This is a genomic window from Streptomyces sp. NPDC048277 (assembly GCF_040652235.1).
Taxonomy (GTDB): Bacteria; Actinomycetota; Actinomycetes; order Streptomycetales; family Streptomycetaceae; genus Streptomyces.
Map to the genome: position 1 here is coordinate 55,386 of NZ_JBEZLQ010000002.1, position 57,671 is coordinate 113,056.

The 57,671-nt window shown below is 68.8% G+C and carries 40 protein-coding genes (2 of these 40 cut by a window edge); 20 read left to right on the top strand and 20 right to left on the bottom strand.

The features are described 5' to 3' along the window. The 3 genes from glnA to AB0D85_RS04980 all read left to right on the top strand — a co-directional run. Nucleotides 1–305, top strand: the 3' portion of a protein-coding gene (gene glnA, locus AB0D85_RS04970; protein ID WP_362313697.1) for a type I glutamate--ammonia ligase. Its footprint begins 1,057 nt before the window's first position; only the last 305 of its 1,362 coding nucleotides appear in the window; the start codon falls outside the window, past its left edge; it ends in the stop codon at nucleotides 303–305. A 275-nt stretch (nucleotides 306–580) separates the two neighbouring features. Next, nucleotides 581–3,868 (top strand): DISARM system SNF2-like helicase DrmD, encoded by a 3,288-nt coding sequence (drmD, locus tag AB0D85_RS04975; RefSeq protein ID WP_362315159.1) that lies wholly within the window; start codon nucleotides 581–583, stop codon nucleotides 3,866–3,868. Next, a complete protein-coding gene (locus AB0D85_RS04980; protein ID WP_362313700.1) occupies nucleotides 3,868–7,992 on the top strand; it encodes a DNA methyltransferase in 4,125 nt (1,374 codons plus the stop codon). Before drmD ends, AB0D85_RS04980 begins: the two co-directional genes overlap by 1 nt. 66 nt (nucleotides 7,993–8,058) lie before the next feature. Here the strand turns inward: AB0D85_RS04980 and AB0D85_RS04985 are convergent, their stop codons facing one another. After that, nucleotides 8,059–8,265: a DUF397 domain-containing protein gene (locus AB0D85_RS04985; protein WP_362313703.1), complete on the bottom strand. Its 207-nt coding sequence runs from the start codon at nucleotides 8,263–8,265 to the stop codon at nucleotides 8,059–8,061. After that, complete coding sequence (locus AB0D85_RS04990; RefSeq protein ID WP_362313706.1) at nucleotides 8,262–9,107, bottom strand: helix-turn-helix transcriptional regulator; 846 nt, start codon at nucleotides 9,105–9,107, stop codon at nucleotides 8,262–8,264. Before AB0D85_RS04990 ends, AB0D85_RS04985 begins: the two co-directional genes overlap by 4 nt. Before the next feature lie 125 nt (nucleotides 9,108–9,232). On the opposite strand from AB0D85_RS04990, the gene AB0D85_RS04995 reads away from it, so the two are divergent. From AB0D85_RS04995 to AB0D85_RS05005, 3 genes are all read left to right on the top strand, one after another. Continuing rightward, nucleotides 9,233–9,670, top strand: coding sequence for an ATP-binding protein (locus AB0D85_RS04995; protein WP_362313709.1), 438 nt, complete (start codon nucleotides 9,233–9,235; stop codon nucleotides 9,668–9,670). A gap of 398 nt (nucleotides 9,671–10,068) precedes the next feature. After that, complete coding sequence (locus AB0D85_RS05000; RefSeq protein WP_362313712.1) at nucleotides 10,069–10,959, top strand: helix-turn-helix domain-containing protein; 891 nt, start codon at nucleotides 10,069–10,071, stop codon at nucleotides 10,957–10,959. 122 nt (nucleotides 10,960–11,081) lie between these two features. Continuing rightward, the gene (locus AB0D85_RS05005) at nucleotides 11,082–13,199 is read left to right on the top strand and encodes a DUF262 domain-containing protein (RefSeq protein ID WP_362313715.1); all 2,118 of its coding nucleotides are present in this window, start codon (nucleotides 11,082–11,084) and stop codon (nucleotides 13,197–13,199) included. A 10-nt stretch (nucleotides 13,200–13,209) separates the two neighbouring features. Here the strand turns inward: AB0D85_RS05005 and AB0D85_RS05010 are convergent, their stop codons facing one another. The 5 genes from AB0D85_RS05010 to AB0D85_RS05030 form a co-directional block, all read right to left on the bottom strand. Then, nucleotides 13,210–14,367 carry a reverse transcriptase family protein gene (locus AB0D85_RS05010; RefSeq protein ID WP_362313718.1) on the bottom strand — a complete coding sequence of 386 codons (1,158 nt, stop codon included), beginning with the start codon at nucleotides 14,365–14,367 and terminating at the stop codon, nucleotides 13,210–13,212. A gap of 529 nt (nucleotides 14,368–14,896) precedes the next feature. Next, nucleotides 14,897–15,373, bottom strand: coding sequence for a hypothetical protein (locus tag AB0D85_RS05015; RefSeq protein ID WP_362313721.1), 477 nt, complete (start codon nucleotides 15,371–15,373; stop codon nucleotides 14,897–14,899). Further along, a complete protein-coding gene (locus tag AB0D85_RS05020; RefSeq protein ID WP_362313724.1) occupies nucleotides 15,373–15,825 on the bottom strand; it encodes a type II toxin-antitoxin system antitoxin SocA domain-containing protein in 453 nt (150 codons plus the stop codon). The genes AB0D85_RS05015 and AB0D85_RS05020 overlap by 1 nt, the downstream gene beginning before the upstream one ends. A gap of 105 nt (nucleotides 15,826–15,930) precedes the next feature. After that, nucleotides 15,931–17,094: a hypothetical protein gene (locus tag AB0D85_RS05025; RefSeq protein WP_362313727.1), complete on the bottom strand. Its 1,164-nt coding sequence runs from the start codon at nucleotides 17,092–17,094 to the stop codon at nucleotides 15,931–15,933. After that, complete coding sequence (locus AB0D85_RS05030; RefSeq protein WP_362313729.1) at nucleotides 17,091–17,687, bottom strand: DUF4365 domain-containing protein; 597 nt, start codon at nucleotides 17,685–17,687, stop codon at nucleotides 17,091–17,093. Before AB0D85_RS05030 ends, AB0D85_RS05025 begins: the two co-directional genes overlap by 4 nt. 132 nt (nucleotides 17,688–17,819) lie before the next feature. Here AB0D85_RS05030 and drmA point away from each other — a divergent pair, with 132 nt between their 5' ends. From drmA to drmC, 3 genes are read left to right on the top strand one after another with little or no spacing between them, the layout of a single operon-like run. Next, a complete protein-coding gene (gene drmA, locus AB0D85_RS05035; RefSeq protein ID WP_362313732.1) occupies nucleotides 17,820–21,368 on the top strand; it encodes a DISARM system helicase DrmA in 3,549 nt (1,182 codons plus the stop codon). After that, entirely contained in the window at nucleotides 21,365–23,236 is a 1,872-nt protein-coding gene (locus AB0D85_RS05040; protein ID WP_362313735.1) for a DUF1998 domain-containing protein, read from the top strand. Before drmA ends, AB0D85_RS05040 begins: the two co-directional genes overlap by 4 nt. Next, entirely contained in the window at nucleotides 23,233–23,982 is a 750-nt protein-coding gene (gene drmC, locus AB0D85_RS05045) for a DISARM system phospholipase D-like protein DrmC (protein WP_362313738.1), read from the top strand. Before AB0D85_RS05040 ends, drmC begins: the two co-directional genes overlap by 4 nt. A 47-nt stretch (nucleotides 23,983–24,029) precedes the next feature. On the opposite strand, the gene AB0D85_RS05050 is transcribed toward drmC, so the two are convergent. The 4 genes from AB0D85_RS05050 to AB0D85_RS05065 all read right to left on the bottom strand — a co-directional run bounded on the left by AB0D85_RS05050 (nucleotide 24,030) and on the right by AB0D85_RS05065 (nucleotide 27,891). After that, nucleotides 24,030–25,049 carry a TolB-like translocation protein gene (locus AB0D85_RS05050; protein ID WP_362313741.1) on the bottom strand — a complete coding sequence of 340 codons (1,020 nt, stop codon included), beginning with the start codon at nucleotides 25,047–25,049 and terminating at the stop codon, nucleotides 24,030–24,032. Then, on the bottom strand, nucleotides 25,046–26,308 hold the full coding sequence (locus tag AB0D85_RS05055; protein ID WP_362313744.1) for an MFS transporter: 1,263 nt from the start codon (nucleotides 26,306–26,308) through the stop codon (nucleotides 25,046–25,048). Before AB0D85_RS05055 ends, AB0D85_RS05050 begins: the two co-directional genes overlap by 4 nt. A 43-nt stretch (nucleotides 26,309–26,351) precedes the next feature. After that, nucleotides 26,352–27,224, bottom strand: coding sequence for an alkaline phosphatase family protein (locus tag AB0D85_RS05060; protein WP_362315162.1), 873 nt, complete (start codon nucleotides 27,222–27,224; stop codon nucleotides 26,352–26,354). A gap of 166 nt (nucleotides 27,225–27,390) precedes the next feature. Next, nucleotides 27,391–27,891, bottom strand: coding sequence for a pyridoxamine 5'-phosphate oxidase family protein (locus AB0D85_RS05065; RefSeq protein WP_362315164.1), 501 nt, complete (start codon nucleotides 27,889–27,891; stop codon nucleotides 27,391–27,393). 144 nt (nucleotides 27,892–28,035) lie between these two features. On the opposite strand from AB0D85_RS05065, the gene AB0D85_RS05070 reads away from it, so the two are divergent. Continuing rightward, entirely contained in the window at nucleotides 28,036–31,071 is a 3,036-nt protein-coding gene (locus tag AB0D85_RS05070; protein WP_362313747.1) for a bifunctional [glutamine synthetase] adenylyltransferase/[glutamine synthetase]-adenylyl-L-tyrosine phosphorylase, read from the top strand. Nucleotides 31,072–31,147: 76 nt separating this feature from the next. On the opposite strand, the gene AB0D85_RS05075 is transcribed toward AB0D85_RS05070, so the two are convergent. Next, nucleotides 31,148–31,759, bottom strand: coding sequence for a TetR/AcrR family transcriptional regulator C-terminal domain-containing protein (locus tag AB0D85_RS05075; protein WP_362313750.1), 612 nt, complete (start codon nucleotides 31,757–31,759; stop codon nucleotides 31,148–31,150). A gap of 178 nt (nucleotides 31,760–31,937) precedes the next feature. Here AB0D85_RS05075 and AB0D85_RS05080 point away from each other — a divergent pair, with 178 nt between their 5' ends. Then, nucleotides 31,938–33,389 carry an APC family permease gene (locus AB0D85_RS05080; protein WP_362313753.1) on the top strand — a complete coding sequence of 484 codons (1,452 nt, stop codon included), beginning with the start codon at nucleotides 31,938–31,940 and terminating at the stop codon, nucleotides 33,387–33,389. 30 nt (nucleotides 33,390–33,419) lie between these two features. After that, nucleotides 33,420–34,991 carry an amidohydrolase gene (locus AB0D85_RS05085; RefSeq protein ID WP_362313756.1) on the top strand — a complete coding sequence of 524 codons (1,572 nt, stop codon included), beginning with the start codon at nucleotides 33,420–33,422 and terminating at the stop codon, nucleotides 34,989–34,991. Between the two features lie 32 nt (nucleotides 34,992–35,023). On the opposite strand, the gene AB0D85_RS05090 is transcribed toward AB0D85_RS05085, so the two are convergent. Together AB0D85_RS05090 and AB0D85_RS05095 are read right to left on the bottom strand one after the other, a co-directional pair. After that, the gene (locus tag AB0D85_RS05090; RefSeq protein WP_362313759.1) at nucleotides 35,024–35,896 is read right to left on the bottom strand and encodes a phosphatase PAP2 family protein; all 873 of its coding nucleotides are present in this window, start codon (nucleotides 35,894–35,896) and stop codon (nucleotides 35,024–35,026) included. Between the two features lie 82 nt (nucleotides 35,897–35,978). Next, nucleotides 35,979–37,028 (bottom strand): LacI family DNA-binding transcriptional regulator, encoded by a 1,050-nt coding sequence (locus AB0D85_RS05095; protein ID WP_362313762.1) that lies wholly within the window; start codon nucleotides 37,026–37,028, stop codon nucleotides 35,979–35,981. 332 nt (nucleotides 37,029–37,360) lie between these two features. Here AB0D85_RS05095 and AB0D85_RS05100 point away from each other — a divergent pair, with 332 nt between their 5' ends. The 5 genes from AB0D85_RS05100 to AB0D85_RS05120 all read left to right on the top strand — a co-directional run bounded on the left by AB0D85_RS05100 (nucleotide 37,361) and on the right by AB0D85_RS05120 (nucleotide 44,065). Then, nucleotides 37,361–38,632 (top strand): extracellular solute-binding protein, encoded by a 1,272-nt coding sequence (locus AB0D85_RS05100; RefSeq protein WP_362313765.1) that lies wholly within the window; start codon nucleotides 37,361–37,363, stop codon nucleotides 38,630–38,632. A 133-nt stretch (nucleotides 38,633–38,765) separates the two neighbouring features. After that, nucleotides 38,766–39,773, top strand: coding sequence for a sugar ABC transporter permease (locus AB0D85_RS05105; protein WP_362313768.1), 1,008 nt, complete (start codon nucleotides 38,766–38,768; stop codon nucleotides 39,771–39,773). Nucleotides 39,774–39,786: 13 nt separating this feature from the next. Then, nucleotides 39,787–40,695, top strand: coding sequence for an ABC transporter permease subunit (locus AB0D85_RS05110; RefSeq protein ID WP_362313771.1), 909 nt, complete (start codon nucleotides 39,787–39,789; stop codon nucleotides 40,693–40,695). Between the two features lie 211 nt (nucleotides 40,696–40,906). Then, entirely contained in the window at nucleotides 40,907–42,568 is a 1,662-nt protein-coding gene (locus AB0D85_RS05115; protein ID WP_362313774.1) for a glycoside hydrolase family 13 protein, read from the top strand. Nucleotides 42,569–42,691: 123 nt separating this feature from the next. Continuing rightward, a complete protein-coding gene (locus tag AB0D85_RS05120; protein WP_362313777.1) occupies nucleotides 42,692–44,065 on the top strand; it encodes an alpha-amylase family protein in 1,374 nt (457 codons plus the stop codon). Here AB0D85_RS05120 and AB0D85_RS05125 read toward each other — a convergent pair. Further along, the gene (locus AB0D85_RS05125) at nucleotides 44,041–44,907 is read right to left on the bottom strand and encodes a helix-turn-helix transcriptional regulator (protein ID WP_362313780.1); all 867 of its coding nucleotides are present in this window, start codon (nucleotides 44,905–44,907) and stop codon (nucleotides 44,041–44,043) included. The genes AB0D85_RS05120 and AB0D85_RS05125 overlap by 25 nt on opposite strands. Before the next feature lie 86 nt (nucleotides 44,908–44,993). On the opposite strand from AB0D85_RS05125, the gene AB0D85_RS05130 reads away from it, so the two are divergent. After that, on the top strand, nucleotides 44,994–45,794 hold the full coding sequence (locus AB0D85_RS05130; protein WP_362313783.1) for a glucose 1-dehydrogenase: 801 nt from the start codon (nucleotides 44,994–44,996) through the stop codon (nucleotides 45,792–45,794). 28 nt (nucleotides 45,795–45,822) lie between these two features. On the opposite strand, the gene AB0D85_RS05135 is transcribed toward AB0D85_RS05130, so the two are convergent. The 3 genes from AB0D85_RS05135 to AB0D85_RS05145 form a co-directional block, all read right to left on the bottom strand. After that, complete coding sequence (locus tag AB0D85_RS05135; RefSeq protein WP_362313786.1) at nucleotides 45,823–46,380, bottom strand: DUF4232 domain-containing protein; 558 nt, start codon at nucleotides 46,378–46,380, stop codon at nucleotides 45,823–45,825. Nucleotides 46,381–46,551: 171 nt separating this feature from the next. Further along, entirely contained in the window at nucleotides 46,552–47,859 is a 1,308-nt protein-coding gene (locus AB0D85_RS05140; protein ID WP_362313789.1) for a transposase, read from the bottom strand. Between the two features lie 117 nt (nucleotides 47,860–47,976). Then, nucleotides 47,977–50,055, bottom strand: a complete 2,079-nt coding sequence (locus tag AB0D85_RS05145) for a carbohydrate-binding module family 20 domain-containing protein (RefSeq protein ID WP_362313792.1) — start codon at nucleotides 50,053–50,055, stop codon at nucleotides 47,977–47,979. A 189-nt stretch (nucleotides 50,056–50,244) separates the two neighbouring features. Here AB0D85_RS05145 and pulA point away from each other — a divergent pair, with 189 nt between their 5' ends. Together pulA and AB0D85_RS05155 are read left to right on the top strand one after the other, a co-directional pair. Further along, nucleotides 50,245–55,617 carry a pullulanase-type alpha-1,6-glucosidase gene (pulA, locus tag AB0D85_RS05150; RefSeq protein ID WP_362313795.1) on the top strand — a complete coding sequence of 1,791 codons (5,373 nt, stop codon included), beginning with the start codon at nucleotides 50,245–50,247 and terminating at the stop codon, nucleotides 55,615–55,617. Nucleotides 55,618–55,667: 50 nt separating this feature from the next. Next, on the top strand, nucleotides 55,668–56,027 hold the full coding sequence (locus AB0D85_RS05155) for an isomerase (RefSeq protein WP_362313798.1): 360 nt from the start codon (nucleotides 55,668–55,670) through the stop codon (nucleotides 56,025–56,027). 27 nt (nucleotides 56,028–56,054) lie between these two features. Here AB0D85_RS05155 and AB0D85_RS05160 read toward each other — a convergent pair whose 3' ends face one another. Then, nucleotides 56,055–56,744: a TetR/AcrR family transcriptional regulator gene (locus tag AB0D85_RS05160; RefSeq protein WP_362313801.1), complete on the bottom strand. Its 690-nt coding sequence runs from the start codon at nucleotides 56,742–56,744 to the stop codon at nucleotides 56,055–56,057. Nucleotides 56,745–56,800: 56 nt separating this feature from the next. Then, on the bottom strand, nucleotides 56,801–57,671 hold the 3' portion of the coding sequence (locus AB0D85_RS05165; protein ID WP_362313804.1) for a PDR/VanB family oxidoreductase. 158 nt of this gene lie beyond the right edge of the window; the window shows 871 of its 1,029 coding nt (coding positions 159–1,029); its start codon lies off the right edge, out of view; the stop codon is at nucleotides 56,801–56,803.

Consider the following 57,671-nt stretch of genomic DNA (forward strand, 5'->3'; position numbering starts at 1 on the left):
ACCTGGCCTACGCCCTCCTCCTCGCCTCCGGCCTCAAGGGCATCGAAGAGGGCTACGAACTCCCCCCGGGCGCCGAGGACGACGTCTGGGCCCTCTCCGACGCGGAACGCCGCGCGATGGGCATCGAACCCCTCCCGCAGAACCTCGGCGAGGCCCTGACGCTGATGCAGCGCAGCGACCTGGTCGCCGAGACCCTGGGCGAGCACGTCTTCGACTTCTTCCTGCGCAACAAGAAGCAGGAGTGGGAGGAGTACCGCTCCGAGGTCACCGCGTTCGAGCTGCGCAAGAACCTGCCGGTGCTGTAGGCGCTTGGTCGGCGTCAGTCCTGCTCCGCTGTGATTGGGGTCCGTGGTCGTCGGCCGCGGGCCCCAATCACAGCTGGGTGATGTGCCGATCGTGCCCCACGCAACGATCGATCTCCTGTAGTCCGTGCGGTGGGCACAGAAGCTGTTTCCTACGCGGACCCGGGGTGGTTCTCCGGTCGTAAACTTGCCCCAGTTGTGCTGGGACGCGGGGCATTGTGTGCGCCGCGCGGTGAGACCGGGGTGTATTGGTGTCGGACGTGAGTGCGGGCACAGCAGTGGCGATCACATCCGGAGGCGGGGGCGATTCGCGGACCGGCTCTCCCGTCCCTGGTCATGGACAGCTCGTGACCGTGCGCAACCGCCGCTGGGTCGTCTCCGACGTGACCCGTTCCTCTGTGACCAGCGAGGACCCTGCCCGTTCCACCGGCGCTTCGGCCTCCCACCTCGTACGGCTGGTCTCCATTGAGGACGACGCCCGCGACGAGGAACTGCGCGTCATCTGGGAGCTGGAGCAGCAGGCGGTCGTCTACGACCAGCATGCGCTGCCGTCCCCGGTCGCCGGATACGACGAACCGACGCGCCTCGACGCCTTCCTCGACGCCGTCCGCTGGGGTGCGATCGCCTCGGCCGACCGCACCGCCCTCCAAGCCCCGTTCCGCTCCGGCATCGAGATCCAGGACTACCAGCTCGATCCTGTTGTACGCGCCCTGTCGATGCCGCGTACAAATCTCCTCATCGCCGACGACGTCGGTCTCGGCAAGACCATCGAGGCTGGTCTGGTCATGCAGGAGCTGATGCTCCGGCACCGGGCCCGCACCATGCTGATCGTCTGTCCCGCCGGTCTGACGCTCCAGTGGCGCGACGAGATGCGTGACAAGTTCGGCCTCGATTTCCGCATCGTAGACACCCGGATGCTCCGAGAGCTGCGCCGGGCCCGGGGCCTCTACACCAATCCGTGGACGCACTACCCGCGACTGATCGTTTCCGTCGACTGGCTCAAGCGTGAGCGCCCCATGCGGATGCTGCGCGAGATCCTGCCTCCGATCCCCGAGTATCCGCGCGCCTTCGACCTGCTGGTCGTCGACGAGGTCCACACCTGTGCCCCCTCAGGCACCGGCAAGTACGCGGTGGACTCACGACGCACCACAGCGATCCGCGCTCTTGCCCCGCACTGCGAACACCGTCTCTTCCTCTCCGCGACCCCGCACAACGGCTACCTGGAGTCGTTCACGGCGCTCCTCGAACTCCTCGACGACCACCGCTTCGCCCGCGGAGTACGCCCCTCCCAGGAGCAGCTCAAGCGGGTCATGGTGCGTCGGCTGAAATCCGAGCTGCCGCCGGGCTGGGACGGCAAGCCCCGTTTCCCGCGCCGCGTGCCACACGCCCTTGAGGTGTCGTACGGGAGGGAGACGCGCGATGCGTACGCGAAGCTCGCCGCCTACGCCCGCTCCCGCCGAGAGGGCGGGGACGGCGCCGCCGACCGCACAGCCGCGGACTTCGTCACGACGCTGTTGAAGAAGCGATTCCTGTCCTCGCCGAAAGCGTTCGCCGAGACCATCGCCGTCCACCTGGAGACGATGCGCAAGGGACCGGCGAGGCAGGGGCCGGAGCGTGGCATGGACGCGGCCGTGCGCAAGGCGGGCGAGAAGGTTCTGAAACCCCTGATCGCGCGCGTGGACGAGACCGCCGAGAGCGACGAGGAGCACGCCGAGGCGGCGACCGAGGCGCTGACCGCCGTCCGCGACATCACCCGATCGCTCACCACCGAGGAGGAGTCCCTTCTCGGCGAGCTCAAGACGTGGTCGCAGCTGGCGAAGGACCGTCCGGACGCCAAGTTCGAGGCCTTCCGTGCCTGGCTCGACCCCGTCGTCTGCCCCGGCCCCGAAGGGCCGAAGGGTGAGTGGGGGCGGGAGCGCGTCATCGTTTTCACCGAGTACCGCGACACCCAGCGCTGGCTCTTCGACCGTCTCGTCCGGGCCGGCTACCCCGCCGACCGTATCGCCCAGCTCTACGGCGGCCAGGACGAGAAGGAGCGCGAGCACATCAAGACGGTCTTCCAGGAGGACCCGGCGCTCGCCCCTGTCCGCATTCTGCTGGCCACCGACGCGGCCAGCGAGGGCATCAACCTCCAAGCGCACTGCCACCGCCTGCTCCACTGGGAGATCCCGTGGAACCCCAACCGCCTGGAACAGCGCAACGGCCGCGTCGACCGGCACGGCCAGAAAGCCGACCAAGTCGACGTCTTCCACTTCGTCCCCGAAGGCTGGCGCGAGGCCCCCGCAGGCCGCGACCCCGAGTCCGCCCACGCCGACGGCACCCTTGAGGACGAGCTCCACTTCCTCGCCGTCGCCGCACGCAAGACAGAGAACATCCGCGAGGACCTCGGCAGCGCGGGCGAGGTGATCGCCGCGCAGGTCGAGCAGAAGATGCTGGGCCGCCGCTCCGACTGGACCACCGCCGACGCGGAGATCCGCAAGCGGGCAGGCAAGGCCGTCCTCAAGGTCGAGCGCGACCTCGCCCGCGACCTTGAGAAACTCGTGGCCGAGCTGTCCGGCAGCCGCGAGGCCCTCGGCCTCGGCCCGGACACGCTCGAACGCGTCGTCCGTACGGGACTCCAGCTCGCCCACCGCAAGGATCTGACGGAGGTCCCCGACCCGGACCCGCAGCGCACCGAGGGCCGCCGCGCCCGCTGCTTCCGCCTGCCGGAGCTCCCCGGTGCCTGGGCCCACGCCCGCAACGAGGGCCTGCGGCACCCGTTGACGCGCGCTGAGCGCCCGGTCGTCTTCGACCCCGACGAGGCCGCGGGTCGCACCGACGTCGTCCTGCTCCACCTCGGTCATCGCCTCGTCCAGATGTGCCTGCGCCTGCTGCGCGCCGAACTCTGGTCCGGCGGCACGGGGGCCGAGCCCGACCGTACGGCCGCCAAGCTGACCCGCGTCACTGCGAAGACCGTCCCCGGCGATCTGCTGCGCACACCCGCCGTGGTCGCACACGGCCGGGTCGTCATCTCCGGCAGCGGTGGCGCCCGCCTCCACGAGGAGATCATCATCGCCGGCGGCCTCATCACCGAGGGCCGCCTGGAGACCGCCCGCCAGGACGAACTCGAAACCTGGCTGGCCGCCGCCCACGACGACCTCCCGGCCCCCGCGCTCCTCGACCGTCTCACCCAACTGTGGCCGGACCTCGACGAGCGCCTCGCCCGCGCCCTGCGGGCCCGCGCGAACACCCGTTTCCGCAGCTTGGAGACGCTGCTCGCCAAGCGCTGCGAGGAAGAGGTCGACGGCATCACCAAGGTCCTCGCCGAACTGGAACGGTCCATCCGGGAACGCCTCGGCGACGCCGCGCACTGGCAGCAGGGCAACCTCTTCGAGATCGACGACGAGCGGCAGCAACTGCGCGCCGACCACGAGGCCCTCCAGGAGCGCCTGGCCGACATCCCCGACCTCGTCGCGTCCGAGACCGCCGCCCTGCGGGCCCGCTGGTCCGACCCCACCCCCCGCTGGTTCCCCGTGTCGGTCACCTTCCTCGTCCCGTCCGCCCTCGCTCGTGGAGACCACCGCTGATGCCGCCCGCCGCCCGCAAGTTCCCGCCGAAGGCCGCACAGCAGACGCCTGCCCAGCAGCACGAGGAGTGGCTCCAACTCCTGCGCCCCGACGGCCCGTTCATCGCCCTGCCGGTCCTCACCGAGGTACTGCCCCAGGGACTGGACACCGTCGAGACCGAGCAGCGTGCCCGTATCCGCCAGGCCTGGGCGGAGGTCCAGGAGGACCCCGCCCTCCTCGGCCCCGCCTGGCAGCAACTGATCACCGGCGAACTCCTCGGCTGGACGCCCGGCCTGCGTGAGGGCGCCGCGATCCCGGAGGCGCTCCGGGCTGGCGAGAACACCCCTGACGCGGTGCTTCTCGGCCCTGGAGGTCCCGACGGCCCACAGCCACGCGTCCTTCTTTATCGCGCCGACTGGGGCGAGCCGATCACCCGGGCCCGCAAGAACAGCCCCGCGCTCACCGCCCGCGCGGCCGACCTGTGCCGCTGGCGCGGGGTACCGCTCGCCCTGGTCACCAACGGCCGTGAGTGGGCGCTGGTCCACGCGCGCCCCAAGGAGGCCGAGACCGTCGCCGTCTTCGACGCCGACCTGTGGCTCGAAGAACCCCTCCTCCTAAGGTCGTTCGCGACCCTCCTGCACGCCCGCCGGGCCGCGCTCCCGCCCCTCGACAAGGAGGGCAAGGACACCACCAGCCTCGCCGCGCTCTTCGCCCGCACGGCGAACCGGCAGTCCGAGGTCACCGACACCCTCGGCCGTCAGGTCCGCGACGCCGTCGCCCTGCTCGTAGCCGAGGTGTCCCGCCTCGACCGCGAGTCGGGCGGCGAACTCCTGGGCGCCGTACCGGAGAAGAGCGTGTACGAGGCCGCGCTGACGGTGATGATGCGCCTGGTCTTCCTCCTCTACGCCGAGGAACAGCGGCTGTTGCCCGCCGAGGACTCCCTCTACTCGGACTCGTACGCCGTCTCCCCCATGCACGATCTGCTGCAGACCGACCAGTCCCTGCACGGCGGCGAGATCGGTGACCGCCGCAAGGCCGCGTGGCCGCGCCTGCTCGCGGTCTTCGCCGCGCTGCACGCCGGCTCCACCCATCCCGACCTGTGGATCCCGGCGTACGGCGGCTCCCTGTTCGACCCGGCCCGCTTCCCGTGGCTCGCCGACGCGAAGGTCACCGACCGGGTGGTGTACGAGATCCTCGACGCGCTCCTCACCCTGCGCCGCCCCGGGAAGGGGCGCGAGGCACTGTCGTACAAGGGCCTCGACGTCGAGCAGATCGGCCACGTCTACGAAGGTCTGCTGGAGTACGGATGCGTACGCGCCGACCGGCCGTACGTAGGCCTCACTGGCAAATACGAGGCCGTCTTGCCGCTGCCGAGCCTGGAGGCGTGGCGGGAGGAGGGCGCCGGGGTCCTGGAGCGGGAGCTGAAGGAAGCGAGCGGCGCGACTCCGAAGCAGATCCAGAAGGCGCTGGCCACTGAGCCCGACCTCGCCGCGATGGCGGACCTGGACGCGGCCTGCGACAACGACGAGGCGCTGGCGCAGCGGGTCGCGCCGTTCTTCGGTCTCGTACGGTCGGATCTGCGCGGGCAGCCGATGGTGTTCCCCGCCGGTTCGGTCGTCATGGTCCGCTCCGGTGACCGTCGCAACACCGGCACGCACTACACGCCGAAGAACCTGGCGGAGGAGGTCGTCGAGCACACGCTTGCGCCGCTGTGCTACTCGCCGGGGCCTGCGGAGGGTGTGCCGGCGGACGGGGTGTGGCGTGCCAAGTCGGCTGACGAGCTGCTGAAGTTGAAGGTACTCGACCCCGCGATGGGGTCGGGGGCGTTCCTGGTTTCCGCGTGCCGTTATCTCGCGGACCGGGTGGTCGAAGCGTGGGAGCGGGACGGGCTTCCGGATGACGTGCGGAAGTATGTCGCCGACGACGACCATGACGAACTGCTCCGTGTGGCGCGGCGGTTGGTGGCCGACCGGTGTCTGTACGGCGTCGACCGGGATGCCATGGCCGTCGAACTGGCGAAGCTCTCTCTGTGGCTCGTGACGCTGGCGAAGGGGCGGCCCTTCTCGTTCCTCGACCATGCGCTGCGGTGCGGGGACTCGCTGGTAGGGACCATCGACATCGAGCAGATCAAGGCGTTCAGCCTTGATTCCGAGGCGCGGCAGATCTCGGACGAGGTGGGGCGGGCGCTCGACGTGACGGAGACGCTGCTGTCGCGCGCCGCCGAACTGCGGCGCGAGATCGAGGCGATGCCGGTGCTCGACATTCGCGACGCGCGGGCCAAGGCGGACAAGCTGAAGGAGGCCGAGTCGTTGGCCGAGCGTCTTCGGCTGGCTGCTGACGCGGTGGTGGGGGCGGCGCTTGCGGCCGAGGGTATCGATGACGCCGAGGCCGAAGATCTGAGCGGCGAGCGGAATGTCGGGGGCAACCGGGCTTCCTTCCGGGCGGGGAAGGAGGACGCGAAGGCCACGGCTTACGAGAATCGGCTGGCGGGGGTTGCGGGGCTGGTGGCGCGGGCCCTGGAGGAGGACGGCGATGTGGTCGGCTCTTCGACGGCCGGGGTCGAGGCTCGGGCGATTGTCGATGGGTGGCTGAAGGGGGAGCGGGCTGCTGCGGTGCGGCCGTTGCATTGGCCGTTGGAGTTTCCGGAGATTATGGGGGTGGGGGGAGCGGTTGGGTTTGATGTTGTGGTGGGGAATCCGCCGTTCAGTGGGGGCAAGAAGCTGACGACCTACCTTGGCAACGACTATCGAGAGTATCTAGTCAATCGGATCGGTAGCGGAGTGCGAGGTAACGCTGACCTCTGTTCGTACTTCCTGCTCAGAAATCTGAGTCTTGCCCCCGGGAAACGCACGGGCATCATCGCTACGAATTCGATTGCCCAGAATCAGACTCGGGAGGTAGGGCTTGATCAAGCGACGGATGCTGGCTGGACTGTTTATCGTGCCATCAAATCTCAACCTTGGCCGGGCACGGCAGCGCTTGAGGTTTCACTGCTGTGGTTGGGGCGTACGGATGGGCGTGAAATCCTAACTTTGGATGGACGTGATGTTCATGGCATCACGTCAGCGCTGGACCCTGTGTCCAGGGTAAGTGGCAGGCCGCACACGCTGGCTGCAAATATCGCACAATCATTCCAAGGGGTAATTGTGCTCGGAAAGGGGTTCGTTCTCGGGTCGGAGGAGGCTGAAGCGCTGATCGAGAGGGACCCGAGAAATGCAGATGCATTGTTCCCTTATCTCAATGGTGAGGATCTGAATTCGCGACATGATTTCTCTGCAGGTCGCTGGGTAATTGATTTCCATGACTGGTCTGAGGGGCGTGCGCGTGAATACCCGGATCTGTTTGCGATCGTAGAGCGAGAGGTGAAGCCAGCCCGCGAAAAGGCTGCGAATGGAAAGGAAAAGAGCCTTAGGTGGTGGCAGCATTGGAGGCGTCGTCCCGAGATGCTTGAGGCGATCAAGGGGTTGGAGCGTGTGGTTGCGATTGCCCGGGTTAGCAGCACCGTTGCACCCGCTTTGGTGTCTGCCAAGCAGGTTTTGAACGAGAAGTTGGTCGTGTTCGCCTCCGACAGGCCGGCGAAATTGGCTCTTCTGAGTTCGACTATTCATGTCCTGTGGGCTTGGAAGTACTCATCGACGCTGAAGGCTGACTTGCAGTACACGCCGTCTGGTTGCTTCGAGACGTTTCCGCAACCAGAACTCAATGATGCCTTGGAAGAAGTCGGAGTCCGTCTGGAGCGCGTGCGCCGTGATGCGATGACCGCACGAGAAGTCGGTCTCACCAAGCTCTACAGCGAGGTGCACGATCCAAGTAAGCAGGTAGCCGATATTGCCCGCATCCGCGCGACCATCGCCGAAGTCGATCAAGCGGTCGCCGAAGCGTACGGCTGGACAGACCTCGACCTCGGCCACGGCTTCCACGAGACCCGGCAAGGCACTCGTTACACCATCCTGCCCGCCGTTCAGACTGAAATCCTGGACCGGCTGCTGGAGTTGAACAACGCCCGCTATGCCGAGGAAGTCAAGGCTGGGCTGCACACCCCCAAGGCCAAGAAGGCGGCGTCCCCGGCGGGCAAGAAGCGGCAGGCCGAAGCCGAAGACACCTTCCAGGACGGGCTGTTCGCGCAACCCGATGCCTTGTTCTGACCGGCTTGTGGCTCGCGACCAGCACTTGGGATCAACCGATGGCGGCACGCGGGATGTTGAAGCGGATCAGCGCTTGGTCGCGTACGCCAGGAAGTCGGTCCACGGACCGGGCATGAACGCGAGCTGCGCCGCCTCACCGTCCTTCGAATCCCGGACATGGACGGTGCTGGGGGTAGCCGCGACCTCGACGCACTCGGGCCCTTCATTGCTGCTGTAGCTGCTCTTAGTCCAGGTCAGCGCGGTGTCGTTCCCGGCAGAGGGCTTGATAGTCATGTCTCTCCCAGCAGTTTTTCGATGAAGGCCAACGACTCACGAGGGGTGAGGGCCTGCGCGCGGATGATCCCATACTGGATCTCCAGGACCTGTACCTCGGGTGGTGCTGAGATCAGTCGATTGAAGCGCTGTACCTCTACATGCCCCACCGTGGTGCCCGACTTGAGCTTCAACAGCTGAAGCTGGCCCCCCATGCCCGCGTGATCATCCCGGTCTGTCGGCATTACCTGAAACTCTACGTTCCGCAACTGTCCTAGCTCCAGCAGCTGTTCAAGCTGTCGTCGCTGGACCATTGTGCCTCCGAGTGGGCGGCGCAGCGTCACCTCTTCCTGCACGAAACTGAAGATTGGCGCAGGCTGCTTCCCGAAGATCTCCTGGCGGGACATGCGCGCTGCCACCTGGCGCTCGATCGACTCCTCCGACAGTAGGGGACGCCTCATCCGGTACAGCGCCCGCGTGTACTCCTCTGTCTGCAGCAACCCATGCACGTTGTGGTTGCTGTAAGCCCCCAGCTCAACAGCCTCCCCCTCCAGCTTCGCCAGATCCCGAACCTTCTTCGGATACCGCGCCTCCTCCACGTCCCGCTTCATCGCGGAGATGATCCCGCCCGCCCCCAGAACCTCGTCCGCCTTGTCCAGGAACTCAGGGCTCGGCACCCGCCGCCCCCGCTCCACGGACGACACCTGCTCCTCGCTGTACCCGATCGCCGCGCCCAACTCGCCCTGCTTCAGACCGGCCCGCTCCCGCCACGCCTTGATCTGCCGACCGACCGTCTTCAGTACGGCCCCGGAGTCGCCGTCCCAACCGGCGCCATCCGTGCTCTCCCCCACCCTCTGGTCCATGCAGCCCGCCTCCGCAACAGACACGGGGTACGGGCCGTACAAGCACCGACCGGCACCCGGACAGTAACGCCGAGTCCCGGCGTCGTCACTGTTCAGCGTACGCACGGATGACCACGCTGAGTGACGTGAACCAGCAAATCACCCAAACCACCACCCCCATCCCCACCCATCAGTTCACGGTGCTGCTCTCGTCCACCCGCAGAGGTGCCCGACTCGCGCGGCTGCTCACCGTGCAGCAACTCGCCGACTGGGGGCGACCGTCCGATGCCGCAGCGCAGATCGTCGCGGAGCTCGCGGCGAATGCCGTCCTTCACGGCCACGTCACCGGACGTGACTTCCGTCTGACGCTCGCGCTTTCCGTCACCGGCACCCTCCGGATCGCCGTGACCGACACCCGGGGCGAACGCATCCCGCACGTCATCCGACGCGACAGCCCCGACGCCGAAACAGGCCGCGGACTCCTCCTCGTGGAGGCGTATTCCGACCGCTGGGGCACCGACGACGGACCCGCCCCCTGCAAGACGGTCTGGGCCGAACTCGACGACCTGGAACGCCCCCTCTGAGACCGCGTCCCACCGGGTCGTGCCCCTCGACGGTCCGGCGGCCCCCGCCGCCAAAAGAAGAAAGAACCAGGGAAAGAACCAACCAAACCCGCCCCCGACCCCCGCCGCTCACCCGTACGAGTGATCAACGCCAACTCGGCTGGCGATCATGGAATTTGGTGAGGCAGGGTCGGCCGAGACACACCACGTGCAGTCGCACTGTCACACAGTCGCGCGACCGTACGACAACACCCACACATGCGACGGCCCCCGCCGGGACGGCAATCCCAGAGCGAGGGCCTGACCACCGAGGAAGTAGGAGCTTCCCGATGGCTGAGCAGCACTTTAGCGCGCCCACACGCGCAAAGTTCGCCCGTTCCCGCCGTTCACCCCACCGCTCCCGGAACGGAGTTGGTCACGTGGCCGCACGCCACCCCGAGCAGTTCACCGTGGTCGGAAACCACCTCGCCCAGCACCCTGAAATGTCCCTGACCGCGATCGGCCTCGCCACCCACATCCAGTCGCTGCCCGAAGGCACCCCGGTCGGCATCAAGGCCCTCGCCGCGAAGTTCCCCGAGGGCGAGACGCGTATCGCCGCCGCCCTGCGCGAACTGGAAGTGCACGGCTATCTGGCCCGAATCAAGGAACGTACGCCGTCCGGTCACATCGTGACCCGCACCATCTCCTACAACAATCCCCGCCTCAACCCCGCCGTCTCGGGGCAGTCCGCCTCGCCGCCAGGCCCCCGCCGCGAACCGGCGCCCGAGCCCGAGGAGCCCGAACCAGCCGCGCCCGCAGCCGAGACGCACGCCGTAACCGCGCCGCAGCCACTCGCCGCCGAGCGCATCAGCTCGGCCGAAGTACAGCATCCGAGCCCCACGGCCCGCTCGGAGCCCCATCACGCCCCGCTCCCGACACCCCGAATCCCCGTCCACGCCTCGCCGTACGAGCACGCAGCCACCGCCCTGCTGGCCGCCCTCCGCGCCGACGACCCCCGCCTCCTCCTTTCGGCCCGCGACATCCACCGCCTCACACCCGCCCTCTGCGCCTGGCTGGAACGCGCCGTCGACCCCGCAGCCGTACGACGCGCCTTGACCGCATCTCTGCCGCAGAACCTGGGCAACCCGGCCGGGCTTCTGGCCCACCGCCTGACCGAACTGCTCCCGCCACCGCTGCCTGCGGCGACCGTCGGACTCACGCCACCGCCGCGCCCGGCCCCGTTCCAGACCTGCGACGGCTGCGAGCGAGCCTTCCGCGCCACCGAGCCGGGCCTCTGCCGCGACTGCACCCCACTCCTCACCGCCGCGTAGCGCAGGCACGCCCACTTCCGGATCCTTCCCGACGACCTTTGACTCCCAGTGTCAGTGCGGCGCCTTAGGCTGACTGCGGTCGGTGACGGAGGGGGAACGGGGAGCATGGAGGGGGAGCGGGGATGAAGGCGTCGGAGACCATCCTGGCGGATTTGATGCAGGGGAGGGCCCAGCAGTTCCAGATTCCGCTGTACCAGCGCACCTACACCTGGGTGGGAAAGGAAAAGGGCAGCGGGCGGGACAAGGCGGGCGAGCGCCGGCACCTGGTTCAGCTCTGGGACGACATCCTGGAGCAGGCCCGGATGCTCCAGGAAGGGAGGCCGGGGACAACGCACTTTCTGGGCTCGATCGTGCTCGCGCCCTCGCCGGACACGGAAGCCGCCTTCCCCAGGCACATCGTCGTGGACGGACAGCAGCGCCTGACGACGTTGACGCTCGCCCTGGCCGCGATACGTGACCACCTGGAGGAGCGTGACCCCGAGGCCGCCGAGCGCATCAACGAGGACTACCTGATCAACAAGCGGCGCAAGGGCGACGAGTACTTTCGGCTGCTGCCCACCCAGGCCGACCGCCCGGCCTACGGCGAGTGCGTCCGCTCCTCGCACGCCGGCGGCGACGACCTGGTCAGCCGCGCGTACCGGTTCTTCCGCGGCAGACTCGAAGCGGCCGAGGACCCTGCCGATCCGTACGACATCGGATGCATCGAGCAGGCCATCACCACCCGGCTCACCCTGGTGTCCGTCAGCGTGGACAAGGAGGACAACGTCCACCGGATCTTCGAGTCGCTCAACAACACGGGGGAGAAGCTCAGCCAGGCCGACCTGCTGCGCAACAACCTCTTCATGCGCCTGCCCAAGCGTGCCGAGGAGGTCTACGAGGCGTACTGGCTGCCCATGCAGGAGATTCTCCGCAAGAAGACGGACGATCTTGAACACCTGATGTGGCTCCAGCTCGTTCTGGGCGGTGATGATCGAGTCCGGCGCCAGGATCTGTACGCGGCCCAGCTCGCCCGGTTCGACTTCGACGGCAGCCAGGAGCCCGAGATCGAGACGTACATCAAGGAGTTGTACCGGCGCGCCCACCACCTCAGGACCGTCCTCGAACCGGACCGGGAGCAGGATCCCGAGGTGCGGGCATGCCTGGAGCGCCTCGTGGAGTGGGAGGCGCGGCCCGCCCACCCGGTGGTGATGCTGATGCTCGACCTTCGCGAGAAGCGATCCATGGACAGTGCCGACGTCGTCCGCGCGCTGACCTATCTGGAGAGCTTTCTGGTACGCCGGATGATCTGCGGCGTACACACGAACAGCCTCGTGCGCATTTTCCAGGCGGTCCCGGCACAGATGCCGGTCGGTGTCGCGCCGGCCGACGGGCTACGGCAGGTGCTCTCGGCGGACCAGCGTTTCTGGGCCGACGACGAGGAACTGCGCGACCACATTCGGCGCACCCCGTTCTACCGGCCGAGCAGCCATCGTCAGTTCGTCCTGCGACGGCTGGAAGAGGCGCACGGCCATCCGGAGCCGGTGGACTTCGCCAAGGCGAATCTGACCATCGAGCACGTGATGCCACAGACTGTGGGGGAGGAATGGCTGGAAGTCCTCGCCGAGGAATGCGATCAGGACGAGACACCGGCCGAACTGCACGCCCGACTGCTGCACACCCTCGGCAACCTCACCCTCACCGCGGTGAACTCGTCCCTGTCCAACCGCCCCTTCGAGCGCAAGCAGGAAATCCTGCGGGTCAGCGGCCTGGAGATGAACCGGCGGATAGCCGCGACCGAGCGCTGGGGTGCAGCCGAGATCCATGCCCGAGCCGATGAACTCGCGGACCTCGCGATCCAGTTGTGGCCCGGACCCCTGGCCGGCGTGCGCAGGGTGGAGCGCGGTCGGGACTGGGGTCAGCTGCACCAGGTCCTGGCCATGATGAAGGACGGCACCTGGACCACATACGGAGCCCTCGCCGCACTCATCGGCTCCAGCGCGCAAGCGGTCGGCACCCATCTGCTCAACACGTCTGGTGTGCCCAACCCACACCGTGTGCTGAACGTGGAAGGCCGCATCGCGGAGGGCTTCCGCTGGGCGGACGGCAGGGACGCGGACGACGCCCGCGAGCTGCTGCGCTCCGAGGGCGTCAGGTTCATGCCGTCCGGTGCGGCCGACCCTGCGCAGCGGCTGCTGGCGGACGACCTTGTTCTGCTCCTGGACGGTGAGGAACCGTCCGGATCAGCGGCGCACGAAGGGTGAACCCACGCTGTCAACCGGCTTCGGCGACCGGCTCCGATGTCGGCGGCAGCAGCCGTCCCTGCGCGGCGAGAACCTCGCGCCAGCGGTCGTTGACTGGCCGAGCCCAGTCAGGGTCCGTGCCGAGTGCGTACGCGAGCAGACCGTCGACGTGATTCACGAGTCCGTCCATCGAGGCGAAGCCACGATGCTCCTGATGGGCCCGAAGTCCGAACCTCTCGATCCCCCGCAGGTGGGTGAGCACTCGTGATCTGAACTCCGAGCTCATACGGAGGGCGTCACCATCGACGAGTAGACCGAGGACCGCCTTGCGGGCCCCAGGCGGGACGATCCGTGTCTTGCGGCTGTTGATCCTGAAGCCGTAGGCCGTCACAACGTGACTGAACTCCCTCAACCTGGCGACAGCGTCAGGACGGGAGAACTCGTCGCCCGACGAGAACACCATGTCGTCGGAGTAGCGGGTGTAGACCATGCCGTATCCGGACGCGATACGCGACAGGCGCTCGTCCAACGGGCGGACCATCAGATTGGCGAGCGCACCGCTCGTAGGAGCACCCTGCGGTAGATAGCCGCCCGTGCCGCACTGGTAGGCCGTGATCTTGGGATAGCGGTCCTGGCGCATGGGCTCCAGCTCGTGCCGCCGGTCGTCCCAGGTGCAGAGCCGAGCCAACTCGAACGCGGCCAGCGGCTGGTACCCGGCGCGTTTGAACACGCCGTGCACGTCACGCTCGCCGATCGAGCCGAAGAAGTCCTTGAGGTCGAGCTTGATCAGCCATCGGGCGCCCAGATGGCGTCCGGCGCAACCGGCGACGGATCGCCCGCGAACGTAGGCGAAGGCATTGCCGTGAACCGGTAGCCGGTCCAGGACGCTGTGCAGGATCCACTTCTGGGCCGCCATGAGGTCAGGATCCGGAGCAAGGAGCTTCCGCGGTTCACCGCTCTCCCCACGCGGTTTCTGCAGCGCTGTGTAACTAGTGCGCCGACGTGTGACCGTGTTTCGCAACGGCCAGTACGGAACACCGGTCAGGTGTGCGAGGTGCCCAAGGGAGAGGATCGGTGGCAGACCGTGTTGCCGTATCGCCTCGGCCTGGCTCAGGGCCCGCTCGGCGGCAAGGCGCGGACGGGGCGCGGGGACATCACGCAGATAGAGATGTGGGGAGGCGTTGACCATCTACCTTTGTTCCCCCGACGTACCACCCAAGCCTGGGCGCGGAGGATGAATCCTGGGCGGTGCCCACGGCACCGCCCGAGCATCCAGGCGACCAGCAGGTCGCCCGGCCGGGCCGACCCCGACGGGACCGGCAGTACTAGATGTCAACGCCCCTCCCTGAGGGAGAGAGGGTAGTAGGGCTGATCACTGCCGAGCAACCCGCGGGCGAGGCACGATCCGCACGAACACGGCTGTGGGCGGCGGGAGTTGGCCGAATTTCGGCGCGCTTTCCAGTGGGCCGGTCCGCCGAGCTGCACGCGTCCGGCGTCCGTCAGATGGTGCCGTGACGTGAGCAGTCCGAGAACCTGAGCCTGCGCCAGAGCGTCCGAGAGGCGGTTCGGGCTCAGTCCTGTGGCAGCGGCCAGTCGTTGATTGTCACGTATTCCCTGAGCGACGGCACGAAGCACCGTGCACAATTCCGCAGGAGTGACTGCCTCCTGGGCGTCCGGCTCTGACACGGGTTGGCTCTCCTTGCCGAGGCGCGTGCCGGTCAGGTGTGCTTCAGGCTCGACGGATACACCTCGTGCTTCGGGTCCCACCACAGGACATGGAACACATTGCCCTCTAAGAACCCGTACAAGCGCTGGGTACCGGTGAACCGAAAGCGTTGGATCCTGGTCATACCGTCGTGCCCGAGATCGGACAACCGAGCCAGTGCTTCCTTGCAGAGGCCGCTCGGCAGCTCGTACTCCGTGAAGCGGCCGGGCTGGGTGCGTAGATCGTTCAGTGTCATGGTCTCGAAGTCGGCGAGCTTGCGCAGGACGTCGCCGAGTGTCGCGGTGTCCATGCGGTCGAAACTCCACCGACCCTCGTGGTCGACGTGCGTGAACCGCCAGCAGACCCGCTCGTTGGAGCCGCTCGAACCGGGCAGGAGCGAGGCCGGATCACCGGTCCGCTTGCTGTCCCTGGAGACGCCGGCCTGCGGAACCGCCACCTTCTTCTTGGCTTTTCCTCCCCCCTTTGCCATCAGCCCTCGCGATCGATCAGCGCGTTGAAGAAGTCCGAGATCTCCAGATCGAGGAGTTCCTCGTTGCTCCGCTCCAGATGCTGGGCCCCCGCGCGCTCACGGGCATGAACCCATGGGCCCTCCCGATGGGTCATTGACGACAGCTCATGGGCGGAGAAGACGCCCATGCTCTCCAGCACGATGTCCACGGACTCTCGTTCGTCGTCGTCCAGGGCCGTGGCGTCACCCTCGACATCGCCCCTCTTGAGCTGGAAGCGACCGCGGTGCTTCGCATGGAGGGCAGGAGCCACCGGACCGTTCGCCCAGGCCTCGAACCGCTCCGGGAACAGCTGCCGCTCCTCCCACGCCAGGTGGTAGCCGTAGGCGAAGTAGCAGAGCTTCTGCAGCTTCATGGCGGTCATCGGTCCGGCTTTCGCCAGGATGTAGGCGGCTACGTCCTGAACAGTCGCCATGGTCACTCCCCTCTGATTCCCCGTGCGGGAGGAATCCCCCCAGTGGCTTTCACAATAACGAATCGGTATGACAGTCGGGCACGCTGAGTAATCGCGGGCTCTTGCTCACTCCGGCGAATGGATCACGGTGAATGTGCTGACCGGTTCGAGCCGCGCTGCGTTGCCACGCATCACCAGATCACCCTTGACTCCCACTTCGAATCCCTGGTCATGGGCGAAGGCAGCTCGCGAGTAGGCCTCCTGGTCCAGGACCATGCGCAGGCGACGAGGGCGCCGCTCGTCCTCGACGTAGCCGGAGACGGTGACCTCACCAGGACCCTCGGGCAGCTCGCGATGGAGGCGGACGACCGTCCCGCGCACATATACGTTGCGCTGGCCCAGCCGGGCCCTCAGATCCTTCGCGCCCTCGGCCAGCACCGGCAACAGCCTCGTGGGCAGTTCGATCGGCGGGGTGCTCCCCTCCAGGGGCAGATCGGGTGACCAGTCGAACTTGAACGAGTAGCCGCGCCCCTCCTCGCCGCCGATCCTGACCAGGGCCTCGCACAGATTGGCCGAGAGGCCGTGCAGGGTGAACAGGTCGAAGTCCGAGAGCGAGTCGTCACGTACGGCGGTCAGCGCGGCCCGCTGGGCGAGTTTCACTCCTGCGTACAGGCGCCGGGACACCAGGCGCTCGAACGGCTCGGGGCCGGAGGGCGGACCGTCGAGCGACAGCTGGGTGATCGGTGGCGCGGAGAGCGGTGTGTGCGCGGCGATGACGTAGCTGCCGACCCGTGTCTGGTCCAACCGTACCGAGCTGATGTAGTCCTTCACCCGCTGCGGCTTCTGAGCCGGTTGTACGGGCTGTGGCTCGGGAGCCGCAGCGGTCGCAGCGGCTGAGACCAGCAGGTCACGTAGGCCGGCGAGGGCCGGTACCAGATCCACGAGCGGGGCGGTGCCGGACGGCCCCGGGGGAGTCAGCCGCAGGTACTGCCAGTCGGCGGACGGCAGTGTCATCTCCCGCAGCACGTCGCCGGGGCGCCGGGCCTCGACTGCGGAGAGAGTTTCCAGCACGTCGGCGACGCGGGCGGGATAGTCGCGCAGCTGGCGCGCCAGCGGCACCGTCACCTCGTACGGCGGTTCCGGGTCGTCGTCGGGGACGGGCAGTACCCAAAGCTGCCCGCGCCCGAAATTCTCGGCCGCGACCCACCCTCGGCCGCGAAGGTAACGCAGCACGTCACTGGGATCCAGGGCCGCAGCCCGGTCGAACTCCGCGTCCGTGATGGCGCTCATGACTCCACCAGCATGTCCCGGAACCTCCGGTCGAAGAGGTTGTGCAGGGCGGGCACCGTCAGCAGGTTCTGCTTGGGGACGGGCACAGTGTAAGTACCGTCCAGGCGCCGGTCAGGGCCCAGTGGCGCGAGGTCGTGAAAACACGTCCAGTAGACGGCATGCCGCATCAGCAGATGGTCGGGGGTGACCTCGACCCACTGGTGGACGTCCTTGGGGACGACGACGAGGAAGAGGAAGCGCGGTTCGAACCAGTCCTGGCCCGCCAGATTGTTGAAGTTGTGCACCCGGAGCGGATAGCGCCACTCGTTCTCGTTGCCGGCGGGCGTCGACCAGCTCTTGACCTGGGCGACGATCTTCGGATGGCGTCTGGTGCCGGCCCGGCCGGGATACGTGAACTCCCAGTCGATGCCCAGTCGGTCGCGCGAGGGCTTCGTCGAGACGTCCAGATTGGCGGCGATGGCGAGCGACTGGACCAACTGCTCGCCGAAGTCGCCTTGGTGGCCACGGTCTCCCATGGGCAGCTGCCCCAGGTAGGGACCAGCCGGGGGCGCGCCGTGCTGCTGCGGGATACTGCCGGCTAATCCCTCAGTCATGTGCTCCCCGCATCTCCCCGTACCCGACTGATGGCACAGGGTAGCGAGTGGTGATCGCTGCGGGAAGTGGGGGGTCACGTTCAGTACCAAGAGCCGTGCCCACTGTCAGTGCCCGCGGTTAGGGTGACGATCGTGAGCGAGCAGAGCAACTCCACGAACCCGCCGGGCGCCGGTGACCAGCCGGTCCTCGTCGTTCCCGAGCCCCAGGACATCCGGGCGGAACTGGAGCGCCTCGTCGTCACCGACCTGCTCGGGCCGATCGGCGGGGAGGACGAGGAGCTGTCGGGCAGCCCCACCGACCACTACATCATTGGGCGTCTCGCTCCTGGCGGAGCCCAGATCGAGCCGGAGGAGTTCGACGAGGGGCACCTGGCCGAGGTCCCCGACGGCGAGGAAGGCGATCGGGAGCCCGACGCGCCCAGTGTCTCCAGTCTCCAACCGTCCGCGACCGGCTTTACGGCGCGGGTCGACGGAACTCTGGAGGAACTGCGCGTGCGCTGCTCCTGGGCCCGGTACAAGGCGGGTGCCTCGTCCGACCCGGCGCGGACCAGGACAGTGTGGCGGCGTTCTGCCTTTTCCGGGCAGGTGACAGTCAAACTGCTGGAAGGAACTCTCGAAGCGCAGTCCGTGCTGGACGATTTTCCGGGCATCGTGGTCCGGGGCCGGGTACGGCGCTTCGACGGTGACTGGCTCGTCTCATTGTTCCTCGTCAACGGGCAGGAGGACACGCCCGGTTCGGCGAACTGGCTGTTCCAGACGGAGATGACGGTTCACGGGGCCCCGGGTACCGCGCCGTTCAGACCGCGTCGCGAAACCGCCGTACGCGGCGGTGACTCTGCTGATCGTGGCGAGCAGAGCGCGCTCGCGATGACGTACCGCTTCCACCCGGAGTTCGCCGTGGGCCACGGCACAGGTGTACACGCCGTGGCCGATCCGGCTGATCCGCTGCGTGCTGTTGAGATTTCCACCGCCGCCGCACCTTCGTACGAGGTGCCGTTCACCGACGTACCGCACCCCGACACCGAGGGGGATGAGGATCTCGCCGAACTGCGCGACCTGGTGGTCGACATGAAGGAACTCGCCGCGTTCGAGCCTGGTCGGCTCCAGGCCGCGCTGCGACCTCTGGTCGACGGCTACCGAGCTTGGATCGCCCGGACGAAGCAGCAGATCGGATCTCCTGAGGCCCGATTGGAAGCGTACGAAGAGGAAGCCCGCACCAACCTGCGACGAGCGGGCGAAGCGGCGGACCGGATCGAGGCGGGCATCAACCTGCTCGTCCCGGGCCCGGCGCTGGACGCCTTCCGCTTCGCCAACCGCGCCATGCACCTCCAGCGCATCCACACGATCGCCGCGGCGCGCCGCCGCCGCGAACCGGACCTCGGACTGGATGCCGCGGTTCAGGACGCCGACCAGCCGGCGAACCGCAGTTGGCGCCCCTTTCAGCTGGCGTTCCTCCTGCTCAACCTCCCGTCCCTCGCCGACCCGGACCATGACGAACGGGCGGACGACAACCGGGCGTTGGCCGACCTGCTGTGGTTCCCCACCGGTGGCGGCAAGACGGAGGCGTACCTCGGCCTCACCGCTTTCACGCTCGCGATACGGCGCCGGATGCCGGACCTTGGTGGCCTTGACGCAGTGAACGGCGTCGCGGTCCTGATGCGCTACACCCTGCGCCTGTTGACCATCCAGCAGTTTCAGCGAGCCGCAGCCCTCATCTGCGCCTGCGAGACGATCCGCAGAGAGGATCCGGGCACGTGGGGCCTGGTGCCATTCCGGATCGGACTGTGGGTCGGTGGCGGAGTCACCCCCAACCGCACCGACCAGTCGGACGAATGGCTCAAGAACCGACGCAGTTCGAAGGGGCGCGCTCCCCGGGGAGCCAAGGGCTCCCCGCACCAGCTCACCAGCTGCCCTTGGTGCGGGACCCAACTCGACCCGGGCCGCGATATCACCGTCGACACGACTCTGCGCCGCACACGCATCACGTGCCCGGATCCCTTCGAATGTCCCTTCGGCGGCTTCGCCCTCGACACCGACGATCCGGGGCTGCCCGTGCTCGTCGTGGACGAGGAGATCTACCGGCTGCTTCCGGCGTTGGTCATCGCCACCGTCGACAAGTTCGCCCAACTTCCCTGGAAGGGCGAGACCCAAGCTCTCTTCGGTCAAGTGGCCCGTCGTTGCACGCGCCACGGCTATGTCACGGCAGACGCGGTGGACAGCGAATGGGAGCGCCCCAGCCACCCGCCGCACGGGAACCATCCCGCGGCCCGCACGGAGGACGCTCCACGTGTCAGGCCGCCGGATTTGATCGTGCAGGACGAGCTCCACCTGATCTCCGGTCCGCTCGGTTCGCTCGTCGGTCTCTATGAGGCGGCCGTGGACCGGCTCGCCACCTGGGACATCGCTCCCGGGCGGGCAGTGCGACCCAAGGTGATCGCCTCCACCGCGACCGTCCGCCGGGCCGACCGCCAGATCCATGACCTGTTCAACCGCCGCACCGCGGTGTTCCCGCCGCCCGGCCTGGAGGCACGCGACAACTTCTTCGCACGTCAACGGCCCACGACCAGGCGCCCTGGGCGTCGCTACGTCGGTATCTGCGCCCAGGGCGTACGCACCAAGTCGGTTTTCATCAGGGTCTATGTTGCGCAGCTCGCCGCGGCGCAACTGCTCCACGACAAGTACGGACAGAACGAGATCACCGACCCCTACATGACTCTCGTCGGCTACTTCAACAGCCTGCGAGATCTCGGCGGAATGCGCCGCCTGGTTGAAGACGATGTCTCGACCCGTCTCACCCGTGTCGAACAGCGCGGTCTTGCAGTGCGGTTCCTGGGCGAGCCTGCGGAGCTCACCTCGCGCATGTCGTCGGGGGCGATCCCGGGCATCCTGGAGAAGCTGGAACTGCCCTTCGGTAAGCGGAAGAAGGGGGCGCCACGCCCCATCGACGTTCTGCTCGCCACCAACATGATCGCCGTTGGTGTGGACGTGTCGCGGCTCGGCGTGATGGTCGTCGCCAACCAGCCCAAGTCGACCGCCGAATACATCCAGGCGACCAGTCGTGTCGGGCGCCGCAGTCCCGGCCTCGTGTTCACGGTGCTCAACTGGGCCCGCCCGCGAGACCTTTCTCACTACGAGACGTTCGAGTCCTTCCACGCGTCGATCTACCAACACGTCGAAGCCCTTTCTGTGACGCCCTTCGCGGAGCGAGCCGTCGACCGGGGGCTGACCGGTGTACTCGCGGCGCTGGTACGTGACTTGAAGCAGGAATACAACGCGAACCGGGGAGCCCAGTTCTTCGACACCCGCGGAGAACTTGCCGATCATGTCGTCCGATTCCTCCAGCGGAGGGCGGAAGCGGTCACCGCCGATCGGCGCGTAGGCAATGACGTTCTCAACCGGCTGGCGTCCCGGCTCGACTACTGGGAGCGCAAACGCAAGTCGCCTGGTGCTGTGCTCGGCTATCGCAGACCCCGACGGCAAGGGGATGTCACACCGCTGCTCAAGGAACCTGATGGCACCCGTTGGCAGCTCATGACATGCCCTACCTCGCTCCGCGAGGTCGAGCCGGCCATCCGGCTGATCTTCCACAACGACGGATCCGCTTATCCGGCCGACGAGCCGCCCTTCTTGCCTCAGCCTGAGCGCGACGACCCGTCCCAGAACAACTCGGAGAACCAGTGAGCAGCCCCGCACCCGCACCCACGTCGCTGCGTGTCGGCGAGCTGCGTCCCAGCCAGCTGTTGCACACCTATGGAGTCGGCTCGGTCGCCGACCTGCCGAACCTGTCCGTCATGGTGCTCGGTCTCGACCGCTGGGAGCTGGGCAACGCGACGACCCTTCAGGAGGACCGGCTGCTGGCCGCCGTGCGCCGTCGCCTCGGTGCGCAGGTCACCACCTTGCGCACCCCGCCCTACACGCCCGAGACGACGGAGGTGTTCGGAGACTGGACCCGGGTCGGCGTTCCAGTGGGGCTCTTTCCGCGCTGGCTGCGTTGTTCCCGTGAGCAGTGCAATCAACTCGCGCCCGCCGACTCGGGGCTCTTCGACCTTGTCCCGGGCTTCTATCGTCCGGAGGAGACCCGTTTCGTCCACGGCTGCTTCGGCAACAAGGGGGGCAGGCCGACTGCGGTGCCCGCCCGCTTCCTGACTGCCTGCCCGGCCGGCCACATGGACGACTTCCCCTGGATGTATTTCGTCCACCGTGGGCAGGAGCATCCGTCCGACTGCACACTCACCTTGGTCGAACGCGGCACCACCGGCGAGGCCGCGAACATCTTCGTGCAGTGCACCTGTGAGGTCGACGGGCGGCCGAGGAGCCGCTCCATGGCCGAAGCCATGGGGGTCCGCGGTGAGCAGGAGTTGCCCGCCTGCCGTGGTCATCACCCTCACTTGAGCAGCTTCGAGTCGTGCGGCGAGCGCCTTCGCACTATCGTCCTCGGCGCCACCAACAGCTGGTTCGCAGCGCAGCTGAGGGTTTTCAGCCTGCCCCGGGCAGAGGAACCCCTCGCCCAGGCCGTTCGCGAATACTGGCAGTTGCTCGAGCCTCTCGCTGCCGTTCCCGCCGAGGCGGCCAGAGTGCTGCTCCCCACCCAGACATCCTGGCCCGAGCTGGAACCGTACGGTGTCGAAGCGGTCTGGCAGGAGATCACCCGAGAAGCCCAGCGACGCGCTGCGGAACACGCTCCGACCCCATCGGGGGCCGGCGAGGACTTCGACCTGGCCACACCGGAGTGGGAGGCCTTCACATCGCCGCATCAATACGACCTTCCGGACTTCACCACGGCACATGAGCGTGTCCCGCAGAGGGCCACTGACTGGCTTGACCGGGTCGTACTGGTGCATCGGCTGCGCGAGGTCGCCGCACTCACGGGCTTCACCCGCATCGACGCCCCTGAGTGGATGCCGCAGGACGATTCGGCTGAACAGGCCGCGCCCCTCTCGGCTGAGCCGCCGACCTGGGTTCCCTGCGCCGAGCTGCGGGGCGAGGGAGTATTCCTCAAGTTTCGCGAAGACCGCCTGGCGCAGTGGGAGGCCCAACCAGAAGTCAAGGTCCGTGAGGCTCTGCTCAAGACGGCATACAACGGCTGGTGCGCGGCGCGCGGCGTAGAACCCCACTGGCCTGGTGTCCGCTACGTGCTACTGCACTCCTTCGCGCACGCCCTCATCCGGGAGTTCGCACTCGAATGCGGCTACGGTGCGTCTGGCATCGGCGAGCGGATCTACGCCCGCTCCGGGCAGAACCCTATGTCCGGCATCCTGCTGTACACGGCAGCTCCGGACAGCGAGGGCACTCTCGGGGGCCTGGTCTCACTCGGTCGCCGTGACAGGCTCGGCGCCTCCATCGAACAGGCCCTCGCTGCGTCACGGCTGTGCAGCTCCGACCCCATGTGTGCTGAACACAACCCGATGGATCACAACACACTTCATGGAGCTGCCTGTCACGCCTGTCTGTTCGCCGCCGAGACGTCGTGCGAGCGAGGCAACCATCTGCTGGACCGGGCGCTGTTGGTGGAAACACTCACTGGCAATCGCGGAGCCTTCTTCGGATGACCGACCGGCTACCGCGGTTGCTGGCTGAACTGGGACGACGTATACCCCCTGAGCAGCTCAGTGTATGGACGGAGGTATTGAGATCGGCGAGAGCGCCGTCCGCTGACTTGACCCGCAGGATCATCCAGGTTCTCCCGGCTGCCGGAGTGAGTATTCAGGCCGAGGCTCTCGGTGAGGTGTGGAAAGCGGAGTCGCCGACAACTCCTGGCTATGCGCTGGCCCTTGCCCTGGAGACTGCCGCCGAGCAGTACGAGCAGTGCCGTTCGGAGAGGGAGACGCAACTTGTTGTGAGCGGTCCTGTGAGCCCTGCGGTTCCCACCCGGCTTACCAGCAGCGTGGTGATTGACGTGATACAGGCGGCTGAGGAGGCACTTCTTGTCGTCAGCTTCGCGGCCTACGGGGTCGTCGAGGTCGTCCGGGAGCTGCGGACCGCAGCGCGGCGGGGAGTGCGGATCGACCTGTTGCTGGAACAGAACACGTCAGCGGCCGATGCCTTCGCCTCACTTGCAGGAGATGTTCATATTTGGAGGCGGCCTTCAGCCGCTGGGTCCGGAAGGTTGCACGCGAAATTGATTGCTGCCGACCGTCACACGGCTGTCGTGGGCAGCGCGAACCTGACGGACCGTGGGCTTACCGACAACATTGAGGTCGGCGTGGCGTTGCGAGACGGTGTACTCGTTGGTCGGCTCGTAGATCATTTCCGATCGCTCATGGACCCCGTTCTTGGACCGCTGTACCCGGATTGATTCACTATTTCTTGTTTCTCAAGTCGTTGTCGGCTTGCACCTGGAGATCACTTGAGGAACGCGGCGGATACACCCGACGTGAGCAAGCGGTGAGGAACGCCAGAGCCATTTGCGGGTACCTCGTACAGGTCCGCCCCGTAGTCGCCCGGCAGCGCGTAGACGACCGTGTGCGTGTCCTTCCACACCGCCTGGTCGTCCACGCTCCGGGGCTCCGCCAACGGGGTCTCGCGCATCGTCTTGAGGTTCAGGACGTACAGGCGCCATGGGGCGTCCTTGGGGAGGCCCTTCACCCGCTTCTTGTAGGCGATGCGTGTGCCGTCGGGGGAGAGGGACGGGCATTCGACGTTGGGGTGGAGGGTGGTGACCGTGCGGGTGCGGAGGTTGCCCCGGATCAGGTAGGTCGAGCCCTTCGTCGCCAGCGTCGCGTAGAAGGTGGTGTCGTCCGAAGCGAACGTCACGCCCCAGAAGTTGACGTCCGCCGCGTGGTAGGTGCGGCCGTCCTTGACGATGCGGAACTCCTCCAGGGACGGGGTCAACGCGCCCGTCCGCGTGTCCACGATCGCCGTGCGGGTGGAGAAGTTCGTGCCCGCGTAGGAGTCGCCTCCGACGAACGCCGTCCAGGCCGCGTAGTGGCCGGACGGGGAGACCCGGGCGCGGGACGGGATGCCCGGGACGTCGTAGTGGGCCCGTTCCTTCAGGTGCGCGTCCAGGATCAGCGCGCGGTAGGTGTCCGAGACCGGGCCGTGGACGGCCTGGAGGCAGACTCCCGTGCCCGCGGCGGCGTAGAAGCGCAGGCATTTCACGCCGGAGGCGGTGCGCGGGCCGGAGGGGGCCGACACCGGGGTCGTCGTCAGTTCGTCGCGGTGCGGGCCCCACGCCATGTTGCGGAAGATCATGCGGCCCGGGGTCGTCAACGTCACCGTTCCCGGTGTGATCCTCGGGCCGCCCGCCTGGGTGTGGTCGCGGCGCTCGGCCCGCGCCGACGCGTGCAGCACGGAGGCCAGGGCTATCGCCGCCAGGACCGCCAGCGCGGAGGCGAGGATCAGGATGCGGGACCTCAGGGTCATACGGCGGCCTTCCGGAAGGGGCGCAGGGACAGGGCGTACCCGGCGCATACGGCGAGAGCGGCCGTGGACAGCAGCAGCGCCGTACGGTCGCCCCACAGCGTCCACGCCGCCCCGAACGCCAGTGAGCAGGCGAAACGTGCCCCCGCCTGGCCCGTCTGGACCAGCGCCAGACCCGACGAGCGCAGCGCCTCGGGGACGCTGTCCGACGCGGCCGCCATCAGGACCCCGTCGGTCGCCGCGTAGAACGTGCCGTGCAGGGCCAGTACGGCGTAGGGCAGGGCCGTGCCGTGCCAGGACGTGAGCAGCAGCGCGTACGCCAGCAGCAGGGCTCCGTGGCCCGTCAGGAACACGCGCCAGCGGCCCCAGCGGTCCGCGAGGCGGCCCAGCGGCACGGCCAGCAGCAGGAACGCGGCCGCTGTGCCGAGGGGGAGGAGGGGGAACCAGCCGTCCGGGACGCCCAATCGCCGTTGCAGCAAGAGGTACACGAAGGAGTCGCTCACCGTCGCGAGGCCCAGGAGCAGGGCGCAGACGGTGATGCGGCGCAGGTCGCGGTCGGACAGGAGGCCCACGGCCGCGCGCAGCGTGGGGCGCGTGTCCGAAGCGGGTGCTGCGGGTGCTGCGGGTGGTTCGGATGGTGCGGGTGCTTCGGCGCGGCCGCCCGGTACGAACAGTGCCAGGACCAGGACCCCGACCACCGCCACGCAGAAACTGACCGTGAACACCGCGTCGTAGCCGTCCACCGTCGCCCGCAGGACGAGAAACGCGGCCAGGGGGCCGAGCAGGGCGCCCGCCGTGTCCATCGCGCGGTGGACGCCGAAGGCGCGGCCCCGGGTCTCCGGAGTGCTGGAGAGCGAGATCAGGGCGTCCCGGGGAGCGGTGCGCAGGCCCTTGCCCGTGCGGTCCGCCGCCAGGATCAGGCCGATGGGGGTGAGGGTGTGGGCGATCAGCAGCAGGGGTTTGCACAGGGCCGAGAGGGCGTAGCCCGCGCCCGCCACCCACTTGTGGCGGCCGCCGCCCCGGTCGGCGAGGTGGCCGCCCACCAGTCGTACGACGGCCGAGAAGCCGTTGTAGACGCCGTCGAGGAGGCCGAAGCCCAGCGGGGACAGGCCCAGGCCCGCCACCAGGTACAGCGGGAGGACCGCCGTGACCATCTCGGAGGAGACGTCCGTGATCAGGCTGACCGTGCCGAGGGCGAGGACGGTGGGGGCGATCGTGGAGCGGTACCGCCCGGCCGTCGTGGGCCGGGCGGTACCTTCCACGGACGCCGTCGGAGTGCTCGCGCGGCTGTCCGCTACGTACACGTCAGGACGTCCAGATCCCGGTGATGTCGGAGGAGGACGCCGCGTTGCCCGCGTGCGTGGTCAGGCCCTGGCTGTCCTCCAGGGTGCGCAGCAGGTCGTAGTGGTCGTAGGTCGTGGAGGAGGACGAGCCCGCGGTGACCGGCTGGCCGTAGAGGACCGTCGGGATGCGGTTGCCGGCGAGGCGGTTGTCCTCGTCCATGGTGACGACCAGCAGGCTGTTGTGGGTCTTGGCCCAGGTCGCGTACGCGCCCAGGTTGTTCTTCAGCCAGGTGTCACCGGTGGACACCGAGCAGTCGTGCATGTCGCTGCACAGGTTGGGGGTCACGAAGGACAGCTGGGGGAGGGTGGAGTAGTCGGTCGGGAACTGGGCGAACGTTTTTGCGCTGGACGTCGGTACGTTGCTGAAGCCGAACCACGGGTTGTGCTTCTGCGCGTAGTTGCCGCTGCTGCACGTGGTCGAGCCCTGGCTGGGCAGGGTCTCGTTGTAGCTGGCCCAGGTGCGGCCGGCGGCGAGCTGCTCGGAGGCGATGTTGGCGGCCGAGGAGAAGCCGGGGGTGACGCAGCTGTCGTCGGTGACGCCCTGGGTGGAGCCGGAGAACAGGGCGTAGTAGTTGGGCTGGCTGGGGTGGGTCTCGGCGTACATCTGCGTCAGGTTGGCGCCGCCGGAGACCAGCGAGTTGATGTACGGGGCGCTGGAGGAGCCGATGACCTGACTGTAGGCGTGGTTCTCGAAGACCACGACGATCACGTGGTCCGGGGCCGGTACGGCACTCGCGGCGTGCGCGGACGTGCCGCCGAGCCCGGTCCACAGGCCGACCGCGGCCGCGGTGAAGGCGGTGGCGGACGCGACCGCCGTACGGGTACGGCGGAGCATCCCGGAACGTGCGGAACTGCCGGACACATCAACCTCCGGTAGTGGGGTAGGGAGGGACTGGTGACGGTGCGGACAGAGCATGGACACGCCAATTATCCCCCGATCCACCGCACCCGACCCGGCGGATGAAGAGCGGATGAACTGCTCCCGCTTCTTCGCGGGTGACCTACTCCCACTTCGTCTGGCTGAACGGCTCCCCCTTGCCGAAGCCGAGGACCTTGCGCGGCCGCACCGCGAAGACCAGGGCGCGTCCCGGTCCGTGGTGGAAGCAGCCGTCCGCCACCTCGTAGCGCCAGAACGGGCCGTACTTCGCCTCCCAGGCCGCCGCCAGCTCGCGCAGCCGGTCGTCGTCGGTGACGCGTACGGCCTCGCCCTCGACGGTCACGTCGTACCCCTGGGTCCAGCTGTTGGTGCCGGTCGTCAGGACGACGTGCGGGTTCCCGGCGAGGTTGCGCGCCTTGCGCTCGCCGGGGCCGGTGCCGAAGTGCAGCGCGCCGTCGTGCCACACCGCGAGCAGCGGGGTGACGTGCGGGCGCCCGTCCGGCCGTACCGTCGAGATCCAGAACAGCTCGGAATCCGTCAGTACCTTCTCCGCCTCGGACCAGTCGTGCGCCGAGGTGCCCTCGCTGCTGTAGCGGGTGTCCAGCATGCCCTTGGGTTCATGCATCATGCCTCCCGTGGCCGTCCCATGGCCCTTTGCCCGTACTGACCACGATCCCGCGTGAAACTCATCGGCGCCCGTGACAGCCTCTGCGGTTAGGCTCTGGCGTGGACGACCTTGATCCGACTCTCGATCCGAGGGAGGCCGCGGATGACGCCGGGGCGCAGGAGCAGTACCTTCACGCGACTGCTGCGGCACGGCTTCACCGATGCCTCGGCCGCCGAGCGGCTCCTCGACAGCGCCGAGCTGGCCGCCGTACGTGACGACCCGTTCCTCCTGGAGGCACTCGGTGCCACCGCCGACCCGGATCTCGCCCTGCACGGGCTGGTACGGCTCCTGGAGGCCCAGCCCGGCCACACCGCCCGCCACGAGCTGCTGGACACCCTGATAGCGGCCAAGCCGCTGCGGGACCGTCTGCTCGGTGTCCTCGGCGCCTCCGCCGCCCTCGCCGACCACCTCGCCCGGCATCCGCGCGACTGGGAGGCCCTGGTCACCTACGAGCCCCGGGACCTGCACCCCGGGGTCGCGGAGTTCGAACGCGGTCTCGCCGAGGCCACCGACCCGGTCTCCCTCCGGGTCGCCTACCGGCGCTGCCTGCTGTCCATCGCCGCCCGGGACGTGTGCGGCACGACGGACGTCGCCGAGACCGCCGCCGAGCTCGCCGACCTGGCCACCGCCACCCTGCGCGCCGCCCTCGCCCTCGCCGAGACCGCCGCGCCCGAGGACGCCGCCGTCTGCCGGCTCGCGGTGATCGCCATGGGCAAGTGCGGCGGCCACGAGCTGAACTACGTCTCCGACGTCGACGTCATCTTCGTCGGCGAGACCCTGGGGGCACCCCCAGGCCCTTCAGGCACTGGGGGAGCAGCCGACGAGCAGAAGGCGATGAGGTCCGCGACCAGGCTGGCCTCGCACATGATGCGGATCTGCTCCGAGACGACCGTGGAGGGGTCGATCTGGCCGGTCGACGCCAACCTCCGCCCCGAGGGCCGCAACGGGCCCCTGGTCCGCACCCTCAGCAGCCATCTCGCCTACTACCAGCGCTGGGCCAAGACCTGGGAGTTCCAGGCCCTGCTCAAGGCCCGCCCGGTCGCCGGCGACCTCGCGCTGGGAGCGCAGTACATCGACGCGCTCGAACCGCTGGTCTGGAAGGCCGCCGAGCGCGAGAACTTCGTCCCCGACGTGCAGAAGATGCGCCGGCGGGTGGTGGAGAACATCCCCGCCGCCGAGATCGAGCGCGAGCTCAAGCTCGGCCCCGGCGGTCTGCGCGACGTCGAATTCGCCGTCCAGCTGCTGCAGTTGGTGCACGGCCGGGCCGATGCCTCGCTGCGTTCCGGGACCACCCTGGACGCCCTCCAGGCGCTCGCCGCCGGCGGATACGTCGGCCGCGCCGACGCCCTCCAGCTCGACGACGCCTACCGCTTCCTGCGCTCCATGGAGCACCGCATCCAGCTCTACCGGCTGCGCCGCACCCACCTGGTCCCCGAGGGCGAGGCCGACCTGCGCCGCCTCGGCCGTTCGCTGGGCCTGCGCACCGACCCGGTGACCGAGCTGCTCCGCGAGTGGAAGCGGCACTCGGGTGTCGTACGACGTCTGCACGAGAAGCTCTTCTACCGGCCGCTGCTCGACGCCGTCGCCCAACTCGCGCCCGGCGAATCCAGGTTGAGCGCCGAGGCGGCCCGGGAACGGCTCGAGGCCCTCGGCTACACCGACCCGGCCGCCGCGCTGCGCCACCTGGAGGCCCTCGCCTCCGGCGTCACCCGCAAGGCCGCGATCCAACGCACCCTGCTGCCCGTCCTGTTGGGCTGGTTCGCCGACTCCGCCGACCCGGACGCGGGTCTGCTGAACTTCCGCAAGGTGTCCGACGCCCTGGGCAAGACCCCCTGGTACCTACGGCTGTTGCGGGACGAGGGTGCCGCCGCCGAGAACCTCGCGCGCGTGCTGTCCGCCGGACGCCTCGCCCCCGACCTGCTGATGCGCGCCCCGGAGGCGGTGGCCCTGCTGGGCGACAGCGACGGGGGCGGGCCCGGCGGGGGCCTGGAGCCGCGCGGCCGCGCCCATCTGGAGCAGGAGATCCTCGCCGCCGTCGGCCGCGCCGAGAACGCCGAGGACGGGGTACGGGCGGCGCGCGGCGTGCGCCGCCGCGAGCTGTTCCGTACGGCCGCCGCCGACATCGTCGACTCCTACGGCACCGAGACCAAGCCCGCCGAGGCCGACCAGGGCGCCCTGGTCGACCGGGTCGGCGCCGCGGTCTCCGACCTCACGGCGGCGACCCTCGCCGGCACGCTGCGCGCGGTCGTCCGCGACGGCTGGGGCAACACCCTGCCGACCCGGTTCGCGATGATCGGCATGGGCCGGTTCGGGGGGCACGAGCTGGGCTACGGCTCCGACGCGGACGTCGTCTTCGTGCACGAGCCCCAGGAGGGTGTGGACGAGCGGGAGGCCGCCGACGCCGCCAACAAGGTGGTCGCCGAGATGCGCCGGCTGCTCCAGGTCCCCAGCGCCGACCCGCCGCTGCTCATCGACGCCGACCTGCGGCCCGAGGGCAAGTCCGGGCCGCTGGTGCGCACGCTGAAGTCCTACGAGGCGTACTACCGGCGCTGGTCGCTGGTGTGGGAGTCGCAGGCCCTGTTGCGCGCCGAACCGGTTGCCGGGGACGAGGAGTTGGGGCGCCGGTTCGTCGAGCTGATCGATCCGCTGCGGTATCCGGCGGAGGGGCTCGGGGACGAGGCGGTGCGCGAGATCCGGCGGCTGAAGGCACGGATGGAGTCGGAGCGGCTGCCGCGCGGGGCCGACCCGAAGCTGCACACGAAGCTCGGGCCGGGCGGGCTGTCCGACGTGGAGTGGACCGTGCAGCTGCTGCAGCTGCGGCACGGGTGGGCCGAGCCGGGGCTGCGGACCACCCGGACGCGGGAGGCGCTGGCCGCGGCGTGTGCGGCGGGGCTGCTGGGGGCCGAGGAGGCCGGGACACTGGACGAGGCGTGGGTGCTGGCCACGCGGGTGCGCAACGCCGTGATGCTGGTGCGGGGGCGGGGCGGCGACACGTTTCCTTCGGAGAGCCGGGAGTTGGCTGCGGTCGGGCGGTATCTGGGGTACGGGGACGGGCATGCCGGGGACATGCTCGATGCGTATCGGCGGACTGCGCGGAGGGCCCGGGCGGTTGTGGAGGAGCTCTTCTACGGGGCGTAGGGGGTTGGATCCGGGGGCGTTCCGTTGTGTTTCGGGTGCGGGTGGTTCGTGGTTGCTCGCGCAGTTCCCCGCGCCCCTAAAGGGGCGCTGCAAGCAACGCCCTCGCGTGGTTCATCAGGCCCGTCAGGCCCAGCTCGAAGGCTCGGTCCGCTCTGCCTTCGGCCGCTGCCGTCAGGGCCTGGGCCAGGTGCGGGGTCGGTGTCTCCGTCGTCAGTTCCCACATCGTCTCCGGGGCCGCCAGGTCCAGTGCCGAGCCGAGGACCAGGTTCTCCAGGGCGATCAGCAGCGGCATCATGTCCGCCGGGGCGAAGCCCGCGTCCAGGAGCACCGTGACCGCGCGCTCGTACTGCTCCAGGACCCGGGGCGCCCGGACCGGTGAGGTCATCAGGAGCGGGATCGCCCGCGGGTGGGCGGCGAACGCGGCCCGGTAGGAGCGGGCCCAGGACTCCACGGCGGTGTCCCAGGGGGCCAGGTCCAGGGTCGCCGGATCGATCGCGGATGCGACCCGTTCGCGCAGCAGTTCGACGATGCCGTCCCGGCCGTCCACATGGTGGTACAGCGAGCCGGCCTGTGTGCCGAGCCGCTTCGCTATCTGCGGGACGCTGAAGTCGCCCTGTTCGTCCACGAGTTGCAGCGCCGTCGTGGTGATCCGCTCCCGGTCGAGGAGCGGGGTGCGCGGCCGTCCCATCTGTGTGTTCTCTCCTGAAGGTGTGAAACGGGTCTTCCCGGATGTCCAGGAGGAGGCTACATTGCCAAAACCGAAAGGCTTTAGATTTACGGGTCCGGGGCAGTCCCTGCCCTGGTAGCGCCGGTCATCCCGCACGCCCGGAACCCTCCCGTCCGTCGCGCTCGAAGGGCTCCTCCCCATGTCCGTCACCGCTCGCGAGGAGAGCACGCCGCCCACAACGGCGACTCTCCGCTCCGGCTCGCTCGGCACCGCCGACATCGCCTTCTTCGTCATCTCCGCCGCCGCCCCGCTCACCGTGATGGCCGGCGTCGCCCCCCTCGCCATCCTGCTCGGCGGCATCGGCGCCCCCGCCGGCTACCTGATCGCCGGCATCACCCTCGCCGTCTTCGCCGTCGGCTTCACCACCATGAGCCGGCACATCAGGAGCGGCGGCGCGTTCTACGCGTACATCACCCGCGGCCTCGGCCGCCCCGTCGGCATCGGCGCCGCCCTGCTCGCCCTCATCGGCTACAACGGCATGGAGATCGGCGTCTACGGCCTGCTCGGCAGCGCAGGGCGGGACACCGCCAAAGCCCTCTTCGGCGTCGACGTCCCCTGGCTGCCGATCGCCCTCGCCGGACTCCTCCTCATCGGCTACGGCGGCTACCGCTCCATCGAGTTCGGCGCCAAGGTGCTGGGCGTGCTGCTGCTGGCCGAGACCGGGATCCTCGTGCTGCTCGCGGGCGGGGTGCTGGTCAAGGGCGGCGCGCACGGACTGTCCGGCGCCTCCTTCGCCCCCGGCCACGTGTTCGTCTCCGGCACCGCCGTCGTGCTGGCCTTCGCCTTCGCCGCCTTCACCGGCTTCGAGTCGACCGTCATCTACCGCCGCGAGGCCCGCGACCCCGAGCGCACGGTGCCGCGCGCCACCTATGCGGCCGTCGCCTTCCTCGGCCTCTTCTACGCCTTCATGGTGTGGATCGTCATCCAGGCCTTCGGGAACAAGGACGTCATCGCGGCCGCCGCCAAGGACCCCGGCGGGCTCTTCTTCACCGCCATCACCACCTACGTGGGCGGCTGGGCGGCCGACCTGATGCACATCTTCATCGTGACCAGCATCATCGCCTCGCTCCTCGCCTTCCACAACGCCATCAACCGGTACGCCCTCGCCCTCGCCGAGGAGGGCGTGCTGCCGAAGAGGCTGGGGACCATCCACCCCCGGCACCGCTCCCCGTACATGGCCGGCATCGCGCAGACCGTGGTGGGGCTGGTGGTCGTGGTCGGCTTCTGGGCGGCGGGAGCCGACCCGTACAACCAGCTGCTGCTGTGGGTCAACACCCCCGGAATGATCGGCCTGTTCGCGCTCCAGCTGCTCGCCGCGATCGCCGTGCCCTGCTACTTCAGGAAGGTCCGGCACGAGGAGGGCGTGGTACGGACCGTGGTCGCCCCGACCGTCGCCGCCGTCCTGCTCGCCACCGCCATAGGGCTGGTCATCACCCACATCGACCTGTTCACCGGCGCCTCCACCACCGTCAACACCCTGCTGATCGTCATCGCGCCCGCCGTCTTCGTCGCGGGCCTCGGCCTGGCATGGTGGCTGCGCCGCGAACGGCCCGCCGTGTACGCGGACTTCGCCGCAGAGCCCGCCGAATAGCCGTACCGGACACAAGGAGTTCACCCCGTCATGACCGCCGCTCCCGACCTGATCCTCACCGGCGCCGAGGTCCGCACCCTCGACCCCGAACGGCCGTACGCCACCGCCGTCGCCGTCCGTGACGGGGTGATCGCCGCCGTCGGCGACGACCGCGACGTACGCGGCTGGCGGGGTCCCGGCACCGAGGTCGTGGAGCTGGCCGGCGCGCACCTGGTGCCCGGCCTGGTGGACGCGCACAGCCACCCGGTGTGGGGCCTGGACATGGCGACCGGCGTGGATCTGTCGGGGGTGACCGACCTGGCCGGGCTGAAGGCGGCGCTGACCGGGGCCGGGTGGACCGACGGCTGGGTGATCGGCTTCGGCCTCGACCACAACGCGTTCGAGGGCCGGCCGGTCGACCGCGCCCTCGTCGAGGACGTGCTCGGCGGCGCGCCGGCCTTTCTGCGGCTCTACGACGGCCACTCCGCGCTCGTGAGCGGCGCGGCGCTGGCCGTGGCGGGCGTCACCGGGCCGCGGGCGTTCGCCCAGCGGGCGCAGGTGGTCTGCGACGGCGAGGGGCGGCCCACCGGGCACCTCGTCGAGCACGCGGCGATGCAACTGGTCGAGCGGGCCATGCCCCGTCCGTCGTACGCGGCCCGCCGGGAACGGCTCGTCGAACTGCTCGGCGCGATGGCGGCGACCGGGCTGACCGGCGCGCACGTCATGGACGCGGGGGACGCGGAGCTGGTCGGGGCGGTGGCGCGGGAGACCGTGCTGCCGGTGCGGCTGCGCTTCGCGCCCTGGTGCATGCCGGGGGTCGACGAGGCCGGGCTGGCGGAACTGGTCGCCGCGCAGGGGCGGGGCGGGCGGCACTGGGTGGTCGGCGGGGTCAAGTTCTTCATGGACGGCACGGTGGAGGGCGGCACCGCCTGGCTGGAGCACGCGGACTGCCACGGCCAGGGGACGGAGGCGTTCTGGCCCGACCCGGAGGAGTACGCGGCCGCCGTACGGCAGCTGCACGCGGCCGGGGTGCGGACGGCCACGCACGCGATCGGGGACGCGGCGGTACGGCACGTCCTGGACGTGGTGGCGGGGCTGGGGCCCGGCGCCGCGGGCCGGCACCGCGTCGAGCACATCGAAACGGCGCCGGACGCCCTGCTGCCCCGCTTCGCCGAACTGGGGGTGGCCGCGTCGATGCAGCCGCCGCACACCGCGTACACCCGGGCCGACGGTACGGACGAGTGGTCCCGCCGGCTGGGGGCGGACCGCGCCGGGCACGCCTGGCGCCTGCGCGACCTGCGTGACGCGGGCGCGACGGTCGCCCTGGGCTCGGACTGGCCGATCGCCCACTACGACGTACGCGCCGTCCTGGCGACGGCCCGCGCACCGAGGGGCGCGGCGTCGGCACGGGCGGGGCTGACCGGCCTGGAGGCACTGGAGGGCTGCACGAGCCATGCGGCACGGGCGGCGGGGGAGGCTACGGAGGCGGGCCGTATCGCGGTGGGCCACCGCGCCGACCTGACGGCTCTCGGCCTGGATCCGGTGGCGGCTCCGGCCGACGAGGTGCGGGAGGCACCGGTACGACTGACGGTGACCGGGGGGTGCGTGGTGCACCGGGGGTGACCGAACGCGCCCCCTCCCCGACGCCCGACGAGCTATTGCGGCACTTCCAACGGCACTTCCCGCGGCGCCTCCCGCCGAACTCCTCCTGGCACCCGCGGCAGTGTGTACGGCAGCGCCCCGTACCACAGCCGGGCCACCATGAACCCGAAGGCCAGGCACAGCGCGCCGCCCACCGCGTCCAGCCAGAAGTGGTTGGCCGTGGCGACGATGACGAGGAGCGTCGTCGCCGGGTAGAGGAGGCCCAGCACGCGTACCCATGGCACCGACGCCAGCGCGAAGACCGTCAGGCCGCACCACAGGGACCAGCCGATGTGCATCGACGGCATCGCCGCGTACTGGTTCGACATGTGCTTCAGGTCGCCGGAGGCCATCGAACCCCAGGTGTGGTGGACCATCACCGTGTCGACGAAGCCGTCGCCGTTCATCAGCCGTGGCGGGGCGAGCGGGAACAGGTAGTAGCCGAGGAGGGCCACGCCCGTCGTCGCGAAGAGCGCGAGGCGGGCCGCAGCGTAGCGGCCGGGATGGCTGCGGTAGAGCCACACCAGCACGCTCAGCGTCACCACGAAGTGCAGCGTCGCGTAGTAGTAGTTCATGCCGACGATGAGCCAAGTCGCCGAGTTGACGGCGTGGTTGACCGAGTCCTCGACGGCGATCCCCAGCCGGTGCTCGGCCTGCCAGATCCAGTCGGCGTTGCGCAGCGCCTGCGCCTTCTGCTCCGGGACCGCGTTGCGGATCAGCGAGTAGGTCCAGTAACTCACCGCGATCAGCAGGATCTCGAACCAGAGCGGCGGCCGACGCGGGGTGCGCAGCCGGCGCAGGAGCCCCTGTTCTTCTTCACCCGTGACGGTCCCCGGAAGGGCCTGTTGTGCGCGACCTTCCGACTCCGTCACGGTCGAGTCACTCATAGGCACAGAGTCTGCCAGAAGAGGCGTCTCCGACAGATCATCCCAAGGTCGGGTTGACCGCGCATGTTCTACGGCGAGGTGACTACTTCCCAGGTACTGCCCGGATGTTTCCCAGGTTCGGCGCGGACGCCGTCGAACCGCGTACCACCAATTCGGGCATGAAAACGAACTCGCTGTGCGGGGCCGGCGTGCCGCCGATCTCCTCCAGCAGGGTCCGCACCGCGGCCTGGCCCATCGCCGGCACCGGCTTGCGGACGGTGGTGAGCGGCGGGTCCGTGAAGGCGATCAGCGGGGAGTCGTCGAAGCCGACCACCGAGACGTCCCGGGGGACGTCGAGGCCGCGCTGGCGGACCGCCCGTATCGCTCCGAGGGCCATCATGTCGCTGGCGCAGACGATCGCCGTGCAGTTCCGGTCGATCAGCGCCGTGGTGGCGGCCTGACCGCCCTCCAGGGTGTAGAGGGAGTGCTGGACCAGCTCGGACTCGATCGTGGCGGCGGTCAGGCCCAGCTGGTCCTGCATCGCCCGGACGAAACCCTCGATCTTGCGCTGCACGGGGACGAAGCGCTTGGGGCCGAGGGCGAGCCCGATACGGGTGTGGCCCAGGGAGACGAGGTGGGTGACGGCCAGGGTCGTCGCGGCCCGGTCGTCGGGGGAGATGAACGGCGCCTGCACCTTCGGCGAGAAGCCGTCCACGAGGACGAACGGCACGCCCTGCGCCCGCAGTCGCTCGTACCGCTGCATGTCGGCCGTCGTGTCCGCGTGCAGCCCGGAGACGTAGATGATGCCCGCGACCCCGCGGTCCACCAGCATCTCGGTCAGCTCGTCCTCCGTGGACCCGCCGGGGGTCTGGGTGGCGAGCACCGGGGTGTAGCCCTGCCTGGTCAGCGCCTGCCCGATGACCTGGGCCAGGGCCGGGAATATCGGGTTCTCCAGCTCCGGGGTGATCAGGCCGACCAGGCCCTCGCTGCGCTGCCGCAGCCGTACCGGGCGCTCGTAGCCGAGCACGTCCAGCGCGGCCAGCACGGACTGGCGGGTGGTGGCGGCGACGCCCGGCTTCCCGTTCAGGACCCGGCTGACCGTCGCCTCGCTCACCCCCGCCTGCGCTGCGATGTCGGCAAGCCGTGTGGTCACGGCACCGGACTGTACCGGTCGTATCTCTCCTTGCACACCAATCGGGCGCCTGATGCGGCCTGGGGGGCGGCCCGGTGCGGGCTGCTGGGTCATCGCACTCCCTCGTGAAGGTGATGGCAAGAGCTTGCAGAGTCTTGCACAAGTAGCCCCCGTAGCGCTCTACCGCCGTAAACAAGCGTCTCACGGCGGTCGTCGACAGGTCACGCCCGGATAACTTCGGAGATCTCTTGCACTTTTTTTCTGCAAGGTCTTTCGTAACCATTGCATCGCTGTTACGTTCCCTGACGCCCGGCGGCAGCGAAGGCCCGGGCTTTCACCCTCAAGGAGAACTCATGCGGCGTGGCATAGCGGCCTCCGCGCTGGTGGCGTCCCTCGCCCTCACGGCGACGGCGTGCGGCGGGAGCGGAAGCGACAGCAAGTCGGACGGCCCGGTCACCATCACCTGGTGGGACACCTCCAACGCCACCAATGAGGCACCGACGTACCAGGCCTTGGTCAAGGAGTTCGAGGCCGCCAACAAGGACATCAAGGTCAAGTACGTCAACGTCCCCTTCGACCAGGCGCAGAACAAGTTCGACACCGCCGCCGGCTCCTCGGGCGCCCCGGACGTGCTGCGTTCCGAGGTCGGCTGGACCCCCGCCTTCGCCAAGAAGGGCTACTTCCTGCCGCTGGACGGCACCGAGGCCCTCGCGGACCAGTCGAAGTTCCAGTCCAGCCTGATCACGCAGGCCCAGTACGACGGAAAGACGTACGGCGTGCCGCTGGTCACCGACACCCTCGCGCTCGTCTACAACAAGGCGATCTTCCAGAAGGCCGGCATCACCACCCCGCCCAAGACCTGGGACGAGCTGAAGGCCGACGCCTTCAAGATCGACGCCAAGGAGAACGTCTACGGCTACTGGGGCTCCACCCAGGCCTACTACGCCCAGACCTTCCTCTACGGCGAGGGCACCGACACCGTCGACGCCTCCGCCAAGAAGATCACCGTCGACTCGGCCGCCGCGAAGAAGGCCTACGGCACCTGGCTGAGCCTCTTCAAGGGCCAGGGCCTGCACAAGGCCGACACCACCGCCGACGCCTACGCCCACATCCAGGACGCGTTCGTCAACGGCCAGGTCGGCGCGATCATCCAGGGCCCCTGGGAGATCACGAACTTCTACAAGGGCTCGGCCTTCAAGGACAAGTCCAACCTCGGCATCGCCACCGTCCCGGCCGGCTCCACCGGCAAGGCGGGCGCCCCGACCGGCGGCCACAACCTGTCCGTCTACGCCGGCTCGGACTCCGCCCACCAGAAGGCGGCCCTCAAGTTCGTCAACTTCATGACCTCCGCCAAGTCCCAGACGGAGATCGCCCTGAAGAACTCGACGCTGCCCACCCGTGAGGACGCCTACACCGCCGAGGTCAAGGCCGACCCGGGCATCGCCGGCTTCCAGACCGTGCTGTCCGCCGCCCAGCCGCGCCCCGCGCTGCCCGAGTACAGCTCCCTGTGGGGCCCGCTGGACACCGAGCTGCCGAAGATCGCCGGCGGCAAGGAGTCCCTGGACCAGGGCCTGAGCAACGCCGAACTGGCCATCGCCAAGCTGGTGCCGGACTTCGGCAAGTGAGTCCCGTGGCCGCCGGATCCTCCCGGACGCCGGGGGCGGGATCCGGCGGCCACCGGCCTGCGTCCAGCCACTTCTCAGTGCCGCTTCTCAGGGCCGTTTCTCAGTGCCGTAGAACTTCCAGAAGGTGTCGAACATGACAGTCGCCATCGACCGCGCCACCGGCAGACGCCGCGGTGACCGCGCGCCGCGGCCCGGGCTGGGCCAGCGCCTCAAGCACAGCTACCAGAAGTACTGGTACGCGTACGCGATGATCGCCCCCGTGGTGATCGTCCTCGGCGTCCTCGTGCTCTACCCCCTGGTGTACGGCCTCTACCTGACGCTCACCGACGCCAACAGCCTGAACACCGCGCGCACGATCGGCGTCAACCACATCGACGCCACCTACAAGTTCGTCGGGCTCGACAACTACAAGGACATCCTGTTCGGCCCGCTGTCCTACGACCGCTTCTGGTCGCACTTCATCTGGACGGTCGTCTGGACGGCCCTGTGCGTCGCCCTGCACTACACCATCGGCCTGGGCCTCGCCCTGCTGCTCAACCAGAAGCTGCGCGGCCGCACCCTCTACCGGCTGCTGCTCATCGTGCCCTGGGCCGTCCCCACCTTCGTCACCGTCTTCGGCTGGCGGATCATGCTCTCCGACGGCGGCATCATCAACACCGTCCTCCACAGCCTGCACCTGCCGCAGCCGTCCTGGCTGGAGGACACCTTCTGGCAGCGGTTCGCCGCCATCATGGTCAACACCTGGTGCGGTGTGCCGTTCATGATGATCTCGCTGCTCGGCGGACTGCAGTCCATCGACAACTCCCTGTACGAGGCCGCCGAGATGGACGGCGCGAGCGCCTGGCAGCGCTTCCGGTACGTCACCCTGCCGGGGCTGAGGTCCGTCAGCTCCACCGTCGTCCTGCTCGGCATCATCTGGACCTTCAACCAGTTCGCCGTCATCTTCCTGCTGTTCGGCCCGACCTCGGCCCCGGACGCCCAGATCCTCGTCACCTGGGCCTACTACCTCGGCTTCGGACAGCAGCCGCGTGACTTCGCGCAGTCGGCCTCCTACGGCATCCTGCTGCTGGCCGTGCTGATCGTCTTCACCTCGTTCTACCGCCGCTGGCTGAACCGCAACGAGCAGCAGCTCGCGATCTGAGGCAGGAGTTCCCATGAGTACGACCACTGTCGCGACCTCCGCCGCGGTGACCGAGGACGGCCCGGCCGAGCGCCCCCGCGGGATCCGGGGCCGGGGCGAGCGCGGCCTCGCGGCGTCCCTCGCCTCCCACGGCGTCCTCGTCGCCGCGAGCTTCATCGCGCTCTTCCCGATCGCCTGGCTGGTCTTCCTGTCCCTCGGACCGGACAAGGACGACTACCTCCACCCGGGCGGCATCTGGAAGAAGATGACGTTCGACAACTACTCGTTCGTCCTGCAGCACACGAGCTTCTTCGACTGGCTGAAGAGCTCGCTGATCGTCTCGCTCGGCACCACGGCGATCGGGGTCCTGATCGCCGCCACCACCGGCTACGCGGTCTCCCGGATGCGCTTCCCGGGCTACCGGAAGTTCATGTGGGTCCTCCTGGTCACCCAGATGTTCCCGGTGGCCGTCCTCATGGTGCCGATGTACCAGATCCTGTCCGACCTCGGGCTCATCGACAGCTACCTCGGCCTGATCCTCGTCTACTGCTCGACGGCGGTGCCGTACTGCGCGTGGCTGCTCAAGGGCTACTTCGACACGATCCCGTTCGAGATCGACGAGGCCGGACGCGTCGACGGACTGAGCCCCTTCGGGACGTTCGCGCGACTGATCCTGCCGCTCGCCAAGCCGGGCCTCGCGGTCGCCGCGTTCTACAGCTTCATCACCGCGTTCGGCGAGGTCGCCTTCGCCACGACGTTCATGCTGGACGACCAGAAGTACACCCTCGCCGTCGGTCTGCAGACGTTCATCAGCGAGCACGACGCGCAGCGCAACCTGATGGCCGCGACGGCGGTGCTGATCGCGATACCCGTGTCCGTGTTCTTCTACCTCGTGCAGAAGAACCTGGTGACGGGGCTTACGGCGGGCGGCACGAAGGGCTGACGCGGGGCGCTGCCGCGATGGGCCGTGTTTCGTCTGCGGCGCCGTCGTGGCTGGTCGCGCCCACGCGGCGGAAGCCGCAAATCGATAGAGCCCCGCGCCCCTTACGGGGCGTGGGTGGCGGCCGTGGTCTCCAACCGACCCCGCTGTGGCCACGGCCGCCTCACCATCCATCTCTGACCCGATGACCCTGTTACGACGCATCAAGGACGCCATGAGCCAGCAGCAATCCGCCGCACCGGCCCCCGTCACCGCCACCGTCGCCAAACGGCGCGACTGGTGGCGGGACGCGGTGATCTACCAGGTCTATCCGCGCAGCTTCGCCGACAGCAACGGCGACGGCATGGGCGACCTGGAGGGCGTACGTTCCAGACTGCCGTACCTGCGCGACCTCGGTGTCGACGCCGTGTGGCTCAGCCCGTTCTACGCCTCCCCGCAGGCCGACGCCGGCTACGACGTCGCCGACTACCGGGCCGTCGACCCCATGTTCGGCAACCTGCTGGACGCGGACGCGCTGATCCGGGACGCCCATGGACTGTGCCTCAGGATCATCGTCGACCTGGTGCCGAACCACTCCTCCGACCAGCACGAGTGGTTCAAGCGGGCGCTGGCGGAGGGCCCCGGCTCGCCGTCGCGCGACCGGTACCACTTCCGTCCGGGCAAGGGCGAGAACGGCGAACTCCCGCCCAACGACTGGGAGTCCATCTTCGGCGGGCCCGCGTGGACCCGGGTGGCCGACGGCGAGTGGTACCTCCACCTCTTCGCCCCGGAGCAGCCCGACTTCAACTGGGACCACCCGGCCGTCGGCGACGAGTTCCGCTCCATCCTGCGCTTCTGGCTGGACATGGGCGTGGACGGCTTCCGCATCGACGTCGCCCATGGCCTGGTGAAGGCGGAGGGGCTTCCGGACATCGGCGACGCCGACCAACTCAAGCTGCTGGGCAACGATGTCATGCCGTTCTTCGACCAGGACGGCGTGCACGAGGTCTACCGGCAGTGGCGGCACGTCCTCGACGAGTACGCCGGTGAGCGCATCTTCGTCGCCGAGGCGTGGACCCCGACCATCGAGCGCACCGCCAACTACGTCCGCCCGGACGAACTCCACCAGGCCTTCAACTTCCAGTACCTGAGCACGGAGTGGGACGCCGCGGAACTCCGCAAGGTCATCGACCGCACGCTGGAGGCGATGCGCCCGGTCGGCGCCCCCGCCACCTGGGTCCTCTCCAACCACGACGTCACCCGGCACGCCACCCGCTTCGCCAACCCGCCCGGCCTCGGCACCCAGATCCGCCTGGCCGGTGACCGGGAACTGGGGCTGCGGCGGGCCCGGGCGGCGACGCTGCTGATGCTGGCGCTGCCCGGCTCGGCCTATGTCTACCAGGGCGAGGAACTCGGTCTCCCGGACGTCGTCGACCTGCCCGACGAGGTCCGCCAGGACCCCGCGTACTTCCGGGGCGCCGGTCAGGACGGCTTCCGCGACGGGTGCCGGGTGCCGATCCCGTGGACCCGGGAGGGCTCCTCGTACGGCTTCGGCGGCGGGGGCAGCTGGCTGCCGCAGCCCGCCAGTTGGGGCGAGCTGAGCGTGGAGGCGCAGACGGGGGTGGCCGGTTCGACGCTGGAGCTGTACCGCGCCGCGCTGAGCGCCCGCCGTGCCCAGCCCGACCTCGGCGCCGGTGACGCGGTGGAGTGGCTGCGTGCCCCGGAGGGCGTACTCGCCTTCCGGCGCGGGGAGTTCGTCTGCGTCGCGAACACCGGCGGGGAGTCGGTGACGACTCCGGCGTACGGCCGGGTGCTGCTCGCCAGCGGTGAGCTGACGGAGGCCGACGGCGAGGCGAAGGTGCCGGCGGACACGACGGTGTGGTTCACGCGCCTCTGAAAGTTCTTGCATCAACTTCACACGGCCCGCTGCCTTTTCAGGCAGCGGGCCCTTAACATCTCCGTCACCGCAAGTTTGCAGAAAGTTTGCTGCAAGAACCTTCAACGGTGAAGGAGCCCCCACATGGCCCGCAGGACCCTTGCCGCGACCGCCGCCCTCGCGGCTGCCGCCTTTGTCATGAACCCGACTCTCGCGCATGCCTCCCCACCCGGCACCAAGGACGTCACCGCCGTCCTCTTCGAGTGGAACTACGGCTCGGTCGCCAAGGAGTGCACCAGCACCCTCGGCCCCGCCGGCTACGGATACGTCCAGGTCTCCCCGCCCGCCGAGCACATACAGGGCTCGCAGTGGTGGACGTCGTACCAACCGGTGTCGTACAAGATCGCGGGCCGGCTCGGCGACCGCACGTCCTTCCAGAACATGGTGAACACCTGCCACGCGGCGGGCGTGAAGGTCGTCGTCGACACCGTCGTCAACCACATGTCGGCGGGCAGCGGCACCGGCACCGGCGGCTCCTCGTACACGAAGTACAACTACCCCGGCCTGTACTCCTCGTACGACTTCGACGACTGCACCTCCCTCGTCTCCAACTACGCCGACCGCTGGAACGTCCAGCACTGCGAACTCGTCGGCCTGGCCGACCTGGACACCGGCGAGGAGTACGTCCGCAAGACCATCGCCGGCTACCTGAACGACCTGCTGAGCCTCGGCGTCGACGGCTTCCGCATCGACGCGGCCAAGCACATCCCGGCCGAGGACCTCGCCAACATCAAGACCCGGCTGACCAACCCGTCCGTGTACTGGAAGCAGGAGGTCATCTACGGCGCCGGAGAGGCCGTCCAGCCCACCGAGTACACCGGCAACGGCGACGTCCAGGAGTTCCGCTACGCCTACGACCTCAAGCGCGTCTTCAACAACGAGAACCTCGCCTACCTCAAGAACTACGGCGAGGGCTGGGGCTATATGAGCAGCTCGGTCGCCGGGGTCTTCGTCGACAACCACGACACCGAGCGCAACGGCAGCACGCTCAACTACAAGGACGGCGCCAACTACACGCTCGCCAACGTCTTCATGCTCGCCTACCCCTACGGCGCCCCGGACATCAACTCCGGCTACGAGTGGACGGACGCCGACGCCGGCCCGCCGAACAACGGTGTCGTCAACTCCTGCTGGCAGGACGGCTGGAAGTGCCAGCACGCCTGGCCCGAGATCATCCGCATGGTCGCCTTCCGCAACGCGGTGCGCGGCGAGGCGATGACCGACTGGTGGGACGACGGCGCCGACGCGATCGCCTTCGGGCGGGGCGCGAAGGGCTACGTGGCCATCAACCACGAGACGGGCTCCCTGACCCGGACGTACCAGACCTCGCTGCCGGCCGGGACGTACTGCAACGTGCAGGCGAACACGCCGGTGACGGTCAATGCGAGCGGCCAGTTCACCGCCACCCTGGCCTCGAACACCGCCCTGGCGGTCTACGCCGGGAAGTCCACCTGCTGAGGATCCATCCGCTGGGTCCCGATCACCGACAGCAGCCGCAGCGCCTCCTCCGACGGCGACCCCGGGGTGGCGGTGTAGATCACCACCTGCTGGTCCCGGTCGGTGATGTCGAGGGCGTCGCAGTTGACCGTGACCGGGCCCACCACCGGGTGCTGGAAGGTCTTGCACAGGGTGGGCTCGGCGGACACGTCGTGCGACTCCCACAGCCGCCGGAACTCCTCGCTCCCGGCGAGGAGTTCGGCCACCAGCCCGGTGACCTCGGGGGCGTCGGGGTAGCGCGCGGCGGTGGCCCGCAGGCGCTGCGCCGAGAGCCGTGCGAAGGCGTCCACGTCCGACACCCCGTACAGCCTCCGGCCCTCCGGGTACGGGTCGAGGAAGGCGCGGCGGATGAGGTTGCGCCCGCGCGGGGGCAGCGCGGAGAAGTCCTCCATGAGGGCGGCCGCCAGATCGTTCCAGGCCAGCACCTCGCAGGTCGCGGAGGTCACGAAGGCGGCGGACTGCGGGAGCCGGTGCAGCAGGTCGAGCAGACTCTGCCGCACCTCACGCGGCGGCCCGGGCGGCGGCCCCGGCGGGGCACCGGCCAGGTGGTGCAGATGGGTGCGCTCGGCGTCGGACAACCGCAGCGCCCGTGCCAGCCCGCCGAGCACCTCCCGCGACGGACGCGGCCCCCGCGCCTGCTCCAGCCGCGTGTAGTACTCCGTCGAGATGAACGCCAGCTGCGCCACCTCCTCGCGCCGCAGCCCGGGAGTACGGCGCCGCGGGCCACGGGGCAGCCCGACCTCAGCGGGGGAGATCCGCTCACGCCGGCTGCGCAGGAATGCCGCGAGTTCTTGCCTGTCCACGCCTCCAGTGTGCGCCGGCCGCCCGGCCCCATCCAGGTACCGCCGGTGCCTGGATGAGCCACGGGCCCGGCCCCAGGCTCGAAGCCATGGAAGACATGGAAAACATGCACAACACTGCGATCACCTACCAGGGCCTGCTGACCGGCAAGGTCGCCTTCATCACCGGCGCCGGACGCGGCATCGGCGCGGCCGCGGCCCGGCTCTTCGCCCGCGAGGGCGCCCGGGTCCTGCTGGCGGCCCGCACGGAGGACCAGCTCAAGTCGGTGACCGAGGACATCCGCGCGGCGGGCGGCACCGCCGACTACGTGGTCTGCGACCTGGCCGACGCGGCGAGCGTCCGCGCCGCCGTCGACCGCACCGTGGAGGTCTACGGCCGCCTCGACCTCGCCTTCAACAACGGGGCCGTGGCCCAGCGGCCCGTCCCCCTGGACGAACTCGCCGAGGCCGAGTTCGACCACGTCACCGCCGTGAACCTCAAGAGCGTCTGGCTCGCCATGAACGCCGAGGTCGCCGCCATCCGCGCCACCGCCGGCACCGGAGCCATCGTCAACAACTCCTCCATCGGCAGCCTGCGCGCCAACCCCGTCCTGCCCGTCTACGGCGCCATGAAGCGCGCCGTCAACAGCCTCACCCAGTCGGCCGCCGTCAGCTACGGCCCCGAGGGCATCCGCGTCAACGCCGTCGCCCCCGGCGGCACGCTCACCGAGATGGTCCGCGACTGGGACGAGGCCACCCCCGGCATCATCGACCACATGAAGTCCGTGACGCCCCTGCGCCGCACGGCCACCCCCGAGGAGATAGCGGAGGCCGCCGCCTGGCTCCTGAGCGACCGCGCCTCCTATGTGTCGGGCGCGATCCTCCAGGTGGACGGCGGGGCCGGGGCGTAGGCGCAGCCGCCGTCCGGGGCGTGGAAGGTCAGTCGGTGACGTCGATGTGCCGGGCCAGCGCGGTCACGGAGAGGTCGCCGTGGTCGACCCACTCGGGGAAGGCCAGCGTCTTGTGCTGCTTGGAGGCGGGCGGGGTGATCTCCAGGTAGGAGGCGTGCACCGCGCCCGAGGTGCCGGTGTTGGCGTGGGTCCAGGCGACGACGGCCTCGGCGCTCTGGCCGTCCTGGAGGACCAGGGTCTTCTTGCCCGGGTCCTTGGCGTACCAGGTGTCTCCCCAGTGCGTGTGGGTCGTGAGCGCCCGGTGCGCGGAGTTCTCCAGGCCCAGACCGGGGTAGCCGCGCAGCGCGCAGGTCCTGCCGCTGAGGTTGCGCAGTCTGATGACGACGCCCTGGTGGTTCATCCCGCCGCCGAGCTGCTTGCCGAAGGTGGCCTTGAGCGCGGAGGCGGAACAGGTCGGCGCGGCCTGCGCGCTGCTCGGGCCCGCGGCCGAGGCGGTACCCACCCCGACGATCCCCAGGCCGACGACGGCGGCCACGGCGAGCGCGGTGCGGCCGTACACACGGCCGGTGCTCCGGTGTTCGTTCATGATGACGGTGCTCCCTCGTGTCCTGCGGCACGGGGCGCGAGATGCGCCCCGTGCCGTCCTCTGGTGCCGTACACGAGGTTCGATGCGCGATCCGCCGGAAAAGTTCGCCGGCTACTTCCAGGTGTCAGAATAAGTCCTTCTTGACGTACTTTTGACGATTCTCGCTGCCGATCAAAGACCGCGATTCCCTTTCGCCGCTGTCGCAGCGGACCGGGCTTCACGCATCCGCCTCCGGGGCTGGCCGGGACTCGACGCCGAAGAGCGTCTGCGCGTGCTGTTGGTGACCGAGCCACCCGTCCGGCGGGCTCGGGCGTGAATCTCGACGGCGGCGTTGTGGTCGGCGTCGTCCTCGAATCCGCAGTGGACGCAGACGAAGAGACGGCCACATCCCGGCCGTGACTTCGGATCGACCTTTCCGCAGTCGGGATTCCCGCAGGTATTGGAGGTGTGAAAGGCAGGAACCAACCTCAGTTCCGACCCGTAAATCCGGCACTTGTAGTCAAGTTGCCGACGGCGCTCACCGGGGCAGTTGTCGAGGACGGAGCGGTTCAGCCCCGCCTTGGCCCTTACTTTGGTACCTGGCTGTTCGGCAGTTCCTTTGGCACTCTTGGTCATGTTCTGCACGCTCAAGTCCTCGATGCCGACGTAGCCGTGGTTCTTGGCGAGGTCGGTGGTGAGTTTGTGCGTGAAGTCTCGTCGCCGGTTGGCCTGCCTGGCCTTGATCTTCGCGATCTGCTCGATGGTGCGACGGAGCCGGTTGCTGCAGCGGCCTCCTTGATGTTTCTTGGCGTACGTGAGCTGCCGTGCCCTCTTCTGTTCGAGGTGCTTGAGCCGGGCTCTCTCTGGTGCGGAGAGCGTCTGAGGCATCAGCCTCGGTCGTTCCTCCGTGGATACATACGCCGAGGCAGCGACCCCGAAATCCACTCCGCACCCGGGCCTGTCGAGCGGCGGCGCCTGCTCGACCCCCGTAGCAACACCGAACGAGACGTGCCAGCCAGTGCCGTTCCTGCTGATCGTGGCGTTGCGAAGCGTCCCTCCCAGGGCGCGAGACAGACGAAACCGCACCCAGCCGATCTTGAGAACCTGCACTTCCGCCCAGTGCCGGTTGAGTTTGCGGACCTTGACCGTCTGGCCTGGAAAAGACAAGTTCATGCGACTGCCGCGCTTCTTGAAGCGCGGGTACCCCGCAGGATGCGCCGGGTTGAAGAAGTTGTCGTAGGCGAGATCCAGTTGACGCAGCACTTGCTGGCCAGCGGTCGCGGGAAGCTCCCGCAACCAGTCGATCTCGGCCCGCGCCGCTGTGAGCGAACGGGATTGCTCCACGGAACGCAGCGTCACACCCCGCTGCTTGTAGACGTATTGACGTTGCTCCAGCGCCACGTTCCACAGAGCCCGTGCAGAGTGCCCCCATGAGGTGAGGACCTCCTCCTGTCCCGGGGTGGGGTACAGGCGGTACTTGCGTCCCCTGTCGGCTTTCATACGACAGGATCAACGACGCCGATACGGATCGGTCACGGCTTCGAAAATGCACAGATGAACGGGCTCTCGTCGGCGTAGGCCGACGAGAGCCCGTTCATAGGTGTTGAGCTTGCTCGACTACTTCCAGGTGTCGCTGGTGGCGTAGCCCGACGAAGTGCCGGTCGTGTAGGAGCGGTTGGTGCCCGACTCCCATGTCACGGTCCCAGAACTGTCCTTTTGGACGAACTTATAATCAAATGTTGTGCTCTTCGGGACGATCACCAGCTTGCTCCATGTCGGGTACGACTCCGACGACAGCGGGATCGCGTCGCTGGTGTTCCAGGAGCCGAGGGAGGCGATGGAGCCCACGACGTAGACGTTGGTGCCCCAGGTGGTCGTGGCGTACTCGTTGAAGGTCACGTCCGTGGCGTCGGCGTTGGCCACGTTCCAGGAGTTGTTGAGGGAGACCGCCGAGGTGGTGGTCGTGGCCGACCTGTTGGCGTTGGACTCCCAGGTCACGTTGCCCGAACTGTCCTTCTTTATATACTTATAAGTGAAGGACGTGTTGATCGGTACGCTCACCTCCCCCGACCAGATCGGGTACCCGGAGGACGACAGCTGGATCGCCTTCGAGGTGTCCCAGCCGCCCAGGGCGGAGATGGAGCCGACGACGTAGACGTTGGTGCCGGTGGTCGTCGACGCGTACTCGTTGAACGTCGCGCTGACCGTCGACGTCGAACCGCCGCCACCGCCGCCCGCGTCGCCGCAGCCGACCGTGCAGGTGTAGGAGGAGTTGTAGAAGGCGACCGCGCTCTTCGCCGGGATGGTGAGGGAGGCGCTGCCGCCGGAGACGGTGACCTTGGTGGCCCCGCCGTCTACGACGTTCGAGTACGTGCCGTCCGCCATGCCGGTGGTGAACGTGTAAGTCGCTGATGAGGAACCGTTGTTGAGCGCGAAGAAGCCCGCGCCGCTGCGGCCGAAGCCGATGACGTTCGAGGACATGGTCTGCCAGTCGGAGACCGCGGCGGTGTCGACCGCGTTGTGCCAGGCGACCATGCCGACGACCCCGGTGTCACGGTCGAGGCAGTACCAGGACCCGCTGGCGCAGTCCGTGTCCGTCACGAAGCCGGACGAGTTCGGCGGGGCCTGGTCGCTCTGTGTCCACTCCCAGCTGGCGTAGACCGTCGGCGTCGACCACTTGTAGGCGAGCTCGAAGAGGTTCGCCAGCTTGTAGGTGTCGCCGTCCTTGTACGACATGTGCAGGCCGTTGCGCTCGGTGTCGTGGTTGGTCACGAAGGACACCGAGTTGGCGGCCGGCAGGATGCCGCTGCTGGAGAGGGACGAGAGGTCGCTGACGTTGCCCTGGAAGGCCGACTTCATCTTGCTCGCGTAGGTGAAGTCCAGGACGTCGCCGGAGCCGTAGTAGTCGCTGGGCTGCGGGGTGGAGCCCGGGTAGACCTCGTCGAAGACGTACGGCGCCGCGCCGGACGTCGTGGTGTTCAGCTTGGCGACGATGGCCGCCATGTCGGTGGCCGGGATGTGCTTGGCCGAGTCGACGCGGAAGCCGTCGACGCCCAGGGCGATCTGCTTGTTGAGGAAGGCCGCGAGGCCCGAACGGACGTTGTCCGCACCGGTCTTGAGGTCGGGCAGGCCGAGCAGTTCGCAGTTCTGGACCTGGGTGAGGTTCGAGTAGTCCTGGATGGTCAGGTCGGAGGTGGGGCAGTCCGCGGAGGTGTGGTAGTCGCTGGGGCCCCAGTCCGCGGTGTTGTACTTGTTGGTGAGGACGGTGCCGTCGTAGCCGGTGCCGGTCTGCGCGGCCGTGTGGTTGATGACCGCGTCGGTGTAGACCTTCACGCCCGCCGTGTGGCAGGCGGTGACCATCGAGGCGAACTGCGTCGCCGTCCCGAACCGGCTGTTCAGGGTGTACGAGTACGGCTGGTAGACGTCCCACCAGTAGTAGTTGGTCTGCTTGAGGGACTCGGAGGGCGGGGCGACCTGCACCGCGCCGTACCCGGCCGGGCCGAGCACGTTGGTGCACTCGGACGCGATCGAGTTCCAGTTCCATTCCCAGAGGTTGGCGATCACATCGCCCTTGGCGGTGGTGTCCGCCTGTGCGGCGGTGGCCGGCAGGGCGACGACGCCCGCGAGCGCCAGGGCGCCCGCGGCGATCGCGACGGCCGTGCGTCTGAAGACACCCGGGGGTCGGTGTCCGGTCATGTGCGGCTCCCAAACAAGAGGGACAGGCTTCAACAACCCTGGAGCGTGGGCCAGTTGAGACAGCGCGTCAATACGCCTCGTGAAATTTCTTGCTGTGATTTTCAAGCCTCTTGCTGTAAACCTTTCGTTAGCGATACGGTCGCGCCGGGTCGGACCCAAGAGAGCAGCTATCGCTAGGAGTTCACACCGGTGATACATGTCAGACGGGTCGCGGCCGTCGCCGTGGCCGCCCTCGCCGTCGCGCTGGTGCAGCCGCTTGCCGCACATGCCGACACCCCGCCCGCGCCCCCCTCGGACGCCAGGCTCGCCGCCGAGCCGGCCCGGCACGACGACACCCGCGAGCAGTTCTACTTCGTCATGCCGGACCGGTTCGCCAACGGGGACACCGGCAACGACAAGGGCGGACTGACCGGCTCCCGGCTCTCCACCGGGTACGACCCCACCGACAAGGGCTTCTACCAGGGCGGCGACCTCAAGGGCCTGACCAAGCGGCTCGACTACATCAAGGGGCTCGGCACCACCGCCATCTGGATGGCCCCGATCTTCAAGAACAAGCCCGTGCAGGGGACCGGCAGCAACGCCTCGGCCGGCTACCACGGTTACTGGATCACCGACTTCACCCAGGTCGACCCGCACTTCGGGACCAACAAGGACCTGGCGACCCTCATCTCCAAGGCGCACGCCAAGGGCATGAAGGTCTTCTTCGACGTCATCACGAACCACACCGCCGACGTCGTCGACTACGAGGAGAAGTCCTACGACTACCTCTCCAAGGGCGCTTTCCCCTACCTGACCAAGGACGGGCGGCCTTTCGACGACGCCGACTACGCGGACGGGAAGAAGAAGTTCCCGGCGGTCTCCACCGCCTCCTTCCCGCGCACGCCCATCGTCACCAGCGAGTCGAAGGTGCCGTCGTGGCTCAACGACCCGACGATGTACCACAACCGGGGCGACTCGACGTTCGCCGGCGAGTCCGCGACCTACGGCGACTTCTCCGGCCTGGACGACCTGTGGACCGAACGGCCCGAGGTCGTGCACGGCATGGAGAAGATCTACGAGCGGTGGGTGAAGGACTACGCCATCGACGGCTTCCGGATCGACACCGTCAAGAACGTCAACATGGAGTTCTGGACCCAGTGGGCGACCGCGCTCGACAAGTACGCGGCGGACCACGGCCGTAGGAACTTCTTCATGTTCGGCGAGACGTACTCCGCCGACACCTCCGTCACCTCCCCGTACGTCACCCAGGGGCGGCTGGACGCGACCCTCGACTTCCCCTTCCAGGACGCGGCCCGCTCCTACGCCTCCCAGGGCGGCAGCGCGCAGAAGCTGTCGAGCGTCTTCGCCGACGACTACAAGTACACGACCGACAAGGCCAACGCCTACGAACAGGTCACCTTCCTCGGCAACCACGACATGGGCCGGATCGGGTACTTCCTGAAGCAGGACAACCCGAAGGCCACGGACGCCGAACTCCTCGCCAAGGACCGGCTCGCCAACGAGGTGATGTTCCTCAGCCGCGGCAACCCGGTCGTCTACTACGGCGACGAGCAGGGCTTCACCGGCTCCGGCGGGGACAAGGACGCCCGGCAGACGATGTTCGCGTCCAAGGTCGCCGACTACCTGGACGACGACGAGATCGGCACCGACCGGACCGCCGCCAGCGACTCCTACGACACGAGTGCACCGCTCTACCAGCAGATCAGTGCTCTCTCCAGGCTGCGCGCAGCCAACCCCGCCCTCGCCGACGGCGTCCAGACCGAGCGCTACGCGGCGGACGGCGCCGGTGTCTACGCGTTCACCCGGACGGACGCGAAGACCGGCCAGGAGTACGTCGTCGCCCTCAACAACGCCGGCACGGCGAAGACGGCGACCTTCGCCACCGGGTCGGCCGACATGCGCTACCGCGCGATCTACGGCACCGACGGCACCGTGACCTCCGGTACGGACAACGGCGTCACCGTCACCGTCCCCGCCGAGTCCGCCGTCGTCTACCAGGCCGCCGGCCCCCTCGCCAAGCCCGCCACCGCACCCGCCCTGACCCTCACCGCCCCGGCCGCCGGCGCCACCGGCACCGTCGACCTCACCGCGAACGTCACCGGCGGACAGCTCGACCGCGTCGTCTTCGCCGCCCAGGTCGGCAACGGGAAGTGGACCGTCCTCGGCTCCGCCGACCACGCCCCCTACAAGGTCACCCAGACCATCGCCAAGGACGTCCCGGCCGGCACCGCCCTGCGCTACAAAGCGGTCGTGATCGACTCCGCCGGACACACCGGCAGCGCGCTCGCGACCAGCACCTCCGGCACCCCGCCCGCCGCCGAGACCCCTACCGCCTCCTCCCGCGACTACGCGATCGTCCACTACAAGCGCACCGACGGCGACTACGACAACTGGGGCCTGTACGCCTGGGGCGACATCGCCGACGGCGAGGCGACCACCTGGCCCGCCGGCCACCCCTTCACCGGCCGGGACGCCTACGGCGCCTTCGCCTACGTCAAGCTGAAGTCCGGCGCCTCGAACGTCGGCTTCCTCGTCGTCGACAAGGACGGCAACAAGGACGTCTCCGCCGACCGCTCCATCGACGTCACCAAGACGGGTGAGGTCTGGGTCGAGCAGGGGAAGACGGACGTCCTGACCGAGAAGCCGACCGCCGACTACCCCGCGCAGGACACCACCAAGGCGGTCATCCACTACCACCGTGCCGACGGGAACTACGACGGCTGGGGCCTGCATGTCTGGACGGGCGCCGCGAACCCCACCGACTGGTCGAACCCCCTGAAGCCGGTGAAGACTGACGCCTATGGCGCGGTCTTCGAGGTACCGCTCACCACGGGTGCCACCAGCCTCAGCTACATCATCCACAACGGCGACCAGAAGGACCTGTCCGCCGACCAGTCCCTCGACCTCAAGTCGAGCGGCTACGAGGTGTGGCTGTTGAACGGCCAGGAGAAGTACCTGCTCCCGCAGCCCGCCGGCAGCGCGGTCGCGCTCGACCTGACCACCTCCAAGGCGATCTGGATCGGCCGGGACACGGTCGCCTGGAACGGCGTCGACGGTGCTGCCTCCACCCAGCTGCTCTCCTCCCACGACGGTTCGATCGCCGTCAAGGACGGGGCGCTGACCAGCGACGACGAGCGCTGGCTGCGGCTGACGAAGACCACGCTCACCGACGCGCAGAAGGCGAAGTTCCCGTACCTGAAGGACTACACGGCCTGGTCGGTCGACCCGCGTGACCGCGGCAGGGTGCGCGAGGCGCTCAGCGGGCAGCTCGTCGCCTCGCAGCGGGCCGTGAACGGCGCCGTGCTGGCCGCGACCGGCGTGCAGATCGCCGGGGTCCTCGACGACGTGTACGCGACGGCCATCAAGGCCGCCCTCGGGCCGGTCTTCCACCACGGAAAGCCGACCCTCTCCGTCTGGGCCCCGACCGCGCAGTCCGTCGCCCTCGAACTCGACGGTTCCACCGTGGCCATGCACCGCGACCCCGCCACCGGCGTCTGGTCCGTCACCGGTCCCAAGTCCTGGAAGAACAAGCCCTACCGGTACGTGGTGAAGGTGTGGGCGCCCAGCGTCCGGAAGGTGGTGACCAACAAGGTCACCGACCCGTACTCGGTCGCCCTCACCGCGAACTCGGAGCGCAGTCTGGTCGTCGACCTCGATGACAAGTCCCTGGCCCCGGGCGGCTGGTCGACCTACACCAAGCCCAAGGCCGTACCGCTGAAGGACGCACAGATCCAGGAACTCCACGTCCGCGACTTCTCGGTGGCGGACTCCACGGTCCCGGCCGCCGACCGGGGCACCTACCTCGCCTTCACCGACAAGAGCAGCGACGGGTCCAGACACCTCAAGGCCCTTGCCAAGTCCGGGACTTCGTACGTGCACCTCCTCCCGGTCTTCGACTTCGCCACCGTGCCCGAGAAGAAGGCCGACCAGGCGACCACCGACTGCGACCTCGCCTCCTACGCGGCCGACTCGGAGAAGCAGCAGGAGTGCGTCGCCGCGGTGGCCGCGAAGGACGCCTACAACTGGGGTTACGACCCCTACCACTTCACGGTCCCCGAGGGGTCGTACGCCACCGACCCGAACGGCACCGCGCGTACCGTCCAGTTCCGCAGGATGGTCAAGTCGCTGAACGACGACGGACTCCGGGTCGTCATGGACGTCGTCTACAACCACACGGCGGCCAGCGGCCAGGCGGACACCTCCGTCCTCGACAGGATCGTGCCGGGCTACTACCAGCGGCTGCTCGCCGACGGCAGTGTCGCCAACAGCACCTGCTGCTCCAACACCGCGCCCGAGAACGCCATGATGGGCAAGCTGGTGGTCGACTCGATCGTCACCTGGGCCAAGGAGTACAAGGTCGACGGGTTCAGGTTCGACCTGATGGGCCACCACCCGAAGGCCAACATCCTGGCGGTCCGCAAGGCGCTCGACGCGCTGACCCCGAAGAAGGACGGCGTCGACGGCAAGAAGATCATCCTGTACGGCGAGGGGTGGAACTTCGGCGAGGTCGCCAATGACGCCCGGTTCGTGCAGGCCACCCAGGCGAACATGGCCGGCACCGGCATCGCCACCTTCTCCGACCGGGCCCGGGACGCCGTGCGCGGCGGCAGCCCCTTCGACTCGGACCCCGGCATCCAGGGCTTCGCGTCCGGGCTGTACACCGACCCCAACTCCTCCACCGCCAACGGCACTTCGGCCGAACAGAAGGCCCGGCTGCTGCACTACCAGGACCTGATCAAGGTCGGGCTGACCGGCAACCTCGCCAAGTACCGGTTCACGGACACCGACGGCAAGGAGGTCACCGGCGCCGAGATCGACTACAACGGCTCGCCCGCCGGGTACGCGGACGCGCCCGGCGACGCCCTCGCCTATGTCGACGCGCACGACAACGAGTCGCTGTTCGACGCGCTGACGTACAAGCTGCCCGCGACGACCGGTGCGGCGGACCGGGCCCGGATGCAGGTCCTGGCGATGGCCACGGCCGCGCTCTCGCAGGGGCCGTCGCTGTCCCAGGCAGGCACCGACCTGCTCCGCTCCAAGTCCCTGGACCGCAACTCCTTCGACAGCGGGGACTGGTTCAACGCCATCCACTGGAACTGCGCCGACGGCAACGGCTTCGGGCGGGGCCTGCCGATGGCCGCCGACAACCAGTCCAAGTGGCCCTACGCCAAGCCGTTGTTGACGACCGTGAGCGTCGGGTGCGCGCAGATCGACGGGGCCTCGGCCGCCTACCAGGACCTGCTGAGGATCCGTACGACGGAGAAGGCGTTCTCGCTCGGCACGGCCGCGCAGGTGCAGTCACGGCTGTCGTTCCCGCTGTCCGGCAAGGACGAGACGCCCGGGGTGATCACCATGGAGCTCGGCGGCCTGGTCGTCGTCTTCAACGCGAGCCCGGAGCGGCAGGAGCAGCGGATCGCGGCGCTCGCCGGGACGGGATACCGGCTGCATCCGGTACAGGCGGCCGGTGCGGACACCGTGGTGAAGACGTCGTCGTACGCGGCGGACTCGGGCACGTTCACCGTGCCGGGGCGGACCGTCGCGGTCTTCACCCGCTCGTCCTGACCGTGACCTGCGCCTAAGGTGATCCCAGTAGCCGTAGAACAGGAGTGCTCATGCCGCAGATCACCGTCGACTACTCGGCCACGGCCGGCGCCGCCTTCGACCGGGAGGGCTTCGCCAGGGCCCTGCACACCGCCGTGGTCGAGATCGCGGCGGCCAAGCCGGAGGCCTGCAAGACGCTGTTCCGTGCCGCCGACGACACCGCCTTCGGCTATGACACCGAGGGGGCGCATGTCGTCGTGCACGTCACGTTCGGCCTGCTGGCCGGGCGGACCGACGAGACGAAGGCGCGGCTGACCGAGGCGACACTGGAGCTGCTGCGGGAGCATGTGAAGCCGGAGGGGTGGTTCGCGCTGCATGCGTCGGCGGAGGTGCGGGACCTGGATCCGTCGTACCGGAAGTTCGAGATCTAGGTTCTCTGGAGCTGCCCCTTACGGGGCTCAGCCCGCCAGGGCGATCAGTCGGCCGGCCAGGTCCGCGAACGGGCCGTCGGCCGGCTCGTCCTTCACCATGCCCTTCACCAGCGCGCCCATCTCCTCGTCGTACGCCGCGCTCACCGCGGCCAGCGCCGCGAAGTCGTGGACGAGCTGGAGTTCCAGTTCGGTGCGCGGAATACGGCGGCCGTCCAGCCAGATCAGGGCCGTGGACTCGGCGAGCGAGATCCAGGAGCGGACGACCAGTTCGAGGCGGGCCGGTGCCTCGGTGACGTCGAGGTGGGAGAGGATCTGCTCGTACGCGGCCTGCCGTACGGAGTCGATGAGCGCGTTGGTCGCCGAGGAGCCGACCGCCGGGCCGCCGCGCATCAACGCGGCGAAACCGGGCCCGTGTTCCTCGACGAAGTCGAAGAAGCGGCGCATCACACGCAGCAGCCGGGCCCCCAGCGGGCCCTCGTGCGGCTCGGCGAAGCGGCCCGCGAGATCTTCCGAGGCGCGCTTCAACGCGGCCTCGTACAGGCTGAGTTTGCCGGGGAAGTAGTGGTAGACCAACGGCCGCGAGATACCAGCGGCCGAGGCTATCTCGTCGATGGAGACCTCGTCGGGCGATCGACGGCTGAACAGTTCGAGGGCGACGCCGATCAACTGCTGCCGCCGCTCCTCGACTCCCATCCTGCGGCGTACCCCGGTACTCATGCGAACACCTTACCGATCGGATCCGGCCTCCAACGGACCTGACCCACCGCGGGTGTTCACAGATCCAGCACAAGTCTCCCACTTCGGGCCCGGGACACACAGATCAGCATCGAGTCGGCACGCTCCGTGTCCGTGAGCAACTCGTCCCGGTGCTCCACCTCCCCTTCCAGCACCCGCTGTTGGCAGGTCCCGCAGAACCCCTGCGCGCAGGAGTAGGGCGTGTCGGGCAGCTCCGCCCGTACGGCCGCCAGCACGGTCGACTCGGCCGGGACCGTCAACGTCCGCCCGCTGCGCCGGAGTTCGAGTTCGAAGGCGTGGTTGCCCGCGGTGTCGGTACACGGGGCGAAACGCTCCAGGCGCACGGCGGGAAAGCGCTCCTCGACCGCCGCCATCAGTCCTTCGGGGCCGCAGCAGTACACCGCCGCGCCCTCGGGCACCGGCAGCGCGTCGAGGTCCGGGCGCCCGTCCTCGTCCTCCGCGACGGCCGTGACCCGGTCGTCCCCGGCGAGTTCGCCGAGGAACGGCATCGAGGCGCGCGTCCGCCCGCAGTACAGCAGGCGCCACGCCACACCGTCCGGCAGCGACCGCACCATCGACAGGATCGGGGTGATGCCGATGCCCCCGGCGACGAACACATAGGACGGGGCGTCGACGAGCGGGAAGCGGTTGCGCGGACCGCGCACCTCCAGTTCCATCCCCTCGACCACCTGCTCGTGGACCTCCCGCGAACCGCCCCGCCCGTCCGCGACCAGCCGCGTGGCGATCGTGTACGACGAGGAGTCCGCCGGGTCCCCGCACAGCGAGTACTGCCGGACGAGCCCCGAGGGCAGCACGACGTCGAGATGCGCCCCCGGCTCCCAGCCCGGCAACCGCCCGCCTTCCAGGCGCAGTTGTACGACCCCGTCGGCGACCGTCCGGTGCGAGGCG

What these genes read in the sequence shown, in the direction of transcription:
- AB0D85_RS05080 (WP_362313753.1), top strand. Translation starts at nt 31,938, where the DNA reads ATGTCCGTCACCGCTCGCGAGGAGAGCACGCCGCCCACAACGGCGACT.
- AB0D85_RS04980 (WP_362313700.1), top strand. Translation starts at nt 3,868, where the DNA reads ATGCCGCCCGCCGCCCGCAAGTTCCCGCCGAAGGCCGCACAGCAGACG.
- AB0D85_RS05010 (WP_362313718.1), bottom strand. Translation starts at nt 14,367, where the DNA reads ATGGTCAACGCCTCCCCACATCTCTATCTGCGTGATGTCCCCGCGCCC.
- AB0D85_RS05070 (WP_362313747.1), top strand. Translation starts at nt 28,036, where the DNA reads ATGACGCCGGGGCGCAGGAGCAGTACCTTCACGCGACTGCTGCGGCAC.
- AB0D85_RS05020 (WP_362313724.1), bottom strand. Translation starts at nt 15,825, where the DNA reads ATGGCGACTGTTCAGGACGTAGCCGCCTACATCCTGGCGAAAGCCGGA.
- AB0D85_RS05060 (WP_362315162.1), bottom strand. Translation starts at nt 27,224, where the DNA reads ATGCTCCGCCGTACCCGTACGGCGGTCGCGTCCGCCACCGCCTTCACC.
- AB0D85_RS05085 (WP_362313756.1), top strand. Translation starts at nt 33,420, where the DNA reads ATGACCGCCGCTCCCGACCTGATCCTCACCGGCGCCGAGGTCCGCACC.
- AB0D85_RS05105 (WP_362313768.1), top strand. Translation starts at nt 38,766, where the DNA reads ATGACAGTCGCCATCGACCGCGCCACCGGCAGACGCCGCGGTGACCGC.
- AB0D85_RS05025 (WP_362313727.1), bottom strand. Translation starts at nt 17,094, where the DNA reads ATGAGCGCCATCACGGACGCGGAGTTCGACCGGGCTGCGGCCCTGGAT.
- AB0D85_RS05030 (WP_362313729.1), bottom strand. Translation starts at nt 17,687, where the DNA reads ATGACTGAGGGATTAGCCGGCAGTATCCCGCAGCAGCACGGCGCGCCC.
- AB0D85_RS05115 (WP_362313774.1), top strand. Translation starts at nt 40,907, where the DNA reads ATGAGCCAGCAGCAATCCGCCGCACCGGCCCCCGTCACCGCCACCGTC.
- AB0D85_RS05050 (WP_362313741.1), bottom strand. Translation starts at nt 25,049, where the DNA reads ATGACCCTGAGGTCCCGCATCCTGATCCTCGCCTCCGCGCTGGCGGTC.
- AB0D85_RS05110 (WP_362313771.1), top strand. Translation starts at nt 39,787, where the DNA reads ATGAGTACGACCACTGTCGCGACCTCCGCCGCGGTGACCGAGGACGGC.
- AB0D85_RS05065 (WP_362315164.1), bottom strand. Translation starts at nt 27,891, where the DNA reads ATGCATGAACCCAAGGGCATGCTGGACACCCGCTACAGCAGCGAGGGC.
- AB0D85_RS05120 (WP_362313777.1), top strand. Translation starts at nt 42,692, where the DNA reads ATGGCCCGCAGGACCCTTGCCGCGACCGCCGCCCTCGCGGCTGCCGCC.
- AB0D85_RS04985 (WP_362313703.1), bottom strand. Translation starts at nt 8,265, where the DNA reads ATGACTATCAAGCCCTCTGCCGGGAACGACACCGCGCTGACCTGGACT.
- AB0D85_RS04990 (WP_362313706.1), bottom strand. Translation starts at nt 9,107, where the DNA reads ATGGACCAGAGGGTGGGGGAGAGCACGGATGGCGCCGGTTGGGACGGC.
- AB0D85_RS05160 (WP_362313801.1), bottom strand. Translation starts at nt 56,744, where the DNA reads ATGAGTACCGGGGTACGCCGCAGGATGGGAGTCGAGGAGCGGCGGCAG.
- AB0D85_RS05100 (WP_362313765.1), top strand. Translation starts at nt 37,361, where the DNA reads ATGCGGCGTGGCATAGCGGCCTCCGCGCTGGTGGCGTCCCTCGCCCTC.
- drmC (WP_362313738.1), top strand. Translation starts at nt 23,233, where the DNA reads ATGACCGACCGGCTACCGCGGTTGCTGGCTGAACTGGGACGACGTATA.
- AB0D85_RS05130 (WP_362313783.1), top strand. Translation starts at nt 44,994, where the DNA reads ATGGAAGACATGGAAAACATGCACAACACTGCGATCACCTACCAGGGC.
- AB0D85_RS05155 (WP_362313798.1), top strand. Translation starts at nt 55,668, where the DNA reads ATGCCGCAGATCACCGTCGACTACTCGGCCACGGCCGGCGCCGCCTTC.
- AB0D85_RS05145 (WP_362313792.1), bottom strand. Translation starts at nt 50,055, where the DNA reads ATGACCGGACACCGACCCCCGGGTGTCTTCAGACGCACGGCCGTCGCG.
- AB0D85_RS05075 (WP_362313750.1), bottom strand. Translation starts at nt 31,759, where the DNA reads ATGGGACGGCCGCGCACCCCGCTCCTCGACCGGGAGCGGATCACCACG.
- AB0D85_RS05015 (WP_362313721.1), bottom strand. Translation starts at nt 15,373, where the DNA reads ATGGCAAAGGGGGGAGGAAAAGCCAAGAAGAAGGTGGCGGTTCCGCAG.
- AB0D85_RS05090 (WP_362313759.1), bottom strand. Translation starts at nt 35,896, where the DNA reads ATGAGTGACTCGACCGTGACGGAGTCGGAAGGTCGCGCACAACAGGCC.
- AB0D85_RS05135 (WP_362313786.1), bottom strand. Translation starts at nt 46,380, where the DNA reads ATGAACGAACACCGGAGCACCGGCCGTGTGTACGGCCGCACCGCGCTC.
- AB0D85_RS05005 (WP_362313715.1), top strand. Translation starts at nt 11,082, where the DNA reads ATGAAGGCGTCGGAGACCATCCTGGCGGATTTGATGCAGGGGAGGGCC.
- AB0D85_RS05140 (WP_362313789.1), bottom strand. Translation starts at nt 47,859, where the DNA reads ATGAAAGCCGACAGGGGACGCAAGTACCGCCTGTACCCCACCCCGGGA.